The 57,101-nt window shown below is 65.5% G+C and carries 48 protein-coding genes, 2 tRNA genes and 1 pseudogene (1 of these 51 running past the window's edge); 26 read left to right on the plus strand and 25 right to left on the minus strand.

All coding sequences use genetic code 11. The features are described from left to right. Positions 1-31: 31 nt before the first annotated feature. The 12 genes and pseudogenes from QW868_RS21735 to QW868_RS21790 all read right to left on the minus strand — a co-directional run bounded on the left by QW868_RS21735 (position 32) and on the right by QW868_RS21790 (position 10,097). Entirely contained in the window at positions 32-952 is a 921-nt protein-coding gene (locus QW868_RS21735; RefSeq protein WP_316231478.1) for an MFS transporter, read from the minus strand. Between the two features lie 147 nt (positions 953-1,099). Further along, a pseudogene (locus tag QW868_RS21740) lies at positions 1,100-1,375 on the minus strand (replication initiator protein A); the annotation flags it as partial. Between the two features lie 1,137 nt (positions 1,376-2,512). Further along, positions 2,513-2,588: transfer RNA gene (locus QW868_RS21745), tRNA-Phe, on the minus strand. Between the two features lie 173 nt (positions 2,589-2,761). After that, positions 2,762-2,965: a DNA gyrase inhibitor YacG gene (gene yacG, locus QW868_RS21750; protein ID WP_316179379.1), complete on the minus strand. Its 204-nt coding sequence runs from the start codon at positions 2,963-2,965 to the stop codon at positions 2,762-2,764. Between the two features lie 52 nt (positions 2,966-3,017). Beyond that, positions 3,018-3,647, minus strand: a complete 630-nt coding sequence (locus QW868_RS21755) for a Maf-like protein (RefSeq protein ID WP_315735997.1) — start codon at positions 3,645-3,647, stop codon at positions 3,018-3,020. Positions 3,648-3,830: 183 nt separating this feature from the next. After that, the gene (locus QW868_RS21760) at positions 3,831-4,301 is read right to left on the minus strand and encodes an arsenate reductase ArsC (RefSeq protein ID WP_315735995.1); all 471 of its coding nucleotides are present in this window, start codon (positions 4,299-4,301) and stop codon (positions 3,831-3,833) included. Between the two features lie 69 nt (positions 4,302-4,370). Next, positions 4,371-4,877: a UPF0262 family protein gene (locus QW868_RS21765; protein WP_015663966.1), complete on the minus strand. Its 507-nt coding sequence runs from the start codon at positions 4,875-4,877 to the stop codon at positions 4,371-4,373. Beyond that, positions 4,874-6,169 (minus strand): histidinol dehydrogenase, encoded by a 1,296-nt coding sequence (gene hisD, locus QW868_RS21770; protein ID WP_316231479.1) that lies wholly within the window; start codon positions 6,167-6,169, stop codon positions 4,874-4,876. The genes QW868_RS21765 and hisD overlap by 4 nt, the downstream gene beginning before the upstream one ends. Before the next feature lie 87 nt (positions 6,170-6,256). After that, positions 6,257-6,706, minus strand: a complete 450-nt coding sequence (locus QW868_RS21775) for a DUF2948 family protein (RefSeq protein ID WP_316231480.1) — start codon at positions 6,704-6,706, stop codon at positions 6,257-6,259. 24 nt (positions 6,707-6,730) lie between these two features. Next, a complete protein-coding gene (murA, locus tag QW868_RS21780; RefSeq protein ID WP_316231481.1) occupies positions 6,731-8,020 on the minus strand; it encodes a UDP-N-acetylglucosamine 1-carboxyvinyltransferase in 1,290 nt (429 codons plus the stop codon). 150 nt (positions 8,021-8,170) lie between these two features. After that, positions 8,171-9,889, minus strand: coding sequence for an FAD-dependent oxidoreductase (locus tag QW868_RS21785; RefSeq protein WP_410051314.1), 1,719 nt, complete (start codon positions 9,887-9,889; stop codon positions 8,171-8,173). 25 nt (positions 9,890-9,914) lie between these two features. After that, positions 9,915-10,097 carry a hypothetical protein gene (locus QW868_RS21790; RefSeq protein WP_315773782.1) on the minus strand — a complete coding sequence of 61 codons (183 nt, stop codon included), beginning with the start codon at positions 10,095-10,097 and terminating at the stop codon, positions 9,915-9,917. A gap of 353 nt (positions 10,098-10,450) precedes the next feature. Here QW868_RS21790 and QW868_RS21795 point away from each other — a divergent pair. From QW868_RS21795 to QW868_RS21805, 3 genes are all read left to right on the plus strand, one after another. Next, positions 10,451-10,525 (plus strand) — tRNA-Thr (locus QW868_RS21795). Positions 10,526-11,188: 663 nt separating this feature from the next. Beyond that, positions 11,189-11,518, plus strand: coding sequence for a hypothetical protein (locus tag QW868_RS21800; protein WP_410051315.1), 330 nt, complete (start codon positions 11,189-11,191; stop codon positions 11,516-11,518). Between the two features lie 102 nt (positions 11,519-11,620). Continuing rightward, positions 11,621-13,837, plus strand: coding sequence for a restriction endonuclease (locus QW868_RS21805; protein ID WP_316231483.1), 2,217 nt, complete (start codon positions 11,621-11,623; stop codon positions 13,835-13,837). Positions 13,838-14,821: 984 nt separating this feature from the next. Here the strand turns inward: QW868_RS21805 and QW868_RS21810 are convergent. Together QW868_RS21810 and QW868_RS21815 are read right to left on the minus strand one after the other, a co-directional pair. Then, positions 14,822-16,897 (minus strand): HAMP domain-containing methyl-accepting chemotaxis protein, encoded by a 2,076-nt coding sequence (locus QW868_RS21810; RefSeq protein ID WP_316160905.1) that lies wholly within the window; start codon positions 16,895-16,897, stop codon positions 14,822-14,824. 168 nt (positions 16,898-17,065) lie between these two features. Next, the gene (locus QW868_RS21815; RefSeq protein ID WP_315778405.1) at positions 17,066-17,794 is read right to left on the minus strand and encodes an SDR family oxidoreductase; all 729 of its coding nucleotides are present in this window, start codon (positions 17,792-17,794) and stop codon (positions 17,066-17,068) included. Between the two features lie 116 nt (positions 17,795-17,910). Here QW868_RS21815 and QW868_RS21820 point away from each other — a divergent pair, with 116 nt between their 5' ends. Further along, positions 17,911-19,194, plus strand: coding sequence for a hypothetical protein (locus QW868_RS21820; RefSeq protein ID WP_315778406.1), 1,284 nt, complete (start codon positions 17,911-17,913; stop codon positions 19,192-19,194). A 244-nt stretch (positions 19,195-19,438) separates the two neighbouring features. Here the strand turns inward: QW868_RS21820 and QW868_RS21825 are convergent, their stop codons facing one another. The 4 genes from QW868_RS21825 to QW868_RS21840 form a co-directional block, all read right to left on the minus strand. Next, entirely contained in the window at positions 19,439-20,476 is a 1,038-nt protein-coding gene (locus QW868_RS21825) for a magnesium and cobalt transport protein CorA (protein ID WP_315773774.1), read from the minus strand. Positions 20,477-20,538: 62 nt separating this feature from the next. Continuing rightward, complete coding sequence (locus tag QW868_RS21830) at positions 20,539-22,143, minus strand: hybrid sensor histidine kinase/response regulator (RefSeq protein ID WP_315778407.1); 1,605 nt, start codon at positions 22,141-22,143, stop codon at positions 20,539-20,541. A gap of 319 nt (positions 22,144-22,462) precedes the next feature. After that, on the minus strand, positions 22,463-23,902 hold the full coding sequence (locus tag QW868_RS21835) for a glutamine synthetase family protein (RefSeq protein ID WP_316231484.1): 1,440 nt from the start codon (positions 23,900-23,902) through the stop codon (positions 22,463-22,465). Positions 23,903-24,095: 193 nt separating this feature from the next. Beyond that, a complete protein-coding gene (locus tag QW868_RS21840; protein ID WP_316231485.1) occupies positions 24,096-25,454 on the minus strand; it encodes an aromatic ring-hydroxylating dioxygenase subunit alpha in 1,359 nt (452 codons plus the stop codon). Positions 25,455-25,665: 211 nt separating this feature from the next. Here QW868_RS21840 and QW868_RS21845 point away from each other — a divergent pair, with 211 nt between their 5' ends. From QW868_RS21845 to QW868_RS21860, 4 genes are all read left to right on the plus strand, one after another. After that, complete coding sequence (locus QW868_RS21845; RefSeq protein ID WP_316231486.1) at positions 25,666-26,466, plus strand: IclR family transcriptional regulator C-terminal domain-containing protein; 801 nt, start codon at positions 25,666-25,668, stop codon at positions 26,464-26,466. Between the two features lie 798 nt (positions 26,467-27,264). Next, entirely contained in the window at positions 27,265-27,966 is a 702-nt protein-coding gene (locus tag QW868_RS21850; protein ID WP_316231487.1) for an alpha/beta hydrolase, read from the plus strand. 78 nt (positions 27,967-28,044) lie between these two features. After that, positions 28,045-28,332 (plus strand): hypothetical protein, encoded by a 288-nt coding sequence (locus tag QW868_RS21855; protein WP_315735958.1) that lies wholly within the window; start codon positions 28,045-28,047, stop codon positions 28,330-28,332. After that, positions 28,319-28,837: a hypothetical protein gene (locus tag QW868_RS21860; RefSeq protein ID WP_315735957.1), complete on the plus strand. Its 519-nt coding sequence runs from the start codon at positions 28,319-28,321 to the stop codon at positions 28,835-28,837. Before QW868_RS21855 ends, QW868_RS21860 begins: the two co-directional genes overlap by 14 nt. A gap of 18 nt (positions 28,838-28,855) precedes the next feature. Here the strand turns inward: QW868_RS21860 and QW868_RS21865 are convergent, their stop codons facing one another. Then, the gene (locus tag QW868_RS21865) at positions 28,856-29,455 is read right to left on the minus strand and encodes a TetR/AcrR family transcriptional regulator (RefSeq protein ID WP_316231488.1); all 600 of its coding nucleotides are present in this window, start codon (positions 29,453-29,455) and stop codon (positions 28,856-28,858) included. A gap of 196 nt (positions 29,456-29,651) precedes the next feature. On the opposite strand from QW868_RS21865, the gene QW868_RS21870 reads away from it, so the two are divergent. From QW868_RS21870 to QW868_RS21880, 3 genes are read left to right on the plus strand one after another with little or no spacing between them, the layout of a single operon-like run. Then, positions 29,652-30,146 (plus strand): (2Fe-2S)-binding protein, encoded by a 495-nt coding sequence (locus QW868_RS21870; protein ID WP_316231489.1) that lies wholly within the window; start codon positions 29,652-29,654, stop codon positions 30,144-30,146. Further along, positions 30,143-31,201 (plus strand): xanthine dehydrogenase family protein subunit M, encoded by a 1,059-nt coding sequence (locus QW868_RS21875; RefSeq protein WP_316231490.1) that lies wholly within the window; start codon positions 30,143-30,145, stop codon positions 31,199-31,201. Before QW868_RS21870 ends, QW868_RS21875 begins: the two co-directional genes overlap by 4 nt. Further along, on the plus strand, positions 31,191-33,455 hold the full coding sequence (locus QW868_RS21880) for a xanthine dehydrogenase family protein molybdopterin-binding subunit (RefSeq protein ID WP_316231491.1): 2,265 nt from the start codon (positions 31,191-31,193) through the stop codon (positions 33,453-33,455). Before QW868_RS21875 ends, QW868_RS21880 begins: the two co-directional genes overlap by 11 nt. A 74-nt stretch (positions 33,456-33,529) precedes the next feature. Here the strand turns inward: QW868_RS21880 and QW868_RS21885 are convergent, their stop codons facing one another. Then, entirely contained in the window at positions 33,530-35,518 is a 1,989-nt protein-coding gene (locus tag QW868_RS21885) for a methyl-accepting chemotaxis protein (RefSeq protein WP_316231492.1), read from the minus strand. A 286-nt stretch (positions 35,519-35,804) separates the two neighbouring features. On the opposite strand from QW868_RS21885, the gene QW868_RS21890 reads away from it, so the two are divergent. The 9 genes from QW868_RS21890 to QW868_RS21930 all read left to right on the plus strand — a co-directional run bounded on the left by QW868_RS21890 (position 35,805) and on the right by QW868_RS21930 (position 48,362). After that, positions 35,805-36,116, plus strand: coding sequence for a hypothetical protein (locus tag QW868_RS21890; protein WP_315717894.1), 312 nt, complete (start codon positions 35,805-35,807; stop codon positions 36,114-36,116). Positions 36,117-36,335: 219 nt separating this feature from the next. Continuing rightward, positions 36,336-37,070 (plus strand): porin family protein, encoded by a 735-nt coding sequence (locus QW868_RS21895; protein WP_315735941.1) that lies wholly within the window; start codon positions 36,336-36,338, stop codon positions 37,068-37,070. Positions 37,071-37,313: 243 nt separating this feature from the next. Then, the gene (locus tag QW868_RS21900; protein WP_316231493.1) at positions 37,314-39,452 is read left to right on the plus strand and encodes a HAMP domain-containing methyl-accepting chemotaxis protein; all 2,139 of its coding nucleotides are present in this window, start codon (positions 37,314-37,316) and stop codon (positions 39,450-39,452) included. 273 nt (positions 39,453-39,725) lie between these two features. Further along, positions 39,726-40,784 carry an MBL fold metallo-hydrolase gene (locus QW868_RS21905; protein ID WP_315735936.1) on the plus strand — a complete coding sequence of 353 codons (1,059 nt, stop codon included), beginning with the start codon at positions 39,726-39,728 and terminating at the stop codon, positions 40,782-40,784. A gap of 209 nt (positions 40,785-40,993) precedes the next feature. Further along, complete coding sequence (hemA, locus tag QW868_RS21910; RefSeq protein WP_315778420.1) at positions 40,994-42,223, plus strand: 5-aminolevulinate synthase; 1,230 nt, start codon at positions 40,994-40,996, stop codon at positions 42,221-42,223. Between the two features lie 270 nt (positions 42,224-42,493). Further along, positions 42,494-43,696: an integrase core domain-containing protein gene (locus QW868_RS21915; RefSeq protein WP_315774330.1), complete on the plus strand. Its 1,203-nt coding sequence runs from the start codon at positions 42,494-42,496 to the stop codon at positions 43,694-43,696. A 427-nt stretch (positions 43,697-44,123) separates the two neighbouring features. Then, positions 44,124-47,642 carry a PAS domain-containing hybrid sensor histidine kinase/response regulator gene (locus QW868_RS21920; RefSeq protein ID WP_315735932.1) on the plus strand — a complete coding sequence of 1,173 codons (3,519 nt, stop codon included), beginning with the start codon at positions 44,124-44,126 and terminating at the stop codon, positions 47,640-47,642. 122 nt (positions 47,643-47,764) lie between these two features. Continuing rightward, positions 47,765-48,049: a type II toxin-antitoxin system RelE/ParE family toxin gene (locus tag QW868_RS21925; protein WP_316231494.1), complete on the plus strand. Its 285-nt coding sequence runs from the start codon at positions 47,765-47,767 to the stop codon at positions 48,047-48,049. Positions 48,050-48,059: 10 nt separating this feature from the next. Further along, positions 48,060-48,362 carry a HigA family addiction module antitoxin gene (locus QW868_RS21930; RefSeq protein ID WP_316231495.1) on the plus strand — a complete coding sequence of 101 codons (303 nt, stop codon included), beginning with the start codon at positions 48,060-48,062 and terminating at the stop codon, positions 48,360-48,362. A gap of 143 nt (positions 48,363-48,505) precedes the next feature. Here the strand turns inward: QW868_RS21930 and QW868_RS21935 are convergent, their stop codons facing one another. Further along, on the minus strand, positions 48,506-49,039 hold the full coding sequence (locus tag QW868_RS21935) for an Imm21 family immunity protein (protein WP_316231496.1): 534 nt from the start codon (positions 49,037-49,039) through the stop codon (positions 48,506-48,508). 914 nt (positions 49,040-49,953) lie between these two features. Next, a complete protein-coding gene (locus QW868_RS21940) occupies positions 49,954-50,628 on the minus strand; it encodes a response regulator transcription factor (RefSeq protein WP_315735923.1) in 675 nt (224 codons plus the stop codon). 352 nt (positions 50,629-50,980) lie between these two features. On the opposite strand from QW868_RS21940, the gene QW868_RS21945 reads away from it, so the two are divergent. Then, complete coding sequence (locus QW868_RS21945) at positions 50,981-52,651, plus strand: MFS transporter (RefSeq protein WP_315735921.1); 1,671 nt, start codon at positions 50,981-50,983, stop codon at positions 52,649-52,651. 108 nt (positions 52,652-52,759) lie between these two features. On the opposite strand, the gene QW868_RS21950 is transcribed toward QW868_RS21945, so the two are convergent. The 3 genes from QW868_RS21950 to QW868_RS21960 all read right to left on the minus strand — a co-directional run bounded on the left by QW868_RS21950 (position 52,760) and on the right by QW868_RS21960 (position 54,544). After that, positions 52,760-53,227 carry a secondary thiamine-phosphate synthase enzyme YjbQ gene (locus tag QW868_RS21950; RefSeq protein WP_315735918.1) on the minus strand — a complete coding sequence of 156 codons (468 nt, stop codon included), beginning with the start codon at positions 53,225-53,227 and terminating at the stop codon, positions 52,760-52,762. Between the two features lie 24 nt (positions 53,228-53,251). Continuing rightward, entirely contained in the window at positions 53,252-53,818 is a 567-nt protein-coding gene (locus tag QW868_RS21955; protein WP_315735916.1) for a hypothetical protein, read from the minus strand. A gap of 102 nt (positions 53,819-53,920) precedes the next feature. Next, complete coding sequence (locus QW868_RS21960) at positions 53,921-54,544, minus strand: 2-hydroxychromene-2-carboxylate isomerase (protein WP_315778346.1); 624 nt, start codon at positions 54,542-54,544, stop codon at positions 53,921-53,923. A 286-nt stretch (positions 54,545-54,830) separates the two neighbouring features. On the opposite strand from QW868_RS21960, the gene QW868_RS21965 reads away from it, so the two are divergent. The 5 genes from QW868_RS21965 to QW868_RS21985 form a co-directional block, all read left to right on the plus strand. Next, the gene (locus QW868_RS21965) at positions 54,831-55,208 is read left to right on the plus strand and encodes an AtpZ/AtpI family protein (RefSeq protein WP_316231497.1); all 378 of its coding nucleotides are present in this window, start codon (positions 54,831-54,833) and stop codon (positions 55,206-55,208) included. A gap of 73 nt (positions 55,209-55,281) precedes the next feature. Then, complete coding sequence (locus QW868_RS21970; protein ID WP_315735910.1) at positions 55,282-56,025, plus strand: F0F1 ATP synthase subunit A; 744 nt, start codon at positions 55,282-55,284, stop codon at positions 56,023-56,025. 40 nt (positions 56,026-56,065) lie between these two features. Further along, the gene (locus QW868_RS21975) at positions 56,066-56,293 is read left to right on the plus strand and encodes a F0F1 ATP synthase subunit C (protein ID WP_006615622.1); all 228 of its coding nucleotides are present in this window, start codon (positions 56,066-56,068) and stop codon (positions 56,291-56,293) included. A gap of 28 nt (positions 56,294-56,321) precedes the next feature. Further along, the gene (locus QW868_RS21980) at positions 56,322-56,897 is read left to right on the plus strand and encodes a F0F1 ATP synthase subunit B' (RefSeq protein ID WP_316231498.1); all 576 of its coding nucleotides are present in this window, start codon (positions 56,322-56,324) and stop codon (positions 56,895-56,897) included. After that, a protein-coding gene (locus tag QW868_RS21985; RefSeq protein WP_315735906.1) for an ATP F0F1 synthase subunit B crosses the window boundary here: on the plus strand, positions 56,897-57,101 show its 5' portion. 287 nt of this gene lie beyond the right edge of the window; only the first 205 of its 492 coding nucleotides appear in the window; it begins with the start codon at positions 56,897-56,899; its stop codon lies off the right edge, out of view. The genes QW868_RS21980 and QW868_RS21985 overlap by 1 nt, the downstream gene beginning before the upstream one ends.

Below are 57,101 nucleotides of genomic sequence, written 5' to 3' on the forward strand. Positions count from 1 at the left end.
CTCTTCTCGGAAAAGGAGTGCGCCAACTATCTCAGAAACTCAGGATATGTTTCCGTATAAAAACAGCATGCTCTAATTCGAGCACGGCGCTCGCGCGCCTTTGTCGCGAGTCGGCTTTGACGCGCGGAGACATGAACCAGATCCAAGCCACGACCTGGAGCGCGAGATTGAGAGCAAAGGCTGTCCGATAAGCGATTTCGGGATAGTGTCCCGCTTGAGGTGTCCAATACTGAAGTACAACGCCGGTCGCGTATTGCACAACGAAGGCCGCGGCAATGTGGAACAGATTCAGCGCGCCGTTGGCCCTTCCGGGGAGCTGTTTCGGGAAATACTCGGCCAGAGTCGCGAAGCTCAGCACCGTAGCCGCGCCGACGGCCGCTACAACGGCCCACTGCAAATATGACGGCAAGGGCAAGCGCAGGATCAATGCGAACTGAGTTGCAATAAAGACAGCCGCAACAAGCCCCAGGAGCACCTCCGGTCCAACACCGCGCCTTCGCAGCCGATCGGCAGCGCCCCCAAGAAGAATGGCACCCAGGCTGAGCGCGACCGCCATCGCAAACAAATGAAATACCACGCCGGCGCGATCGAGGCCCTCAACGTCCTTGAACCACTGCGCCGCCCAGAGCCCTTGAAGAGCCCAGGCCGTTCCAATGCAGGATGCCGAGAGCGGCGCAACGCGCCAGAATCGCGGATCGGCATAGACCTCTTTCAAACCGGCTGCGACCGCGCCGCCCGGAACTGCAGTCCTCTCGGGCACGATCAGATAAATCGTGACCGCACTGGCGACAGTCAGCCCAGCGAGCAGACCAAATAGTTCACGCCAACCAATCCACTCCAGCAACAGGTCGGCCGGCAATGTCGCCGTGACCGCACCCGGCGCGCCCAGCATCACCATCAAGCCGTTCAGGAGCGGGACGCGATCCCCGGGAAACCAGAGAACGAGTGGCACGGGGATTTTTTGGCCGCTTCTGCCAACCGCGCAGCCATGCCCTCGGAGAGGTAAACGCCAACTCTGGGTTTCATGAGAGAGACTTGCTCTGAGAGCGACTAGAGAGTCGTTAGTCGTGCAAACAGATCACGCTGGCATCAGCGGTCTGGTGCCGCGGCCGACGAAGATCAGGATTTCGTAGGGCGTTGCCGCCATCAGACGGGACGTCTTCAGTCCGCCATCGCGAGCTTCAACGATTTGCGAAGCAGCCCAGATCAGGACGTCGGCGTCCCAAATAGTCGCCATGCCGTGCTCCGGAACGGCTTCGACACGAATGCTGATCTCGCCGGCGCGGAAGAGCACCAATCCATGGGATGAAGTTGCCGCGTGATTAAATGGACTCGCAATGGCCACTCTGCGTATCAAGTACGTATACGAGGACATGGATCGACACGGTAATGTGCGCCGGTATTTCCAGCGCAATCGAGGATCCAAGATCCGACTTCGTGCCGTGCCAGGTACCGACGAATTCGGGGGAGAGTACCAGGCCGCTCTGAATGGCAAGATCGGGCCCAGAGAGACCGAACAACCGCAGGGCACGCGCGCGAAGAATGGGTCGCTGCGATGGCTGATTGAGCAATACTACGCCTCGGCGGAATTCACGAGACTCGACACCAGCACCAAGTCAGCCCGACGCGGCATTCTCGATAATTTGTGTAGCGAACCGGTCTCGGACGAGAATTCAAATTTGATCGGTTCCTTGCCCTACGCCTCGATGCCGAGCAGCAAGGTGCGCGCGCTGCGCGATCGCAAAGCGGAATTTCCCGAGGCTGCCAACGGTCACATCAAGGCGCTGCGCCAAGTCGTCAAGTATGCAATCGCGGCGGAGCATCCCGGCGCCGAGCGAAATCCGGCACGGGATGTGCCGTACATGAAGACCGGATCGCAGGGCTTCCACACTTGGACGATTGCTGAAGTGCTGCAATATGCCAAGAAGCATCCAATCGGCACCAAGGCGCATCTCGCACTCGCGCTATTGCTGTTCACCGGTCAGCGAAGATCGGACGTCGTCAAATTTGGCCGACAACACATCAAGAATGGTTGGCTTACGTTTACGCAGGTGAAAAACCGGAAGACCAGGCCCGTAACCCTGTCGATCCCGATTATGCCCTGGTTGCAATCTGCAATCGACGCGTCGCCATGTGGCGATCTGACGTTTCTGGTTACAGAGTTCGGCCGCCCATTCACCGGCAATGGTTTCGGCAACAAAGTTCCGCGATTGGTGCGACCGGGCCGGATTAAATCATTGTTCGGCACATGGCCTGGGAAAGGCTGGCGCATGCGTTGCGGCCGAGAACGGCGCGACCGAGAAGCAGCTGATGGCGATCTTCGGATGGCAGACGATGAAGGAGGCCGCGCACTATACCAAGATGGCCAACAAAAACGTCTCGCCGCGAGCGCGATGCCGCTCCTGTCCCTCGATCAAACCGCGAACAATAGTCTCCCACTTTTGGGCCCGGTTGAAGAAAGTGGGAGTAAAAGGGGAAAAAACCGAGGAAGATCAAAGCCTGATTTGAGACATGGTGCCCAGGGGCGGAATCGAACCACCGACACTGCGATTTTCAGTCGCATGCTCTACCAACTGAGCTACCTGGGCAGGTCTCTTGCGGGCAAAAAAGCCCGGCGAGCCGGCGGGTTATAGTGGGACCGGACCGCGCTGTCTACCGCCCTGAGGGCAAGTTTTCACATTCCTTGTGCGGTTGCGCGGCGGCGCGGGACGCCCGTCCCGACCGGCCGGCACCGCAGGGGCAAGATCATGAAAACACGGCGCTATTCGACGTCGTCCTCGTCGCCTTCGGCGGCCGGGATGACATAGGAGCCGCTGAGCCAGCGATGCAGGTCGACGTCGCGGCAGCGCGGCGAGCAGAACGGGCGGACGGCCTCGGCCGCGGGCCGGTTGCAGATCGGGCAGCGGCGGATGAGCTTGGCGGATTTCGAAGCGGGGGCGCTCCGGTGGGGCGATTTGTCTGACATCGGCGGCTATTTAATGGGCTGGACGCGCGGGTGCACCCCCGCACGCGGATAGTCAGACGCCGACCGTGTTGAGCCAGCCGAAGCGGATCGGGAAGCCCTCGCCGGCGAGCAGGGTCGTGGTCTCGTAGAGCGGCAGGCCGACGACGTTGGTGTAGGAGCCGACCATCTTGACCACGAACGAGCCGGCGATGCCCTGCACGGCATAGCCGCCGGCCTTCCCCCGCCATTCGCCGGAACCGATATAGGCCTGGATGTCGTCCTCGCTGAGCCGCTTGAAGCGGACGCGGGTCTCGACCAGGCGCTGGCGGAACGCCTCCTTCGGCGTCACCAGCGTGATCGCGGTGTAGACGCGGTGGTTGCGGCCCGACAGCAGCCGCAGGCACTGCGAGGCCTCGTCGACCAGATTGGCCTTCGGCAGAATGCGGCGGCCGACCGCGACCACCGTGTCGGCGGAGATGATGAAGGACCCGCGCAGCTCGTCGTCGAGCTGGACGGATTTGAGCGCGGCATCGGCCTTGGCGCGGGCGAGGCGATTGGCGCAGGCGCGCGGCAGCTCGCCGCGCCTCGGCGTCTCGTCGACATCGGCCGGGCGCAGCGCGTCGGGCTCGATGCCGGCCTGGTTGAGCAGCGCCAGACGCCTGGGCGAACCGGATGCAAGAACGATTTTGGGACGGCCGAGCATGCTGATTTCGCTAGGGGATTCGGAAGCTGTGGGGCGGGCGCGCGGAACCTATCGGAAGGGCTGCCATTCCACAACCCGCGAGGCGTGCGACAAGGCCGAGCCGGGCCTGCTCTACGGCCTCAGTTTGAGCGGCGGACGACGTTGGTATTTCGGTTCGATGACACCTGTGCAGGAACCGGGACCCTACAAGCCCGCCGGCCCGGGCTTGCCGAAACGCTTGCGGATCCGCGTGAACAGGCCGTCGCAGACTTCGCGATAGGCGGCGAGCTTCTGCTCGCGGTTGCCGTCGGCGCCGGTCGGATCGGGCGTCGGCCAGTATTCGACGTCGGCGGCGATGGTACGGGTCAGCTCCAGCGCCTTGTGGTGCGCCTCGGGCGAGAGGGTGATGATGAGGTCGAAATTCAGCCCCTCCCAGTCCTCGAGCTCCTCGAAGGTCGTCGGCTTGTGCTGCGAGATGTCCTGGCCGAGCTCGGCCATCACAGACACCGCGAACGGGTCGAGCTCGCCCTTCTTGACGCCGGCGGAGCGGACATAGAGCGCCTGCGGATACATCTGGCGCAGCAGGCTCTCCGCCATCGGCGAGCGCACGCTGTTCTGGCCGCAGGCGAACAGCACCGCCTGCGGCTGGCGCGCGCGCGGCGGCACCTCGGCCATGCGCCTAGGCGCCCTCGGCCGCGAAGGTGGCCGGGCCCGGCAGCAGGCGACGATGCAGCGCGGACGGTATCACTGGCCCTCGCCCTTCCAGTGCAGCACGGTGATCAGGGTGAACAGCCGGCGCGAAGTCTCGAAATCGACCCGCACCTTGCCCTTCAGCCGCTCCTGAAGGGTGCGCGAGCCCTCGTCATGGATGCCGCGGCGGCCCATGTCGATGGCCTCGATCTTGTCGGGCGTCGCGGTGCGGATCGCCTGGTAGTAGCTGTCGCAGATCATGAAATAGTCCTTCACGATCCGTCGGAACGGCGACAGCGACAACAGATGCGTTACGACGGGCGTGCCGTCCTCGCGGCGGATGTCGAACATCAGCCGGTTGGCGGTGATGCCGAGATGCAGGGTGAACGGACCGGCGCCGTCGGCACCTTCGGGCGCGAACAGATTCTCCTCGACGAGGTCGTAGATCGCAATCGCCCGCTCATGCTCGATGTCCGGACCAGAGCGGCCGATCGACTCCTCGTCGAGCGTCACCGCCACGATGCGATTGGTCCGGTCGTCGCCTGGCGGGTGCTGGGTCATGGCAGGTTGAGGCGTATTCCCACGGAGCGTGAATGGGCGTCGAGACCCTCGGCCTTGCCCAGAGTCATCGCCGCTGGCCCCAGCGCGCGCAACTGCTCGGGGCCGCATTTCAACAGCGACGTGCGCTTCATGAAGTCGAGCACGCCGAGACCGGAGGAGAACCGCGCCGAGCGCGCGGTCGGCAGCACGTGATTGGAGCCGCCGACATAGTCGCCGATCGCCTCGGGCGTGTGCGCGCCCAGGAAGATGGCGCCGGCATTGCGGACACGGGCCGCGAACGCGTCGGGATCGGCCGTCATGATCTCCAGGTGCTCGGCGGCAATGGCGTCCGCCAGCGGCACGGCCTGGTCGAGATGGTCGACCTCGATGATGGCGCCGAAATCGGCCCAGGACGCGCCGGCGATCGCGGCGCGAGGAAGCGTCTTGAGCTGGCCCTCGACGGCGCGGGCCACGTCGTCGGCCAAGCGGCGGCTGTCGGTGATCAGGATCGATTGCGCGCTGGCGTCGTGCTCGGCCTGGGCGAGAAGATCGGCGGCGATCCAGTCGGCATTGCCGCTGTCGTCGGCGATGACCAGCACCTCGGAGGGGCCGGCGATCATGTCGATGCCGACCTTGCCGAACACCAGCCGCTTGGCGGCGGCGACATAGGCGTTGCCCGGGCCGACGATCTTGGCAACCGGGGCGATCGTCGCGGTGCCATGCGCCAGCGCGGCCACCGCCTGGGCGCCGCCGACGCGGTAGATCTCGGAGACGCCGCCGAGATGGGCGGCGGCCAATACCAGCGGATTGAGCCTGCCGTCCGGCGCCGGCACCACCATCACGAGCCGCGCGACGCCGGCGACCTTGGCGGGAATGGCATTCATCAGCACCGAGGACGGATAGGCCGCGGTGCCGCCGGGGACATAGAGCCCGGCGGATTCGATCGCACTCCAGCGCCAACCGAGTTCGACGCCGGCTTCGTCGGTGAAGCGCTGGTCCTGCGGCAGCTGCTTGAGATGAAAGGCCTCGATGCGGTCGCGGGCGAATTTCAGCGCATCCAAGGTCGCGGCGTCACAGGCCTTGAAGGCGGCCTCGATCTCGGCGGCCGTCACGCGCAGCGAGGAGGCATCGAGCTCCAAGCGGTCGAACTTGCGCGTCGCCTCGAGCAGCGCCGCATCGCCGCGCCGGGCGACGTCGTCGACGATGGCGCGGGCGGCGGCTTCGACGTCGGCGGAGGTCTCGCGCTTGGCGGCGAGAAACTGCCGAAACTGGGCGTCGAAATCGGTGCTGGCGCGGGACAGGCGAATGGGCATCTCTGGCACTTTCCGAAGGGGTGGCTGCCCCCGACCCCCTGCTCAATGGCGCGGCAGCGCGGGGCCGTCAACCCTTTGAACAGGCGCCTACCGGGTCAGCGGCGGACCGCCATCGATATCGCTGGTGCCGAGATCGTCCTCGCCAAGATCGGTCAGCTCGCATTCCAGACATTCGACATCGAGCCGCAATGCGCCGCCATGGGAGAACAGCAGCAACGCGCTGCCGGCGGGCGGCTCGGCGCCGGCATGGAATTCGATGCCGATCAGCTCCAGCACGGCCGCGGGCGCATCGAGGTCGATGCGGCGCGACTTGCAGGCCAGCACCCGGTCGAACCGCAGCGCCGCCAACAGCCGGCGCGGCTCGCTCTCGCCATGCAGCGCCTGGTCCCAGTCGAGCCGGTTCATGCCGATCACAAGCCGCTTCTCGGCCTGGCGCCAGATGATGTCGGCCGCCTGCACCCGAGCATCCTGCACATGGGCCGAGATCACGGCGAGATCGTCGGCATCGAGCGCGATCAGTTTGAGCCGGTCGGTCACGGTCTCATCCTCTTGGCAGCGCCCTCACTCGCGGATGCGCTCGATCGTGGCGCCGCAGGCCTTCAGCTTGTCCTCCAGCCGCTCGAAGCCGCGATCGAGATGATAGACGCGATTGATCATGGTTTCGCCTTCCGCGGCAAGCCCGGCAATCACCAGCGACACCGAGGCGCGCAGATCGGTCGCCATCACAGGCGCGCCACGCAAGCTCGAGGTGCCCTCGATCCGAGCGGTCTCGCCATCGAGACTGATCCGCGCGCCGAACCGCGCGAGTTCCTGCACGTGCATGAAACGGTTCTCGAAGATGGTCTCGGTGATCGCCGAGGCGCCCTGCGCGCAGACCATCAGCGCCATCAGCTGGGCCTGCAGGTCGGTCGGAAAGCCGGGGAACGGCGCGGTCGTCACCTGCACCGGGCGGATGCCGTGGCCGTTTCTGACGACGCGGATGCCCTCGGCGTCGCTCGTGATCTCGGCGCCGGCCTCGATCAGCACGTCGAGCGCGGACTGCAACAGCTCCGGCCGCGCGCCGGCGAGCCGGACATCGCCGCCGGTCATCGCCGCGGCGATCGCATAGGTGCCGGCCTCGATGCGGTCGGGCAGCACGGTGTGACGCGCGCCGTGCAGAGACGCCACGCCCTCGATCTCGATGCGTGGCGTGCCGGCGCCGGTGATGTGCGCGCCCATCTTGTTGAGGCAGTCGGCGAGATCGGTGATCTCCGGCTCGCAGGCGGCGTTGGCGATGACGGTCGTGCCCTTGGCGAGGCTCGCGGCCATGACCGCGACATGGGTGCCGCCGACGGTGACCTTGGGGAAATCGATCGTGCCCCCGCGCAGGCCGCCCGGCGCTTTGGCGACGACATAGCCGGCATCGATCTCGATGCTGGCGCCGAGCTTTTCCAGCGCCATGATCAGGAGGTCGACCGGCCGCGTGCCGATGGCGCAGCCGCCCGGCAACGACACCCGCGCCTCGTGCATCCGCGCCAGCAGCGGCGCGATCACCCAGAAGCTGGCGCGCATCCGCGACACCAGCTCATAGGGGGCCGTGGTGTCGATGATGTTGGCCGCCGAGATCTGCAGCGTCTGGCCCTGGTACTGGCCATCGCCGGGACGCTTGCCGACCGACATGATGTCCACGCCGTGATTGCCGAGAATGCGCTGAAGCTGCGCGACGTCGGCAAGGCGCGGGACGTTGTCCAGGATCAGCGTCTCCGGCGTCAAAAGACCCGCGATCATCAGCGGCAGGGCGGCGTTCTTCGCGCCCGAAATCGGGATGGTGCCGCGAAGCGGGTTGCCGCCGACGATGCGAATGCGATCCATGCTGGTCCTGTGGGGCTGGCCGGGAAATTGGGCTAAGGTCGGCGCAACAGGACCGACATTACGGCGATTTGATGGGTTCGCAACGGCAGGTCGCATCGCCGGGGAATTCATCCCCTGACGGTGCGGCCCGCCGCGGCGGGAATCCGCGAATCAGACCGGTGGGACCAGCGCATCGGCCAGAAACCCGTGCAGCGCGGCGACGACCTGGGCGCCCTCGCCGATCGCGCCGCCGACGCGCTTGACCGAGCCGGAGCGGACGTCGCCGACCGCATAGACGCCGGGCACCGAGGTCTCCAGCGGCGACACCATCCGCCCGGCATTCTGCTCCGACTGCGCGCCGGTGACGACGAAGCCGGCACGGTCGAGCGTGATGCCGCAGCCGTCGAGCCAACCGGTGGCGGGATCGGCGCCGACGAACAGAAAGAGATTGCTGATGTCGGCGGGCGTCTCTTCGCCGGACAGCCGGCTCTTCAGGGTGATGCGTTCGAGGCCCGTGTCGGCCCCGCCATCGAGCGCGACGACCTCGGTGTTGAACAACAGCTCGATGTTCGGCGTCGCCTCGATGCGCTCGATGAGATAGCGCGACATCGACGCGGCAAGCCCGCCGCCGCGGATGATCATCCGCACCTTCTTGACGTGGCCCGACAGAAACACCGCGGCCTGCCCCGCGGAATTGCCGCCGCCGACCAGCGCAACCTCCTGCCCCGCGCACAGCCGCGCCTCGATCGGCGAGGCCCAATACCACACGCCGCGGCCCTCGAACTCCTTGAGCCGGGCAAGATCAGGCCGGCGATAGCGCGCGCCGCTGGCGACCACCACCGAGCGCGCCCGCACCTCGTCGCCGCCCTCGAGCGCCAGCACGAAGGCGCCGGCCCTGCGCTCGCAGTCGAGCGCATTGACCGCCACCGGGATCATGATCTCGGCGCCGAACTTCTGCGCCTGGTTGAAGGCGCGTGCGGTCAGCGCCAGGCCGGTGATGCCGGTCGGGAAGCCGAAATAGTTCTCGATGCGCGCGCTGGCGCCGGCCTGGCCGCCGAACGCGCGCGAGTCCAACACCGCCACCGACAGACCTTCGGAGGCGCCATACACCGCGGTGGCCAGGCCCGCCGGCCCGCAGCCGACGACCGCGACATCGTAGATCTTCTCGCCGCGCGGGCCGCCGATCATCCCCACGGCACGCGCCAGCTCGGTCTCGCTGGGATTGCGCAGCACGCTGCCGTCGGACACCACCACCAGCGGCAGCTCGGCGGGCGTCGGCGAATAGCGCGCGATCAGATCGGCCGCGTCGTGATCATCAGCGGGATCGAGCAGATGGTGCGGAAAGCCGTTGCGGGTGAGGAAGCTCTGCAGCCGCGCGATCGCAGCCGATTGCGGCGGGCCGATCATGACCGGGCCGCCGGCGCCGCCCTGGATCAGATTGACCCGGCGCAGGATCAGCGCCCGCATGATGCGCTCGCCGAGTTCGGCCTCGGCGATCAGCAGCGCGCGCAACCGTTCGGGACGAATCAGGATGACCTCGACGTCGCCCTCGGCATGGCCGTCGACCAGCGCGACGCGGCCGGAGAGCTGGGCGATCTCGGCCAAAAACTGCCCTGGCCCCTGGTCGATCACCGGCGTGACGTGACCGAGGCCGTCACGCTGGGTGATCGCGACATGGCCTTTGAGAATCACGAACATGCCGGGGCCGGGCTTGCCGGTCTCGAACAGCAGCTCGCCGTCGCGATAGGTCTGGATCTCGCCGAAGCCGCGCAGACGCGCGATCTCCTGGGGCGTCAGCTCTGGAAAGGTCTGCTCAAAGCGGGGCAGCGTCTTCGCCAGCTCCGCCCGCTGTGCCCCTGCCTCCACCGTCATCCCTTCATCCGCTGCCATCACGCCCACCCCGCTTGCAATCTGCTCAACGCTTCGAATCGTCCGGACCGCCGGCAGCGGCCTCGTCCGAGCCGCCCTCCTCGGCCGTCACCGCCTGGCTGCGCTCGCGGCTCTGCGCCTTGCGCCGCTTCAGGTTCTCGCGCAGCGCCTGCTTCAGCCGCTCCTCGCGCGCGCCCTTCGGCGCCGCCTTCCCGGTCTTATCCGTCATCCCCTTCCCCCGGTCACCCGATACCAGAGGCACAATTGGGGCCCCAGATGCGAAAGCCAAGAGGCGTTGGCGACGCAGACGCTAGGTTCCGCCCGACCGGCCGTCGCCTGCCCGGATGGGGAGTTGCCGGCGCGACCCGGGCATTGGGGACGCCAAGGGCGGCCAACCGCGAGAATCCACCGTGAACGGGTGATTTCGGTCCGATTTCGGAGGTCTTTCGCTCCCTTTCGATGCATCACGCTGACGTCTTTCCCCGAAAACCGGACGAGCCGCGCTTGCGCAGGCGGGGACCTTGTGGCAAGAACCGCCCGCGTTCGGTCGCGGCCTTCGGGCCGGTCCCCGCTAGTCCCTTTGCTGCCGTAGCTCAGTGGTAGAGCACTCCCTTGGTAAGGGAGAGGTCGACAGTTCAATCCTGTCCGGCAGCACCAGGGCATTCTTCCCCGACATGATCTTCGGCGACGCCTCGGGACCGCAGGCCACGCACAGATGCGCGTCATCGGCCTCGCGGCGCAATTTGCGTCCGAGCTCTGCTGCAGCACCGCCCTCTCCGGAAAATCGAGGGCGCAGGGAAGGCCGGGCGCTGGCCGCGCCCGTGGCCCGCCTGCGGAAAAAAATGCAGGCGGCAGGTACCACAGGTCTGGCCGAACACACCCGGCCCTCCCTGCGCGATGGGCTTACGATTTATACGCGCTCTCCCTGGGGACCGGGCTTTGTTGCCCCCATCACCCGCGATGCACTGACGCACATCAGCGAGCTTGACCTCAGCATCGGGAGGCCAGGACCACGCGACTTCATCGTCCGTATCGAAGTTGTTCGTCCGCTCGCGAATGCGCGCTGCAACTCCGACCCGGCCACCGCATCCCACACCCAACGCTCGTGACGACTCGCGAACGCCCCTCTTCGATGGGCACGGGACGGCCAGAAATGTGCAGGTGATTTGCCCGACGACACAAGCCCAACTGCTGCGGCAAACTGGCACGACGGGCAGTTTGGGCATCGCGGGCATGCGGGAGCTTTGTTGTTTAGTACAGCGTCACCGTAATCCGGCGGACATGCCGCACGCAAATCGCCTGACCGTAGGCATTATGGCGATGGTGGCGGATGAAGAGCGCCGCATGATTTCGCACCGAACGAAGGCCGCCCTTGCCGAAGCGAAGAAGCGTGGAACGAGGCTAGGCGGCGACCGCGGCGCTCGGCTTTCGCAGGTTGCTCAGAAAGCGGGCCGCGACGCACAGGCAGCGAGAGCCAATCATCGCGCAGCTGACCTCGCCCCAATTTTCAAGGAGCTGAGACGAGATGGTATCGCCACGTGGAGCGCTATCGCACGTGCACTCAACGCGCGACGCATCCCTACACCGCGCCGCGGGAGTAAGTGGACAGCTACGCAGGTGGCGCGGGTCGCAGCGCGACTCATGGTATAAGGCCACATCCGGTGTAATCAGTGTTTTTGCGCTTTCGCCCCCCATTGACACTATAGCCGCAGCATCTGCGGCCAAGCATTTCGGGATGAAGCAGACCACGCCATGTACGATTTTCGGACCTTGTCGCCCATAGACTTCGAAGAACTCGTTCGCGACCTATTGCAGGCAGAACTTGGTATTCGCATTGAGAGCTTTGCGCCCGGCCGGGATCAGGGGATTGACTTCCGATTCGCAGCAGGAGGCAAGACAACTATCATTCAAGCCAAGCATTACGCAGACACCGGATTTCCCGGTCTCCTAAACGCAGTCAAAAAGGAGAACGCAAAAATCAAGGCGCTAAGCCCAGCCCGGTACATATTCGCCACTTCCTTACCGCTGACCCCAGCACAAAAGGGCAAAATACAGCAGGCGGTCCCGGACGCTCCATTGGCCGTCGAAGATGTAATTGGCCACTCTGACCTAAACAATCTGATTGGCCGACACCATCACGTTGAACGCAACCACTTTAAACTCTGGCTTTCAAACACAGCAGTTCTTGAGCGAATATTGCATAGCGGCGTTTACAATCGGACGGCCATCGAGATGGACTTGATCCGAGAAGTCACTTCAAAATTTGTTCACAACAAAAGCGTCAATTCGGCAGAAGAAATACTAAACAAGTCCGGCGTTCTAATCATCTCCGGTGAGCCCGGCGTGGGGAAAACCACCCTGGCGCGAATGCTAGTTTGGCTACACGCCGAGCAAGACTGGCAAGTCACGGTGATAGACGACATACAGGAAGCGTATGAAATTACGTTTGATAAGCGCAAGCACATAATCTTCTTCGACGACTTCTTGGGACAAGTGCAGCTGTCAAACGACCTCGTTAGAGGAATGGACCAACGTCTGCCGCCTTTTCTGCAGAAAATTCGTACGCACAAGAATTTGCGGTTTGTGCTCACGACAAGAGATTACATTCTTCATCAGGCGCAGTCGCATTCCCGACGCTTAGCCGATCTGGCCATAGATACCAGCCAATTCGTATTAAACGTGGGGCACTATACTCGATCTGCACGCGCCAAAATTCTCTATAACCACCTATACTTTTCTCAGCTCATAAAATCGGACGTAAAGACATTGCTGGAGGACAAGCTATTCATTCGAATGATCGATCACAAGAATTTCAATCCACGTCTCATCGAATTACTAACTAATGCGGACTACCTCTCTCTAGCCGAGAAGCCCATCAAGGATGTCGTAGAGACTGTCCTGGAAAATCCACGAGAGCTTTGGGAGATACCCTACCGGGCACATCTGACCAATGAGGCGCGGGCGTTGATGCTCGCTGTTTATTTCAATTGCCCCAGGGTGGATTTGACCTCATTGGAAGGCAGTTTTGAGCGGATGCTGGACATGATGAAGCTTCAGATATCTCCGCCCGATCGGCTGCCAGCATTCCGGCGGTCACTTAGAGAGCTGGAAGGCTCGGTACTCGCTATAGAAAATCGGACGGTCCGCTTCGCTAACCCGGGTGTCCGAGACTTTCTTGATCGAGTGGTCGAAGATGATCGCTTAGTTCCAATGGCGATAAAAATCCTCACAGATTACGATGAAGTAAACCTGTGTTGGGAGCTGATCAAGAAGGGAAAAACAGAACAGTTTCAGAACGACCAATTCCGGCACGACTGGATAAATGCCGTTGGCCGTGTTGTCTTGGGAAGCAGCGGAACGGCATTAAGATGCCTCACACTGGCGATTGAGTCCTACGCTAAGTTTCCCGGAACAGACGCGCTCGTGCACGTCGTTTCGGCTGCGGCGACTCTGGACCAATATACTGCGGACGACACGGAGTTCCCTGCCTGTCAGGCTGCACTAGAGGCGCTCGCGGAAGCAGGGCTGCCTCCAGCAGAGGCAGACAAAACACTAGAGATCTTACTAGCGTATACCATAGATGCTTTCAGAGACGCCGCATGGGCGCTCAGCCTCGAAGAACTGGAGAGCGCCGCCGACTTTTTGCTTGGGTATTGCAACAAGAACTCAGAAATCCCGGTTGCCATTCACTCAGCACTAGATGCGCAAATGGAGCACATTTACGAAATGACAGGCGACATCGACACGCTTGAAGATCTTGACAACTTCGAGCGTGATCTGAAGGCTACGTTAAAGAGATATGGCTACCCTAAAAAGGGATATGAATACGACATCGAACAGCGAAGAGAGCGCATTATGGAGGGGGAAATCCAAAAGCGTTCCACAAGTTATGGTTCGATCAAAAGATCTGGCCCGACGGAAGCAACAGATGCGGAAATCGAATCGATGTTTCGTGGACTACTAGAATAAGCAAGTATCTGTGGTCGGACGAGGCCTTCGTCAATTGAAGAGCATCGCTAGATGAGTACTGCGAAGATCTTCGTGTCTTGTGCAGAGCAGTTCGCGTCGTCCAAGCAATCGACGTATCATCAAAGATCTTTTCATTCGGAGTGTCCGTTACACTCAGGGAGTGTCGAGCATCTACAGGATAATGGTTAGTTGGGAAGCTCGCCAGGATGTGCGAACCTGTTCGAGGTGGCGCGGTCTGTTCCGCGGACGCTTATCGCAGCCGATAGCTGCAATCCTACGATCGGTGGTTCTGAGAAGATCGAGGATACCATGGCATCTGCGGCCGACGCCTTATCTGGCAGCGAGCGAAACTGCCTGCCGATTATGGGTTATGGACATCTCGACGTGGGCCGTAGCGGAGAACGTATTCTTGGACGTCGACCGCTCTTGTGGAGGAAACCTCGTTTCGCCGATTTAATGGACGACTTCACCTTGTTGCCAAAGATCCGAGCCTCGTGCTCGCAACCATAGGCGTGGACGACTGTTACCGGGCCTGATACACAGAGGCGACCAGCGGCGCAAAAAAACTCAACGATTTCATAGGTGGAAGGGCTTTCCGTCACAGTTCAATCCTGTCCGGCAGCACCAGGGCATTGCTCATCATCCCCTCGCCGTGATCCTCTGCATGCGGCCACTGGCCGTGACGACGGATGCACGTAGTCGATCTCGCGGCGCGTTTTGCGTCCGAGCTTTGCGGAGAGCACCGCCCTCGTCGGTCGCGAGGGCGAGGGGAAGACCGGGCATTGGCCGATCGCTGCGGCAGGCGTTCCGGCGCCTGTGCGTCCGGAAGCCGAGTAGCTCGGGCAAGCTTCACCCCGGCAAGCGGGGCGAGGTGAAACACGTGCAGGCTGCGCTCCGCATGTCGCGCCGATGCTCGACAAGGAGCCGTCACGATCAATCAACGCGGAGAATGGGCCTCGCCACGGCTGCCGCCTCGGGCCAGCCTCACGCCGCCCGCACCGAGTCCAGGAAGCGGCTGACCTCGTCGCGGAGGCGGCTGCTCTGGCCGGACAGCGACTTCGCGGCGGACAGCACCTGCGACGAGGCCGAGCCGGTGTCGTCGGCGCCCTGCCGGACGCTGGCGATGTTCGCCGACACCTGCTGGGTGCCGTGAGCGGCCTGCTGGACGTTGCGCGAGATTTCGCGCGTCGCCGAGCTCTGCTCCTCGACGGCGGAGGCGATGGCCGAGGCGATCTCCGACATCCGGGCGATGGTCTCGCCGATCTCCTTGATCGAGCCGACCGACTCCTGGGTCGCCGCCTGGATGCCGCCGATCTGCTGGCCGATCTCGCCGGTCGCCTTCGCGGTCTGCTCGGCCAGCGCCTTCACCTCCGAGGCGACCACCGCGAAGCCGCGGCCGGCCTCGCCGGCGCGGGCGGCCTCGATGGTGGCGTTGAGCGCGAGCAGGTTGGTCTGTCCGGCGATCGCATTGATCAGCTCAACGACGTCGCCGATCCGCGCCGCGGCCTTGGCGAGCTCCGCGACGTTGTCGTTGGTCTTGCGCGCCTGCGCCAGCGCCTCGTTGGCGATGCGCGCGGAGTCCTGCACCTGGCGGCTGATCTCGGTGACCGACGAGCTCATCTCCTCGGCGGCCGCGGCGACCGAATGCACGTTGGTCGAGGCTTCCTCGGAGGCCGATGCGACCACGGTGGCGAGCTCCAGCGAGCGACCCGCCGTCGTCGTCAGCGATGAGGCCGAGCGTTCCAGATCGGCCGACGCCGACGACACGACGCCGACGACCTCGCCGATCGCCATCTCGAACTCGCGGGTGAAGCGCTCGACGCGCTGGCCGCGCTCGATCTTGGCCTGCGCGTCGGCTGCGGCCGCCTGCTCGGCGCGCTTCTTCTCCAGCAGCGCCTCCTTGAACGTCTGCAGCGAGCCGGCCATCGCGGCGATCTCGTCGTCGCGATTGATCGTCGGAATCGTCACGTCGTCATTGCCGGCCGCCATCTGGCCGATCAGGCCGGTCAGGTTCACGATCGGGTTGATCACGCGGCGGCGCAGCAGCATGGTGACGAACACGAGAATGCCGGCGAGGGCAACGACCACCGCCGTCGCCAGCGCGAGCATCAGATAGGCTGCATCGCGCGCCGCGACGGCGCGGTCGCGCGCCTCGGCGATCGCGGCGTCGCGCACGACGAAGAACTTCTGCACGGCCGGGACGACCGCATCGGCCAGGGTGTCAGCGGTGAGTGCGTAGTTGAGATCGCCGAGCCCGGCGGCGATGTCCTTGTCGACGATCGGAACGGCGCGTCCGAAATAGGCCTCCCGGGCGTCCTTGAAGGCCGTGAGCAGGCGCTCCGGATTGCCGAGCTGGTCGATGCCGGCCTCCAGGCGCTCGCGGTCGACCTCGGTGCGGCCCTGGGCGCGATCCATCGCCGCCTTCTCGGCCGCAGCCACGGCGCGGCGGGCGCTGAGCGCCGGCGACAGCGCGGCGGCACGACCGCCGGCGGTCACGCGCAGGTCTTGCGCCGTGCGGGCGACGTCGAGCAGCGTCGTCAGCGACGCGTCGGCATTGGCGATGCGGTTCTGCAGACGGTTCAGAATCGGCTCGATCGCAAGAGCCACCTGGGTGACCCCGGGGAGAAAGCTCTTGATCGCAGCCGGGTCGCGCGCGCTCAGCGGCGCGGTCAGCGTGGGGTCCACCTTGGCAAGAATCTCGGACAGCTTGGACGACGCCTGGTCCAGGCTGCGGGTGATCGCCTCGCTGTCGGACACGCTCGTCAACTGTGCGCGCGCTTTCGCGAAGGACGCCTCGGACGACTGCCTGATCTTGCGCACGCCTTCGAGCTGCGCGGGGGTTGCGGGACCTTCCTGGAAGATCGGCGTGATGTAGGGCGCGCGGTGACCCACGACATCCTGCGCGAACAGCAGGACCGCGCCGAAGGCCTCGACGGTCTTGATCGCTTCGGCCTTGTCGCTGACCGCCTTCACCTGCTCGATCACGACTTGTGCAGCAGGGAGGACGGCCAAAGCCGTCACGGAAAGCATCGAAATTGCAAAAAGTCGGCCGATTTTCATCATTGCCCCCGGATTACGCGGGCCCACGCTAGGTTCCTTATGATTAAGGTTGTGCTTAAATCGAATCCCGTATTTCAACGGGGGCTGGCCCCAGCGCATGTGCACCAGGCCATCTGAGCGGGGCTGCTGTTCGAGCCGCGAGCGGACCGAGCGCCCGGCCCGCCCCGCCTACAAATCAAAATTCGTCGGCAGCATCACGACGTCGCGGATGGTCATGCCGCGCGGACGGGTCAGCATGAACATGATCACCTCGGCGACCTCTGAGGGCTCCAGCAGGCTGCCGGACTCGCGCGCCTCCTTCAGCTTCTCGGCCGGCCAGTCCGCGATCAGGGCGGTCACCACCGGGCCCGGCGAGATCGCGCCGACGCGGATGCCGTGCTTGAACACCTGGCGGCGCACCGTCTGCACGAAGCAGTCGATCGCCCATTTCGACGACGCATAGACCGGCTCCCACGGCGTCGGGTAATGCGCCGCGAGCGAGCTGGTGACGATGATGTCGCCGGACCCGCGCGCGATCATGTGGGGGAGAACGTCGCGCACATTCTTCATCACGACGTTGACGTTGAGGTTCAGCATGCGGTCGATGGCGTCGGTCCTGGCGTCGACGAGATCGCCGCCGAGATAGCTGCCGGCATTGGCGTGGAGGATGTCGAGCCGGCCGGCCGCATCGAGGACGCGCGGCAGCAGGGTGGCGCAATCCGTGGGATCGAGCAGGTCGATGACCACGGGGATCACGGCCTCGCCGTGCCGCTCGCGCAGGCTCGCCAGCGCCGCGGCGTCGCGATCGATCATGACGACGCGCGCGCCGGCCGCCAGCATCGCTGCGCTGCTGGCCAGCCCGATGCCCGACGCCGCACCGGTGACCGCCGCCACCTTGCCTTCCAGTTCCCTGCTCATCATCTTCTCCCTTGTCCGGCCAGACTACAGCAAATCGCGCGGCATTGCCGCGCTCCGTTGGATCCATGGAAGTTCCTGCGCGTTGCATCCCGGCCGCATCACCCGTGAAGAGCCCGATGGAGACGATCGAAGCCTATCTCGCCCGCAAGCATCAGGAGCTGCAGCTCCTGAACGGCTGCCTGCGGAGACCGCATGCGCTGCCGGCGCCGCGCGCCGTGATGGAGGTCATCCGGCGCAAGTTTCAGCTCACGGCCGCGCTGAAGGCGGAGCACGCGCTGGGCGACTGGAGCGCGACGGAGACGGCCTGGGCGGATGCCGCCGATCATCGCGCCGGCCCGTTCGCCTACAGCTACGACTATCAGCGCGCCGATCTCGACGTGCGCGGGCCGTCGTTCTATGCGGCGGGCGAGAGCCGTCAGGACACCATCTACACCATCTCCGGCATGGCCGCGATCGCGGCGCTGCTGCTGGCGACGCGGCCCGCTCTCGGCACGGCGGACCTGCTGATGCTGCCGGGCTCCTATGGCGAGACGCAGGAGCTGGTCGCGGCGCATGCGCGGCATCTGCGCCCGGTGACGCTGACCCGCGACCTTGCCGCCGCGCTGGCGCAGCCCTCGCCCGCGCCGCGGCTGCTGCTGATCGATTCCAGCGCGACCGCGCCGCGCTTCGAAGCCGTGCTGAGTTGCGACCGCCCGGCGATCGATCTCCTGATCTTCGACACCACCTGCTTTGCCAATGGCTCCGGCCGCATTCGCCGCGTGCTGGCCTGGGCGCGGCGCTGGGACGTGCCGGTCGTGATGGTGCGCAGCCACACCAAGCTCGACTCGCTCGGCGCCGAGTACGGCCGGCTTGGCTCGGTCGCTTTCAGCGATTGGACCAATGCCGGCTCTGCAAGCCGCGTTGCGCTTCAGACGCTGCCGGACGAGACGCGCAACGCCGTCAGGCTGCTCGGCGGCGCGGCGCTGCCGGCGCATTTCCCGCCCTATATCGGGATGCCCGCCTATCGCGAACTGACCGCGCGTCGCGTCGCCGCCATCCTGCGCAACAGCCGGCGCGCGCGGCGTCAATTCGCGACGACGCTTCCCGAACTGACCGCGGAGCTCGACTTCGCGCACGGCCTCTACGTCACGCTGGCAGGCCGCGCGCCTCTGGACGAGGCCACCGCGCGGCAAGCCGCAACCGCCATGAGCGATGATCTCCGGCGCGCCGGGCTGCCGATCCGCCACGCCGGGAGCTTCGGCTTCGATTTCGCTGCGACGGAATGGTTTCACGACGCCACCACGGATCGCTACAGCGTGCGCGTCGCCGTGCCCGACCTGCCGACCGCGATCTGGGACGAACTGACGGACGCCATCGCCGCGTGGTGGTTCGCGCATCAGGGGCGATCCGCGGCGGCGTGACCGCTGCGCCATGGCACGCGCCTTGCCGCCTCAACGGCAAACCTATCATGCCGCAAGGGGGGTCCAATGAGCAGCTCGGATTTCGATGTCACACGCCGCCACGTCGTGCTCGGCGGTCTCGACGCCACCGCACTCAGTGCACTGGCATCGCGCCTCGCTTTGGCGCAGGGATTCGGGGCAACGCCTCGCACCGCTCGCAAGTGACCGGACCCGCTTCGGGAGGAGGGACCAACGGTCCGTCAACTCACAGCCACCCGCGCCGCCTGAACTGCCAATACAGCACGCTGCACACGGTGGCGATGAAGCCGAGCACCGCGTAGTAGCCGTATTGCCATTTCAGCTCCGGCATGTGCTCGAAGTTCATGCCGTAGATGCCGGCGACTGCGGTCGGCACCGCCAGGATCGCGGCCCAGGCCGTGAGCCGACGGGCGATGTCGGTCTGCTGCGCCTGGCCGGCCATCATGCTGGCCTCGAACACGAAGGCGAGGATCTCGCGCAGGGAATCCGCATCCTCCTCGGCGCGCTTGGCGTGGTCGAGGACGTCGCGAAACAGCGGCGCCATCTCGGCATCGATCGCGACGTTGTCGACGTGCTCGAGCCGCTTGCAGACGTCGACCACCGGGCCGACGGCGCGGCGCAGCCGCAGCAGGTCGCGCCGCAGGCGATACAGAAGGTCGACCTCGTGACGCGCGAGCGGCCGCTGCAGCACGACCTCCTCCAGCGTCTCGACCTCCGCCATGATGCTCTCGGTCACCGGGCGGTAGTTGTCGACGATGAAATCGAGGATCGCATAGAGGATGTAGTCCTCGCCCTTGGCGAGCGAGCCGGGACAGCTCTCGCAGCGCTCGCGCACCGCGCCATAGGAGGTCGAGGCGCCGTGGCGCACCGAGACGACGAAGCCGGGGCCGACGAAGACGTGGGTCTCGCCGAACACGATGTGCTCCTTGACGAGCTGCGCGGTGCGGGCGACCACGAACAGCGCATCGCCGTAGCGTTCGACCTTGGGCTGCTGATGCGCCTTCGACGCATCCTCGATCGCGAGCTCGTGCAGTCCGAACTGCTCGGCCACGCGCTGCAGCAGCGCAGCATCAGGCTCATGCAGCCCGATCCACACCACATGGCCCGGCCGCCTGCTCCAGGCGCCGGCCTCCTCGATGGCGATGTCGGCGACGCGGCGGCCATCGGCATAGACGCTGGCCGCGACCACGCCGGGCTCGCGCGACGCGCCGCGCGTGGGCACGGCCGGCGCATCGGCCGCTGTCTGCATCGTGACGGGACGCATGGCTGAATCTCCGCTTTCCGGGCCGACTTTCGACGCGAGGAGTCGCCGGGTCAAGCGTCGCATCAGGTCACGCCGGTGGGGCCGTCGAGCAACTGCCTGACGCGGCGGACCAGATCGGTGCGGCGGTACGGCTTGTTGATGATCTCGAACTCGCCGATGTTGGCATCGGCGCGCTCGACCGCAGCATCGGAATAGCCGGTGGTGAGCAGCACCTTCAATTTCGGCTGGCTCTTGCGCGCCTCACGCGCCAGCACGGTGCCGTTCATGCCGCCGGGCATCACGAGATCGGTGAACAGGAGATCGAAGCGGGCCTCCGAATCCAGCAGCTCGAGCGCGGCATGCGCATTGGCGGCGACCTCGATGCGATAGCCGAAATCCTCCAGGATCGAGCGCGCGAGCTCGGCCACGTCCGGACGATCCTCGACGATCAGAATGCGCTCGCTGCCCGACCGCTCCATCGCCATCTGCGTCCGGATCGAGGGCGCGGCGATCGCCTGCTCGGTCGCCGGAAACAGCAGCTGCACGGTCGTGCCGAGCCCGACCTCGCTGTAGATATAGGTGCTGCCGCCGGACTGCCGCGTGAAGCCGTAGACCATCGCGAGGCCGAGCACGGTGCCCTTGCCCTCCTCCTTGGTGGTGAAGAACGGCTCGGCGACTCGCGCGAGAATATGGTGCGGAATGCCGACGCCGTCGTCGGACACTTTCAGCACGACATAGCGCCCGCCCTTGGGCACGCCGAACTGCACGATGTCCTCCTCCGCGATCTCCCTGTTCTCGGTGCGGATGGTCAACGTGCCGCCGTGCGGCATCGCATCGCGCGCGTTGACGAACAGATTGAGCAGCGCGACCTCCGCCTGGGTCTGGTCGACGCGGCTGTTCCACAGGCCCGGCTGCGCCTTGACGACGATGCGCACGCTGTCGCCGAGCGTGTGGCGCGCCATCTGCACCATGGTCTCGATCATGTTGTTGAGGTTGATCGGCCGGCTGTCGAGCCGCTGCTTGCGCGCGAACGACAATAGCTGCTGCGTCAAGGTCGCGGCCCGGTTGGCGGCCGTGCGGATGTTCTCGACGGCGCGGCGGTGCCGCGGGGCCAGATCGGCGACGGCGCCCTGCAGGGTCTCGGTGTAGCCGATGATGACCTGCAGGATGTTGTTGAAGTCGTGCGCGATGCCGCCGGTGAGCTGGCCGATCGCCTCCATCTTCTGCGACTGCACCAGCGCGCTCTCGGCGTCGCGGCGGCGCGACACGTCGAGCTGCGAGCCGAAATAATAGACCAGCTCGCCGTCGCGGTTGTAGACCGGGCTGACGAACAGCGCATTCCAGAACGCAGCACCATTCTTGCGATAATTGAGGATCTCCACCGCGATGTCCTGGCGGTTGGCGATCGCCGTGCGGATCGCTGCGATGGTGTCGCGGTCGGTGTCCGGCCCCTGCAGGAAACGGCAATTGGTGCCGACGATCTCGGACGTCTCGTAGCCGGTCATTTCCAGGAACGCCCGGTTGGCGAACAGGATCGGATTGTCGGGCCGGCGCGGATCGGTGACGATCATCGGCATCCGCGTGGTCTCGACGGCCGCGAAGAAGATGTCGTGGCGCTCCGATGACAGATCGGATGCATCGCCGCTGTCGACGACCGCGCGATCGCGCTGCGGCTTGTGTTCCAACATGCTTCCTTGCTCCGCCTTCTCTCTCCATGACATGCAGGGTCGCGCCGGCACCGGCGTGAGTTGCGCAACGCGCCCCTTCGATATGCCGATGGATGGGATCGGGTTCCCGCAGGCATGCCTGCGCGCGGGATGGCGGACACAGGGCTCACGAAAATGCGAGGAGGCGGCGGGGGAACAAATCCGGAGGATACGGAAATACCCGAGCCGCATCATCGTCGGCGCATTGCGCGTCCGCCGACGGAGCGCGGCCTACATCACCGGGCAGAGCATCCGGGTCGACGGCGGGCTGACGCGCAGCGTGCGATGCGCTGCATCGTGGTCAGAACATCTCGAAATATTCGCGCTGCTCCCAGTCCGACACCTCGGCCTGGAAGCGCTCGAGCTCGGCGGTCTTGAGGAAGGTGTAGTAGTCGATGAAGGTCGAACCGAAGGCTTCGCGGAAGAACGCGTCCTGCTTCAGCGCATCGACCGCTTCGCCCAAGGATTTCGGCAGGAGATCTGCCTTTGTCTCGTAGGGAACGTCAGCGGACGGGCCGGGATCGATCTTGCGGTCGATGCCGTCGAGGCCGGCTGCGATCTGCGAGGCCATGTAGAGGTAGGGATTGGCGGCGGGCTCGCCGATGCGGTTCTCCAGGCGGGTGGCGCGATCGCCGGGGCCGCCGAGCACGCGGATCATGACGCCGCGGTTGTCGCGGCCCCAGATGGCGCGGTCCGGTGCCAGCGAATAGGCGCGGTAGCGCCGGTAGCCGTTGATCGTCGGCGTCGAAAACAGCGCGGAGGCGCGCGCATGCGCGAGCAGGCCCGCCATGTAGTGACGGCCGAGCGTGGACAGACCTTCGGCGTCCTCCGTCATGAACGCGTTGCTGCCGTCGCGCGCCACCAGCGACTGGTGCAGATGCCAGCCCGACGACATCACGTTGGGGATGCGCGGCCGGCACATGAAGGTGGCGTGATAGCCGTGGCGCTGCGCGATCTGCTTCACGGCGCTGCGGAACAGCACCATCGTATCTGCAGGCGCCACCCCGATGCCCGGCTGCAGCACGAATTCGCACTGGCTCGGCCCGTATTCGAGCTCGATCGAGCGCAACGGCAGGCCGAGCGCGACGAGGTTCGCCCGGATGATCTCGAGCGCCGGCTCCATCTGATCGAAGCGCTGCTCGGTGAGATATTGATAGCCCTGGGTCAGCAGGCTGACCGTCGGCGGCACGCCGGGCTGACCGGGCGAGCCGGCGTCACCGGGCGCGAGCCTGGGATCCTCGACCTTGAAGATGTGGCACTCGACCTCGAGGCCGGCCATGAACTGATAGCCACGCTGATCGAGCGTCGCCAATGTCGACCGATAGAGATTGCGCGTGGCGAACGGCACCGGCGCGCCATTCGCGAAGTACAGATCACACAGCACCCAGCCCGTGCCGGGCGCCCAGGGCAGCACGTGAAAGGTGGTGGGATCGGCGACCATCAGTGCATCGCTGCCGCCCTGCATCTCGGCCATGCCGAAGCCGCCGCCGGCGGTGAACACCGGAAACACGGTGCGATGCGAAGTGTCCTTGGCGAGCAGGGTCGTCGTGATCGAGCAGCCGTCCTCGAGCGAGGACAGCGCCGCATCGACGGTGAGCGTCTTGCCGCGCAGGATGCCGTGCTGGTCCGGGAACGAGAAGCGGATGGTGGTGAGGCCGTGCTCCTCGGCGAGGCGGCGCATGCGCGCTGCGGCCTCGGCCTGCTCGACGGTCCACAACTGATGCTTGTCGACGAAACTCAACGATGGCTCCTCGAATCGTAGGACGGGCAAAGGCGCGTTCGCGGCGCTACCTCCGCCGTTGCGCCAGTGGACGCTGCGAACACGACGCGCCCACCGCCGCGACGGTGCACGTGAATGGTGGGCACGCCGTCGGACGGCACGCTGCGCCGTTCCGCCGGCCTTGGCCACCGTACGGCAACTCGGAGCAAAGTAGCTACTCCGCCGCGCTCAGATGCGGGGCCAGCCGAATGATATCCGCCGGCACCGGCGGGGCCCAGGGGGCGTTGCGGCGGCGGCGGACGTCGACTTCCATCCAGTAGGTCTCCCAGCCGCGCGTCGGCCCGATGCCGTCCATCGTCGCCGGGCCCTGCACGCTGCGGGCCTCCGCGGCATCGAGGAACAGCATCGGCAGCTCGCCGCGCGCGATCGTCTCGATCTGCTCGCGCAGCAGACGGCGGTATTGGATGATGGCCTTGTCGGATTGCCCGAGATGCTCGCGGGTGCGGTCCTGGATCCGGCCCATCGACTCCACCGCCCACTGGTCGTGCACGTTGATGTCGTTGCCCATCCCGGTGTAGGTCGCGGTCGCCTGCTCCTGAGGATCGAAGCCGTAGTCGTTGCTCTTGTTCTTGCGCGAGCGATAGTCCGGCAGCTCATAGAGCTCGAGCCGCTGCGCCCGCATCTTCGCCCGGTCGACCGGCGCGCCATAGCTGGTGAAGATCGCGTACCAGTAGCAGGTCTCGTCATCGACCGGCACGTGCCACTGCGTGATCGTCATCTCCGTGCTCATCGGAATCACGAAGGCATGCGGGAACAGCTGATTGGTGACGCGGACGTGGGTGCGCTCGGCATCGATCTCGCGCAGCGCGATGATGCGCAGGCCGTATTCGGTCCGCTCGACATTGATGATCGGACGATCATATTCGCGCAGCACCTTGGTCATCGGCAGCTCGCTGTCGGCGGAGGCGCCGCGGAACTGCTTGCCATAGGCGGTCGACGTATCCTCGTCCTCGAAGAAGCGGTGCAGGAACGAGGCATGCGCCGGGTCGATGCCGACCTCCAGCGCCTGCAACCAGTTGCATTCGATCAGGCCCTTGAAGGCGAAGGTGTAGGCGTCGGGCGCGGTGAAGCAGTCGAGGTCCGGGAACGCCGGGGCTGCGCCATCGCCGAGCCAGGCCCAGAGGATGCCGCCCTTCTCGACCACGGGATAGGCGCGCTGCTTGACGTTCTTGCACAGCGGCGAGCCGGCCGGTTCGGCCGGCGTCTCCAGGCAATTGCCGTCGGCGTCGAACAGCCAGCCATGGAAGGCGCAACGCAACCCGCCGTTCTCCAGCCGTCCGAAGGCGAGATCTGCGCCGCGATGCGGGCAATCGCGATCAAGTAGTCCGTAGCGGCCCTGCGCATCCTTGAAGAGCACGAAGTCCTGACCGAGCAGCTTCACCGCGCGCACCGGCCGCTCGCCCGCGAGCTCATCGACCAGCGCGGCCGGCTGCCAGTACATCCTCATTAGTTTACCGGCGGGCGCGCCGAGTCCGACGCGCGTGATCAGGTCGTTTTGCTCCTGGCTCATCATGATGGCCGTCTCTCCTGTTCCGTCGCAAGTCGGGCGTTGAGCGTCACGCGATCATCTAATAATGTTCGCTAGACGAACACATGTTCGCCCAGATTAGATTCGCTTTAAGTGGGGAGAAGCGCAAGTGAAAAAGCTACAACCGAAGCCGAGGGGCAAACGGACTGCAGCTTCACTGCAGCCGAAAACAACAACAGCGGATCATGTCAGGCCGATGCCGAAACTGAAGCGCACTGATGAGGAGAAGAAGCAGGCTCGGGGCGACGGTCCCGAGTTCGTGGAAGCGCTCGATCGCGGCCTGCGGGTGATACAAGCCTTCAGCCGCGAGGGCCGGCCGATGACGCTGAGCAAGGCCGCGGAACTCACCGGCCTTGCTCGCGCCACGGTGCGACGGATTCTGCTGACCCTGAAGGCCTCCGGCTTCGTCCATGGCGACGACCGGCTGTTCTCGCTGACGCCGCGCGTGCTGCTGCTGGCCTCCAGCTATCTCGCCTCCAACCAGATCAACAGCGTGATGCAGCCGTTGATGGACAGCACGGCCAGCGAGGCGCGCGAGGTCTGCTCGCTCGCCGTCCTCGACGGCGAGTCGGTCGTCTTCATCGCGCGCGCGACGTCGGCGCGGATGTTCTCGACCGGGCTCGAAATCGGCTATCGGCTACCGGCGTTCTGCACGTCGGTCGGCCGCGTGTTGCTGAGCCGGATGCCGGACGATCAGTTGCGCCAGGCCGTCGAGCGCATGACGCTGACCGAGATGACGCCGCAGACGATCACCGACAAGGAAGCATTGCTCGCGTCGATCATCGCCGTCCGCGACGACGGTTACTCGCTCGTCGACGGTGAGGCGGAGGAGGGTTTCCGCTCGATTTCAGTGCCGATTCGCCGCTATGACGGCGGCATCATCGCCGCCGCCAACATCGGCGGCCACGTCGATCGCATCGGCGTCGACGAGATGAAGGAGCGCTTCCTGCCGCTGCTGAAGAAGCTCGCGGCGACGGCGCAGCCACTGCTCGTCTGATCGTCGGGGAGAGGCCTCGGCCGCTGGCGCGCTGGCTCTCGCTCGCGCATCAGGTCACGCCACCGCAACCTTCGCATCGAACTCGCGGCCACGAGCGCCGCTGCTCCATCCGGCAGCGACATCGCCGGGACGCATCGTCGCGCCGCTGATCGAGCACATCGTCCCGACCCTCGCTGCATCGCGGATCGGCGCACTCGCCGTTCTCGTGAGAGCCGGACTTCGCGCGACAATCGTTCCGATGTCATCACGGACAGCGCGGTGCTACCAACTCATCGCCGCAACAGGACGAGAGAGCCGGCCATCGCCGGCCACGTGAAGTTACCGGCTGCCCGAACTAATCGTTGTAGTCGCAAGCCTTCCGACGCCTGGCCCCACGCCCATTACGTGATATTATCGTGACGCTCGACCCTGTTTGCCACGATTGACGATCCATCCAGGTATCATCGCGCTGCGTGCGATGGTGGCATGATCCGGAGCGGAAGTAGTTCGACCTCCGCCTCGCGCGCGAATTGCGGACGACGCCACCAGATTGCCGCGAATGGCGCCGCAATCACGAAAGCCAAAGGCGCCGCGGCCCAAGCAGCATCGCGTGCGACCCGATCACTGCGTCCGTCCGGCCATACGCCGTCGCGAAGAGGCGCAGGAGGAGCCAGGGCAAGGCTGAGGACGAGGTCGTCGCCCTGGGCGGCGGGCGCGAAGCGGAGCACATCGTTGGACATCGGCCGCCTCACGCGCGTAAATGGCATGCCGGGTGGAAAACACCCGGACCAGGTGAACGCCGTTTCCGGGGGAAGACCCATGACTGATGCGCTGCCGCTCGTGCTGGTGCCTGGACTGATCTCGTCGCCCCGCATCTATGCGCCGGTCATCCCGGCGCTGTGGCGGCTCGGGCCGGTGATGGTGGCCAACCACATCCGCGATGACAGCATGGCCGCGATCGCCCGCCGAATCCTGGCCGAGGCGCCGCCGCGCTTCGCGCTCGCGGGACATTCGATGGGCGGCTACATCGCTTTCGAGATCATGCGCCAGGCGCCGGAGCGCGTGGGCCGGCTGGCGCTGATCAACACCCAGGCGAGGCCCGACACGCCGGAGGCGAGTGCCCGCCGCCGCACCATGATCACCCGCGCCAAGGAGGGCGACTATCACGGCGTGGTCGACGAGCTGTTCTCAGGCTTCGTGCATCCGTCGCGCCAGGATGATCCGCGGCTGCGCCAGCTGGTGCACGACATGGCCGAGGAGGTCGGCGTCATCGGCTTCATCCGGCAGCTGACGGCCATCATGTCGCGCCCGGACTCGCGGCCGACACTGACCGCGATCCGCTGCCCGACCCTGGTGCTCACCGGCGACACCGACAACACCATCCCGAACAGCCTGTCGAAGGAGATGGCCGACGGCATCGACGGCAGCTGGCTGGTCGTGCTGGAGAATTGCGGTCACCTGCCGCAGCCCGAGCAGCCGGAGGAGACCGCGCAGGCGCTGATGGAGTGGCTCAGGGGGTGAGATCGCCAATGAGCCATCATATGAGACTCTGCACGCTGGCCGGTGGCAACTCACCGGAATGCAGCGTATATTGCGACAATGCTGGATAACGCCAAAATCGCCAAGATCGCCCGCGAGGTCGCCACTGCGAATCTGAGCAGCTCCGCCGCGGTAACAGACGTCACGACGGCGTCCTATGCGGACTCCGAAGGCCGTGACGCGCTGCGGATCACCATCGTATTGAGCCCCATCCAAGGGACCAACATCGAGGGAGAAGCAGTACTGGATACGCTGGTCCAGATCCAAGAGCAGCTCCAGGCCGCAGGCGAGGACCGTTTTCCGCTGATCGAATACGAGGCGGAGAACGAGGCCGTTGGCGATACTTAATCCGGAGCATCTGTTTCAGCAGGCTGAGCAGTTGATCGTTCCGCCTGCGGCGGGGCCACCACGGCAGGTGAACATCCGTCGCGCAATTTCGGCTGCGTACTATGGATTGTTTCATGCAACGCTCATCGCCGCTGCAGATCAATTCGTTGGCAAGACGAAACAAGGGACACCTTCATACGCCCTCGTCTATAGAGCCGTGGATCATCGAGACCTCCGATTGCTATGCGAGGAGATCAAAAAGTCGAAGCTCTCCGCCAAATATCTCCCGTTTGCGCCCTCTGGAGGCTTTGGAGCAAACCTTCAAGCGTTCGCATTCGCTGTCCTGGAGCTGCAAGAGAAACGCCATGAAGCCGACTATAATCCGATGATCCGCGTCAAAACCCTGGATGCGCAGCTCGCCATCAGAATGGCGAGAGCTGCATTGGCGAGCTTCGAAGCCGCTCGCGTCCAAAACCAGGAAACTTTCCTGACATTGTTGACGTTGTTGCTATTCCCGCCCCGCTGAGCCAGGACGGAAAGCCAACTACGCTTCGCTGACTCTTCCCTTCCCCACCCGCAACCCGTCCACGAACACATCGAGCAGCCGCAGCACGCTCTGCTGCCAGCCGGTCTGGTCGTGCATGTAGCACATGCCGATCAGCGCACGCAGGACGTCGTCGGCGCTGATGTCGCTGCGAATCTCGCCGGCCTCGACGGCCCGCGACAGCAGCGCGCCGATCGAGCGGGTGAGATGGCCGTGCGAATAGGCGGCGAGCTCGGAGTTCGCGTTCATGACGATCGCCAGTGCGGCCATCATGCCCTTCTTGGTGGCGACGAACTGCACCGTCGAGCGCAGCCAGCGCCGCAGCGCCTCGACCGGCGACGGCTCGCTCTTCAGCGCCTCGGCGAGCTCCGAGAGCTGCTCGACCTCGCGCCGGTACACCGCCTCGAACAGGTCCTCGCGGGTGGGGAAGTGACGATAGAGCGTGCCGATGCCGACGCCGGCCTGGCGCGCCACCGCTTCCAGGCTGGCTTCGGCGCCGCCGGCGCTGAACACCGCCTTAGCGGCCTCCAGCACGCGCTCGCGATTTCGCTGCGCATCGGCGCGCGGCTTGCGCGGCCGCTCTTGTGGTTTCGTCTGCATCTCACCAGCTCTTGATGACGGACCGTTCATGTCCCCTTGCTAAACGGAGGAACCCTCCGTATAAATAGACCTGCCGCCCGGGACAGCCAACCTTCCTGAGCTGTCGTCCCGCGGTCGCTGGATCTGGACGGACCATCGCCCGTAAGGCGGTGCCCGCTGCGATCCGATTAGGCCATCGCTTCGATCGGAACAACGCATGAATTGGACTGTCAGACTCACCGTCAACGGTGAGCCGCGAACGCTTGCGCTCGACGACCCCAGGGTCACCCTGCTCGACCTGCTGCGCGAGCGCCTCCACCTCACCGGCACCAAGAAGGGCTGCGACCGCGGCCAGTGCGGCGCCTGCACCGTCCTGGTCGACGGCCGCCGCATCAACTCCTGCCTGACGCTGGCCGTCAGCCTCGACGGCGCCGCGATCACCACCATCGAAGGACTGGCTCAAGGCGACCAGCTGCACCCGGTGCAGGAAGCCTTCATCGCCCATGATGCCCTGCAATGCGGCTTCTGCACGCCGGGCCAGATCATGAGCGCGGTCGGGCTCATCAATGAAGGCCAGGCCGGCGACGACCCGGACCGCGTCCGGGAAGGCATGAGCGGCAATCTGTGCCGCTGCAGCGCCTATGTCGGCATCGTCGAGGCCGTGCTCGACGCGCAGGCGACGCTTGCTGACAAGACGGAGCGCGCGGCATGAACCGGTTCGACTATGTGAAGCCGTCGAGCGTCGCCGAAGCGATTGCCGCCGCCGGCGCACCCGGCGCCGCCTATCTCGCCGCGGGCACCAACCTGCTCGACCTGATGAAGGGCAATGTCGTCCGACCGGCACGGCTGGTCGACATCTCGCATCTCGCCGAGCTCACGCGCATCGAGACGCTCGGCAATGGCGATGTCAGGATCGGCGCGCTGGTGCGCAATGCCGATCTCGCGCATGATTCAGGCTTCGCGCGCGACTTTCCGGCGGTGGCGGAAGCGCTGCTGTCCGGCGCGTCGGCGCAATTGCGCAATGCGGCCACCGTCGGCGGCAATCTGCTGCAGCGGACGCGGTGCGCCTATTTCTACGACCCGGCGTCGGCCTGCAACAAGCGCACGCCTGGCGCCGGCTGCGACGCCCGCGGCGGCGACAACCACCAGCACGCTGTGCTGGGCTGGAGCGAGGCCTGCATCGCCACCAATCCCTCGGACTTCTGCGTGCCGCTGGCGGCGTTCGATGCCGTGGTCGAGATCGAAGGCAAAGCGGGCCGGCGCGAGGTCGCGCTGGAGGCGCTGCATCTGTTGCCCGGCAGCACGCCGGAGAAGGAGACCGTGCTCGCGTCGGGCGACATGATCGTCGCGATCCGGCTGCCGGCGGCTGCACGCGCCTTCGCCAGGCATGCGCGTTATCTGAAGGTCCGCGAGCGCAATTCCTACGCGTTCGCGATCGTCTCGGCGGCAGCCGGTCTCGTGATCGAGAACGGCAGCATCAAGCAGGCGCGCCTGGCGCTCGGCGGCGTCGCTGCCAAGCCATGGCGTGCCCACCAGGCCGAAGCACTGCTCGCAGGGCAGCCCGCGGATGCGCGCCTGTTCGAACGCGCCGCCGAGGCGGCGCTGCACGACGCAAAGCCCTCCGGCGACAACGCCTACAAGATCCCGCTCGCGCGCAGCCTGATCGTGCGCGCGCTGCAAGCCGCGAGCCAAGGCACGCCGTCGCGCATGCCGGCGCTGCCGGCCTCTCCCTTCTCCTCCGTTCCAGGAGTGCTTCATGACGCCTGAGCTCAATCTCTCCCGCGATCCCGCCCATATCAGACACGGCTCCAACATCGGCCAGTCGCTGTCGCGCGTCGATGGCCGCGCCAAGGTCACCGGCACGGCACGCTACGCCGCCGACAACAATCCGCCCGGCCTGCTCTATGCCGTGCTCGCCGTCTCCAGCATCGCGCGCGGCCGCGTCGTCGCGCTCGACGTCGAAGCCGCCAAGGCGCATCCCGGCGTGGTCGAGGTGATGACCTCCGCCAACCGGCCGCCGCTGCACGCCGATCCCGACGGCAAGCCTAATCCGTTCGCGTTCCGGTTCGAGGCGCTGCAGAACGATCGCGTGCGCTACGCCAACCAGCCGATCGCGCTCGTCGTCGCCGAGAGCCTGGAAGCAGCGACCGAAGGCGCCGCTCTGCTGTCCCCGCGCTACGAAGTCGAGCCGGCCCGCATCGGGCTCGACGCCAGCGACGCCTACGTGCCGCCTGTGGTCGGCATGGGATTTCCTGCCGAGAGCTACCATGGCGATGTCGAGGCCGCGCTGGCGGGCAGCGACAGGCAGATCACCGCGACCTATGAGACCCCGGCGCACTATCACAACGCGATGGAGCCGCATGCGATCGTCGCCGAATGGCAGGGCGATCGCCTCGTCATCGACACGCCGACCCAGGGCCTCGTGATGATGCGCGGGCGCCTCGCCGAGCTGTTCGGCATCGCGCCGGAGAGCATCCTGATCCGCAGCCCCTATCTCGGCGGCGGCTTCGGCGGCAAGGGCCTCATCGCGGGACCGCAGATCCTCGGCATCCTCGCCGCGAAGCTGACCGGACGTCCGGTGAAGCTCGTGGTGCGCCGCGAGCAGCTCTACGGTCCGTTCGGCCATCGCTCGCCGACCCGGCAGACGTTGCAGCTCGGCGCAAGCGGCGCGGGACAATTGTCGGCGATCCATCATCACGCGCGGATCGCGACCTCGAGCTTCGAGGATTTCTACGAGGCGGCGGCGCATGTCACGCACACGCTGTATACCGCGCCGGCGATCGCGACCACCTATGACGCGGTGCGCATGGACACCGGCACGCCGCTGTTCGTGCGCGCGCCCGGCATCGCGCCGGGCTCGATCGCGCTGGAAAGCGCCGTCGACGAGATGGCCGAGGCCTGCGGCCTCGATCCGCTCGCCTTCCGGGTCAAGAACTACGCCGAGGTCGAGCCGGCCACCGGCAAGCCGTTCTCGTCCAAGGCGCTGCGCGAGTGCTACACGCAAGGTGCGGAGCGTTTCGGCTGGTGGGAGCGGCCGCTGAAGCCGCGCACGATGCGCGACAAGGACGGCTTCCTGGTCGGCTGGGGCATGGGCACGGCGACGTTCCATGCGCTGATGTTCGCAGGCCAGGCGCGCGCGGTGATCCGGCGCGATGGCAGCGGCGTGGTGGAGAGCGGCGCGCACGACATGGGCCAGGGCGCGTGGACCGCGTTCGCACAGATCGCCGCGGATTCTCTCGCGCTCGATCTCGACCAGGTCACGTTCAAGGCCGGAACGTCGGATCTGCCGGATGCCGGCATCGCCGGCGGCTCGGCCCACACGGCGACCGTGGGCACCGCGATCCACAATGCGGGAGCCGCGGTCATCGCGAAGCTTGCCGGGCTTGCGACGGCGGATGAGCGCTCGCCACTGTTCGGCGCCGGCAATGCCGGCGTGATCGCTCGCAACGGGCGGCTGCTGCGGCGCGACGATGACAGCCGCGGCGAGAGCTATGCCGACATCCTGGCCCGCGCCGGTCTCGCCGAGATCGAGGGCTTCGGCTCAGGCGTGCCCGATCCCGCCGCCAACGAGCAGTACGCGATGAGCTCGCATGGCGCCGTCTTCGCCGAGGTCAAGGTCGATCCCGATCTCGGCCAGGTCAGGGTGACGCGGATGGTCGGCGCGTTTGCGGCCGGGAGGATCATCAATCCGAAGCTGGTGAACAGCCAGCTCATCGGCGGCATGATCTGGGGCATCTCGCTGGCGCTGCACGAGGAGGCCGTCACCGACCGGCGCAGCGGCCGCATCATGAACGCCAATCTCGGCGAGTATCATGTCCCGGTGAATGCCGACGTCCCGGCGATCGAGGCGTTCACGGTCGAGGAGCACGATCCGTTCGTCAACCCGCTCGGCATCAAGGGCGTCGGCGAGATCGGCATCACCGGCTCCGCCGGGGCGGTCGCCAACGCGGTGGCGCACGCGACCGGCATTCGGATCAGGCGCTTTCCGGTGCGGATCAGCGATCTGGTCTCGCGCCAATGACATTGGCGCGTTGAGGACCGGCACGAAGCCTCCGTTCTCTTGGCCGAGAGCGGAGGCAAGCGACGGCGCTCCGTCTACGCTGCCTGCCTCGCGAAGGTCCGCCTGAACCACGCCAGGAACGCCTCGCGATTTTGGCCGGGGTCGAACTCGACATGCAGCGCGTCCTTTTCACGGGCGCGAACCCGATATTGCACGCTGCCGTCGAAGCCGCTGAATTCCATGACGCCGCGATCGCCGATGCCAGGCTCGGGGTCGAAGCGGAACCAGGCGCCGCCTTCGGAAATGTCCACCAGATCGGCCTTCACCGCGCCCCTGCGATCGTCGACGACCTTGATCGACAGGCTCGACTTCAACCGCGGCGACTGACGGCGATCGGCTTCGGCGGTCGCGGCCCTGACGGCCTTCACCAGCGTGGCACGGAGCGAGGTCAGGCCCGTTGCCACGGAGCCGATGGCGTTGCGCACCTCGGCGGCCCGATCGTTGACCATGCCGGCGTCCCTGCCGACATTGCCGATCTTGGACGACACATCGCGCGCCGCGCTCGCCGACGACCGGACCGAGCGGCTGATCTCCTGGGTCGCCGCGTGCTGCTCCTCCATCGCCGCGGCGATCGAGGCTGCGACCTCGTCGATCTCGGAAATCTGGCTGCCGATGCCTTCGACGACGTCGACGGTCGCCTGCGTGGTGGTCTGCACCTCGCCGATCAGGCGCGAGATCTCCTCGGTCGATTTGGCGGTCTGATCCGACAGCGATTTGACCTCGGCCGCAACCACGGCAAAGCCGCGGCCGGCGTCGCCGGCGCGCGCCGCCTCGATGGTGGCATTGAGCGCCAAAAGGTTGGTCTGCTCGGCGATGCCGCCGATCAGGTTGGAGACCTCGGCGATCTTGTCCACGGCCGCGGACAAGGAGAGCATCGTGTTCTTCGCCTTCTCGCGCTCCGTCACCGCCGATTTGGTGATCGCGCTGGCGCGCGCCACCTGGCTCGAGATCTCGCGGATCGCCGAGCTCAGTTGCTCGGCTGCCGACGAGACCGTCTGGGCATTGGAGAGCGACTGCTCCGAGGCTGCGGCCACCGATTGCGCATCGGTCGACAGCTCCTCGGCCAGTTTCGAGAGGCCTGCGGCGACGGCCTCGACCTGGCGCGATGCGCCGGCCGCAGCTTCGACGGACGTCTCGGTCTCGCGCTCGATCACGTCGGCCATGTCGAGCATGGCGCGCTTCTTATGCTCCTCGGCGGCCAAACGGTCGCGCTCCTGCTTGTCGCGCAGGCTCGCATTCTCCAGCGCGTTGGTCTTGAAGATGCTCAGCGCGCCCGCCATCGCGCCGATCTCGTCGCCGCGTTCCGAATAGGAAATGTCGGCCGACAGATCGCCCTCGGCGATCTGCCGCATCAAGCCGGTCATGCGCGACAGCGGACGGACGACGCCGATCACCAGCCCCGACATGCCGGCGACGACCAGAGCCAGAACGATGCCGGACACGGTCCACACGACGATGGAGATGCTGCGATCCTGGGTCGCCGCCGTGGCCTCCATGTCCGCATTCAGCTTGTTCGCCTTGTCGACCAGCGTATCGATCACCGCGCGGTGGGCGGCGTAGGCTTCGGCCAGCCGGGCATAGGCGGCATCGGCCTTCGCCATGTCGCCGGAGCGCAGCGCCGGGATCAACTCGGCCTCCAGGGCCTGCCAGAATTTCCGGACCTCACCGTCCGATCGTTCGACCAGCAGCGACTTCAGATCAGGCTGCAGCGCCGAGCCGGTCCAGAACGTCTTGCGATCCTCGTAGTCCTTCTTCAGCTGCGAGAGCTTACTGACATGCGTGTCGAGATCCTTCGGCGTCCGGAGTGCGAGGGTCGCCTCGAGATAGGCCTCGAGGACATATTCAGGCGGCGGCAGGATGTCGGCCACCAGATCATTGCCGAGCTTGATCTTGTCATACAGCGGCCCGCCGACCTTGAGCTCGCGCAGCGCATAGGCGCTGGTCAGCACGACCGCACCGAAGCCGAGTGCGAGCACAAGGCCAAAAGCCGCAATGAACGTGGAAATGGAGAGACGCATCTTCATGTCGGCGGCACATTTCGCTGGAGGGTGGACTGCACCCGCCGTCGCCCCGCCGGAGCCCTCTCCGCTCGCTTGCATGGAGCTGGTCCGTCCGGAACGACCGGCATCGAGTCGTCAATTTGATCAGCGTGCACAACCTTTTCTCAGGGAAGGTAAATTTCCGCCCCCGTAGAAATGCGGTCCGGCCCGACTCGATCGGGGGACGCAGGCGCTCCGCCCACTATGACCTGGCGCAAGGCGGCGGGAGGCGGATCTGCGAACATGCGCGCATCGCCGCTCAGGAGCTACCATGTCGAAACCCATCCCGGACAAGGCCGAGATCGCGCTCGAATATCCCGACAAATTCTATGCCGGCACGTTCGAGCATTCCTCGCGGTTCGAAGCCCATCTCGAATCATCTGGCCTGGCATTGACCCTGGAGCGCCCCGGCCCCGAGGACGTCCGCAAGTCGATCCATATGCATCTGAACTTTGGACTGCTCGCCGCGATCCTTCACGAGCTCGCCGCCGGCATCGCTTCGATGCCCAAGGACGACATCGTTCATCGCGAGCAGCTGCGCGACGCAGTCGCGGCCCTGCATCGAGCTCTTAACGCGCCTTAACCGGTTGTGCCGCGGCGGCACAAAGGGGCCCGGCGTTAACTCCCGGTTCAGCCTTCGTTAGTGCATTGCTAACTACGCCAGAACCTTTGCCCGCAGAAGGTCGGGTTGGAGGCCAGTGTGCTGCGCGAGTGACAGCATTTTATTCGAAAGCAATCTATCTCCGATCCATCGACGGCGCGCGCTGCGCGAGCCTTGTTAGTTGAGTATCGGAGACCCGCCATGAAGAAGATCCTGTTCGCAACCGTTGCAGTCGCCGCGCTGGCCTCGGCCCAGTCCGCTGTCGCCGCCGATCTCGGCGCCCGGACCTATCCCTACGCCACCAAGGCGCCGCCCGCCTATGCCGCTCCGATCTACAACTGGACCGGCTTCTATCTCGGCGCCCATCTCGGCGGCGCGTTCTCCAGCGACAACAACTTCTCCGGCCTCGCCACCGGCAACAACTCCAACGGCCGCTTCCTGGGCGGCGTGCAGGTCGGCGCCGACTGGCAGTTCGCACCGACCTGGGTGATCGGCGCCGAGGGCCAGTACAGCTGGCTGAGCGGCAGCGTCGGCGCCGCCTTCCCCGGCGGCCTCGTCTACACCAACAGCCAGCGCGGCCTCGGCTCGATCACCGGCCGCTTCGGCTACACCTGGGGTCCGGGCCTGCTCTACGTGAAGGGCGGCTACGCCTATTCCGACAACAACGAGAAGGTGACGTTCGCCGGCACGCCGGTCGGCTTCGCGACCAATGGCGACCATCGCAACGGTTGGACCGTCGGCGGCGGACTCGAATACATGTTCGCGCCCAACTGGTCGGCCAAGGCCGAGTATCAGTACTACAATTTCGGCAGCGCCACCTTCACGGCGCCCGCCGCGCTGGTCCCGACCGGCAGCTTCACCACCGACGACCACACCTTCAAGGCTGGCGTGAACTACCGCTTCAACTGGGGCGCTCCGCTCGCGGCCCGCTACTGATCCGCAGGCGTCAAATAACAACAAACGACGGGAAGGCCGGCAGCGATGCCGGCCTTTTCTGTCATAGGTTATCGAAAGCGCGGCTCAACAATCCTTTCCGTCCTGTTAAATGCCGCACGGTGAAATGCGAAAATGCGAGAAAACTCAGCGCTGCCCGAGTAGTTTCCCGGATTTGTTAACCGCCCGCCGCGATACTGCCTGCAAGCAACAGCTCCAAGTAGTGCATATCGGGGGACACCAGAGATGGCGATTCGGTTCAGCTTCAGCAGGGTGCTCGGAGTCCTGCGACCTGGATGGGGCGTCCGCGGCAGCCTGTTCGCAGCCTTCGCAGTGATCGCCGGCATGGCGATCGCGATCAGCGTCGCTGCGGGACTGATGCTGCGACACGTCGGCGGCACCATGGTCGAGCTCTCGGACCGCGAGATCCCGCGCCTCACCTCGAGCCTGCAATTGCTGGCGCAGAGCTCCGGCCTGGCCAGCCTCGGCCCGGCGCTGCTGCAGTCCCAGAGCGAGGACGCGCTCAACGATCGCCTGAAGAAGATGCAGGAGATCCAGAAGACCACGCAGGAGCGCCTGAGCGAGATCAGCGCGCTCGGCGCCGCGAAGAGCGTGGTGGCGCCGCTCGCCGAGACCATCAAGAACATCAACGAGGCCAATCAGAGCCTGGTGTCGGCCGCACGCGAGCGTCTCGAAGTCGCGGCCCTGCACAACAAGCAGTATGACGCGCTGCGCAAGGCGCAGGCGGACTTCACTGCCGCCGCCAACGAGCCGATGCTGGATGCCCAGACGCAGCTCAACGCCGTGCTCGGCGCAGCCGAGGTGTCGGCAGACGACGCAACGGCGGCCGCACGGTTCGTCGAGCAGCTCGGCAACGTGATCGCGTCCGGCAACCTGCTGGTGGCGCAGATGGCCGCCGCGCTCTCGGCCAACGACAGCGACACGCTGGAGACGATCGAGCGGCAGTTCAAGGAGGCGGTGGCGCAGCTCAAATCCAATTTCGAATTGCTGCCGACCGGCCGCAGCACCAAGGCAATCCACGATGCCGCGCTGAAGCTCGCCGCACTCGGCGAGGGCAAGGCCCGCGTGTTCAAGACGCGCGAGAAGGAGCTCGACGCCAACGATTACGGGCAGACCGTGCTGGAGGAGACGCGCAAGCTCAATGTCGGTCTCGACATCAGCGTGCAGCAGCTCGTCGAAGGCGTGCGCAAGTCGACCGAAAGCGCCACCAGCACGGCGGGCCGTGACATCGAGCTGGCAACGCTCGGCATGGTCGGTGCCGGCGCAGCCACGCTGCTCGGCTCGGTGCTGTTCGTCTGGCTCTATGTCGGCGGCAACATCCTGCGCCGGATCAAGCGGCTGCAGCAGGCGATGCAGACGCTGTCGAGCGGCGATCTCGACACCGAGATTGCGGCCTCGAAGCAGCGCGACGAGATCGGCGCGATGGTCGACACCCTGCAGGTGTTCCGCGACAACATGGTCCGTGCCCGTACCCTGGCCGCCGAGCAGGACCGCGAGAATGCCGCCAAGGCCGAGCGCGCCGCGCGCATGGAGGCGCAGATCGCCGCGTTCGAGGCGACGGTGCGCAGCGCCCTCGGCACGCTGCAGAACTCCGCCACGGCCATGCAGGCGACCGCGCAGAGCATGTCGCAGACCGCCGACCAGTCCAACTCGCTGGTCAATGCGGTCGCGGCGGCTGCCGAGGAGACCTCGGTCAACGTCCAGACCGTGTCGGCCGGCACCGAGCAGTTGTCGTCGTCGATCGCGGAGATCAGCCGCCAGGTCGTGACCTCGGCCCAGATCGCCAAGAAGGCGGTCGAGGAAGCCGGCGCCACCGACTCGACGATGCAGGGACTCGCCGACAATGCGAGCCGCGTCAGCGTCGTCGTCGACCTGATCCAGGCGATCGCCTCGCAGACCAACCTGCTCGCGCTCAACGCCACCATCGAGGCGGCGCGCGCGGGCGAGGCCGGCCGCGGCTTCGCGGTGGTCGCGCAGGAGGTGAAGAGCCTGGCGAGCCAGACCGCCAAGGCCACCGACGAGATCCGCACCCAGATCGCAGGCATGCAGCAGGTCGCCTCGTCGGCCGTGTCGGCGATCCGCAACATCGGCGAGACCATCGCCGAGATCGACAACGTCACCACCGCGATCGCCGCCGCCGTCGAGCAGCAGGGCACCGCGACGCACGAGATCGCCCGCAACATCCAGCAGGCGGCCTCCGGCACCACCGAGGTCTCCAACAACATCACCGGCGTCTCCAGCGCCTCGGCCCAGGCCGGCACCTCCGCCAACGAGGTGCTCAGCGCCTCGGAGGCGCTGCGCCGCGAGGCCGACACCTTGCGCGCCGAGGTCGATTCGTTCCTGACCAACATAAGGGCGGCGTAGTTGCTACTCGCCGGTCATTCCGGGACAATCGTCAATGCGCTTTACGCATTGGCGATTGAACCCGGAATCTCGAGCTTATGAGCGCAGGACAATCTCGAGATTCCGGGTTCGAGGCCTGCGGCCTCGCCCCGGAATGATGGGGCGTGGCGAAGCAGAAGGCGTCGAGGCAGGTCATGCTGGCGCGACCCGAAGCACCTTCCGTACCCCGGAATGCCGTCCAGCCATGTGTTTTTCGGCTGGCGCTCGCCCGCAGCGGCCGTTAATCGATGAGGCATGACGAAGACAGACACCGTTCACTCCTCCGCCGAAGCCCTGCGCTATCCCTGGGAGCAGCATCCCGGTGAGGACCAGGTCGTCGAGGTCGCGCCCGGCGTGCTGTGGCTGCGCCTGAAGCTGCCGTTCCGCCTCAACCATGTGAACATCTATCTGCTCGCCGATGGCGACGGCTGGGTCGCGGTGGACTCAGGCTTCGGCAACGAGGAGTCGATCGCCGCCTGGACGCGGCTGCTCGATGGTCCGCTCAAACACGTCAAGATCAGCCGGCTGATCGTGACGCATTCGCATCCCGACCATGTCGGGCTCGCCGGCTGGATCGTCGAGCGCTTCAACTGCCCGCTGGTGATGTCGCAGGTCGAGTACCTGCAGTCGGTCTATCACCAGAACCGCGGCACCGAGGAGCGCCGCGATGCCCAGCGGCTGTTCTTCCGCCGCCACGGCATGGACGAGACCCTGACCGACAAGCTGCTCGGCCGCGGCCAGGAATATCTGCAGCGCGTCTCGGTGCTGCCGGCCTCTTACCGCCGCATCTCCCATGGCGACGAGATCCAGATCGGCAGCCGGCGCTTCAAGGTCATCACCGGCGGCGGCCACGCGCTCGACCAGGTCATGCTGTATTGTGCCGCCGACAAGCTGTTCCTGTCCGCCGACCAGGTGCTGAGCAAGATCTCGCCCAATGTCAGCGTCTGGGCGGTCGAGCCCGACCAGAACTCGCTCGGCGAATATCTGGCTTCGCTGGCGAGCCTCACCACCACCCTGCCCTATGACGTGCTGGTGCTGCCAGGCCATGGCGTGCCGTTCTACGGGCTGAAGACGCGCATCAAGCAGCTCGCCGACCACCACGAGGAGCGCTGCCGGATGATCGCGGACGCCTGCCGCGACGAGCCGAAGACCTCGGCGCAGCTCGTGCCGGTCGTGTTCCACAAGCACGTGCTCGACCCGCACCAGATGGGCTTTGCCGCCGGCGAGCTGATCGCCCACGTCAACTACATGCTGGTCGAGGGTCGGCTGACCGGCCAGGATGTCGACGGCGTGCTGCATTATCGCACCACCTGAGGCCGCGGAGCTGTGCCGCCGCCGCGTCGCCGCAATCCGGGCGCCGTTCGGCCGAGATCACTCCTCCCTTGGACAAATCGCCCAATTCCCGCCGTGGGATTCCGGCTCGACAGCGGCTCTGGAAACGCTCTAAGAAGACCTCACGCCACGCATGCCGCGAGGTTTTCACTTCAGGTGCTGCACTGCAGCGCGCCAGTTCGGGTTTCGTGATGGACTACAGCCAGTACTTCAGTGCCGCCCTCGGTCGCCTGCATGATGAGCGTCGCTACCGTGTCTTCGCCGATCTCGAACGCATCGCCGGCCGGTTCCCGCATGCGACCTGGCACTCGCCGAGCGGACCACGCAATGTCGTGATCTGGTGCTCCAACGACTATCTCGGCATGGGCCAGCACCCGAAGGTGGTCGGCGCGATGGTCGAGACCGCGACCCGCGTCGGCACCGGCGCCGGCGGCACCCGCAACATCGCCGGAACCCATCATCCCCTGGTGCAGCTCGAGGCCGAACTCGCCGACCTCCACGGCAAGGAAGCGGCTCTGCTGTTCACCTCCGGTTATGTCTCCAACCAGACCGGCATCGCCACGCTCGCCAAGCTGATCCCCGACTGCCTGATCCTGTCGGACGCGCTGAACCACAATTCGATGATCGAGGGCGTGCGCCAGTCCGGCTGCGAGCGCCAGATCTGGCGCCACAACGACCTCGGCCATCTCGAAGAGCTCCTGATCGCGGCCGGCCCGAACCGGCCGAAGCTGATCGCCTGCGAGAGCCTGTATTCGATGGACGGCGACGTCGCGCCGCTGGCGGCGATCTGCGATCTCGCCGAGCGCTACAACGCGATGACCTATGTCGACGAGGTGCATGCGGTCGGCATGTACGGCCCGCGCGGCGGCGGCATCGCCGAGCGCGACGGCGTCATGCACCGCATCGACATCCTCGAAGGCACCCTCGCCAAGGCGTTCGGCTGCCTCGGCGGCTACATCGCCGCCAAGGGCGAGATCATCGATGCCGTGCGCTCCTATGCGCCGGGCTTCATCTTCACGACCGCGCTGCCGCCGCCGATCTGCTCGGCCGCCACGGCTGCGATCAAGCACCTGAAATCGTCGAGCTGGGAGCGCGAGCGCCACCAGGACCGCGCCGCTCGGGTGAAGGCGATCCTCAACGCCGCCGGCCTGCCGGTGATGACCAACGACACCCACATCGTGCCGCTGTTCGTCGGCGATCCCGAGAAGTGCAAGCAGGCCTCCGACCTGCTGCTGGAAGAGCACGGCATCTACATCCAGCCGATCAACTACCCGACCGTCGCCAAGGGCGCCGAGCGCCTGCGCATCACGCCCTCGCCCTATCACGACGACGGCCTGATCGACCGCCTCGCCGAGGCCCTGCTGCAGGTCTGGGAACGGCTGGGCCTTTCGCTGCACAAGAAGGCGATGGCGGCGGAGTAGCCCTTCGTAGCCCGGGTGAGCGCAGCGACACCCGGGTTCGCCTCGGCAGCTCATAGGACCCCGGATATCGCTCCGCTCATCCGGGCTACGCGCGCCCGCGGCTGAGCTGGCTACGCGATCACCTCACGCGCCACTGCGCTCCCCTCCCCCTTGCGGGGAGGGGTCGGGGGTGGGGGTCCACGAGGGTATGAACCGGGCTGAGTCCTGACAATTCAGACCGGGTTGATTCCTGACAGGCAAGCTTCGTCCGATTCGAAGGAGGATCGGTCGATGCCTTTCAGGGAGAGCAGTCCTGTGGAGCAGCGTATCGGGTTGTTTCGGGAGTACGACACGGGAGCTTTTTCGGTGACGGAGCTGTGCGCGCGGCACGGCATCAGCCGGGAGACGTTCTACGTTTGGGAGCGCCGCCGCGCGAGCGGGGATCCGCAGTGGTTCGAGGAGAAGAGCCACGCCGTGCAGAACTGCCCGCACGCCACAGCGGACCGGCTGGCACGGCGCATCATCGCAACACGACGACGGTTTCCGCATTTTGGCCCCAAGAAGATCAAGGCCTGGCTCGCGCGCGAGCGGCCGGAGGTCGACTGGCCGGCGGCCTCGACGATCGGCGACCTCCTGAAGCGTGAAGGCCTGGTCGAAGCGCGGCCACGCCGACGTCGGGCGATCGCGCAAGGCGAGCTGATCACGCCGGCGGAGGGCCCCAATGACGAGTGGGCGATCGACTTCAAAGGCTGGTTCCGCACTGGCGATGGCACGCGCTGCGATCCGCTCACCATCACCGATGCGGCGAGCCGCTATCTCATCGAGGTGCGCATTGTCGATCCGACCTGGGCTGGCGTGAAGGGCGCTCTGGAGCGCGTTTTCAAGGATATCGGCCTTCCCGACGCGATCCGCTCCGACAATGGAGTACCGTTCGGATCGACGGGAGCTGGCGGCCTTTCGGCGCTCTCGGTGTGGTGGCTCAAGCTCGGCATCGAGCCACGCTACATCCCACCAGCGAGCCCGCAGGACAACGGCCGGCACGAGCGCATGCACCGCACGCTGAAGGCCGAGACGTCGAAGCCACCGGCAGACACGGCCGCCGAGCAGCAGCGACGCTTCGACGCCTTTCGCCGCCACTTCAACGAGGAGCGGCCGCACGAGGCGCTCGACCAGGTGGCCCCCGTCAAGCTCTGGCGCAGGCCGGTGCGCTTCATGCCAGACCGTCTCGATGATCCCTGGTACGACGCCGATCACGAGGTCCGCCGCGTGCGTCCCACCGGGGACATCAAATGGCAAGGCGAGCACGTCTTCGTTGGCGAAGCGCTCGCCGGCGAACTCATCGGCCTCGCCAAGCACGATACCGGCGGCCACATCGTCCGCTTCTGGGGCCGAGACCTCGGGCTGATCGACCGCGACCGCCGTTTCCTGCGCTTTGCTCCGCCGCGTGCGCGGCTCCGCGTCGCGCAGGAAACGGCGGAGACAACACAGCAGTGATCGAATAGTGTCAGGGATCAGCCCGGTCCAAAATGTCAGGGATCAACCCGGTCGGTCACGAGTCCCGCTCTCCATGAGACAGCCTGAGCTCTCTAAAGGAGCGAAGAGTCCAGCTGCTGACGATAAGGCCGAGGCGCGCGTCTAATTCAATTCAGTGCCCGGGGCCCCCCACCCCCAACCCCTCCCCGCAAGGGGGAGGGGAGCTGACCGGCCACGCCGCGAGACACGGGCTCAGATCGTCACGACTCCACCGATCCGTCTGGATATGGAACGGACCGCCGCCGTCGAAGCGATACATCGCGCCGCCCTTAACGACGCCTCCTCGTTCCCTGCGTCCCTCGCCACATCCCTATCGCCCCGCCTCTCGCAAAGCGCTAAGTTCGCAGCCAATTCACGGGGCGCAGCGATCGAGGAGTTCGCGAAGGCCATGCTGCATGACTGGGGCGTGATCGCAGCCGCGTTCGGCTACATCGGCTTCCTGTTCCTGGTCGCCAGCCGCGGCAACCGGGCCGGAGAGCGGCGGCCGGCGGAGAGCCGTGGTCGGCTGGCTGGGCTGATCTACCCGCTGTCGCTGGCGATCTACTGCACCTCCTGGACCTTCTTCGGCTCGGTCGGCTTCGCCTCGCGCACCAGCGTCGACTTCCTCGCGATCTATCTCGGGCCGATCCTGATGGTCGGCGCCTGCACGCCGCTGCTGCGCCGGGTGATCCAGCTCGCCAAGTCGCAGAACATCACGTCCGTGGCCGACCTGATCGGCGCCCGCTACGGCAAGAGCCAGGCGGTCGCAGCAACGGTGGCGCTGATCGCGATCATCGGCTCGGTGCCCTATATCGCGCTGCAGCTCAAGGCCGTCGCCTCCTCGCTGCAGACCATCCTGATCGACGACCGCGCCTTCGCCCACATCCCGATCGTCGGCGACATGGCGCTGATGGTCACGCTCGCGATGGCCGTCTTCGCGGTGCTGTTCGGCACGCGACAGACCGACGCCACCGAGCATCAGCATGGCCTGATGCTGGCGGTCGCGACCGAGTCGATCATCAAGCTCGTCGCCTTCATCGCCGCCGGCGCCTTCGTCACCTTCTGGATGTTCTCGCCGGTCGAGCTGATCGAGCGCGCGATGAAATCGCCGGAGGCCGAGCGCGCGCTGGAATATGTGCCGGGCATCGGCAATTTCCTCACCATGACCCTGCTGTCGTTCTGCGCCGCGATGCTGCTGCCGCGCCAGTTCCATGTCAGCGTGGTCGAGAACGCCGACGACGCCGAGGTGTCGCGCGCGCGCTGGCTGTTCCCGCTCTATCTGGTCGCGATCAATCTGTTCGTGATTCCGATCGCGCTCGCCGGCCTCGTCACCTTCCCGTTCGGCGCCGTCGACAGCGACATGTATGTGCTGGCGTTGCCGATCGAGGCCAATTCGCAATGGCTGTCGATCCTCGTCTTCGTCGGCGGATTGTCGGCGGCGACCGCGATGGTGATCGTCGAATGCGTGGCGCTGTCGATCATGGTCTGCAACGACATCGTCGTGCCGCTGGTGCTGCAGCGTCAGGAGCAGCGCGAGATCGGCCGCGACTTCGCGGGCTTCCTGCTCGGCACCCGCCGCATCGCGATCTTCGCCATCATGGTGATGGCCTATTTCTACTACCGCGCGCTCGGCAACACCCAGCTCGCCGCGATCGGTCTGCTGTCGTTCGCCGCCATCGCCCAGCTCGCGCCGAGCTTCTTCGGCGGTCTGTTCTGGCGGCGCGCGACCGCGCGCGGCGCCATGGGCGGCATGCTGGTCGGCTTCGCCGTCTGGCTCTACACGCTGTTCATCCCGAGCTTCCTGGACACCTCGACCGCGGGCATCCTGTTTCTCCAGCACGGCCCGTTCGGGCTGGAGGCACTCAGGCCGCAGGCGCTGCTCGGCACCGATCTGCCGCCGCTGCTGCATGGCGTGCTGTGGAGCCTGTCGCTCAATCTCTTGACCTACATCGTGCTGTCGCTGGCGCGGCAGCCGTCGTCGATCGAGCTCTTGCAGGCCGACATCTTCGTACCGGCCGAGCTGACGCCGAGTGCGCCGAGCTTCCGGCGCTGGCGCTCGACCGTGACGGTGCAGGACATCCAGAGCACGGTCGGCCAATATCTCGGTCCCGACCGCGCCCGCGCCTCGTTCGAGGCGTTCGCCGCCCAGCGCAACCTTCCGCTCGATCCGGCCGCGCCGGCCGATTTCGAGCTGCTGCGCCATGCCGAGCACCTGATCGCCTCCTCGATTGGCGCGGCGTCGTCGCGCCTCGTGATGTCGCTGCTGTTGCGCAAGCGCACGGTGTCGGCCAAGGCCGCCTTGAAGCTGCTCGACGATTCCCACGCCGCGCTGCATTTCAACCGCGAGATCCTGCAGACCGCGCTCAACCACGTGCGCCAGGGCATCGCGGTGTTCGACGCCGACCTGCAACTGATCTGCTCCAACGGCCAGTTCGTCGACCTGCTCGGGCTGCCGCCGGATCTGGTGCAGATCGGCAGCCCGTTGAAGGAAATCCTCGAATTCATGGGCACGATCGGCGCGCCGACCTATGAGGACAGCGAGGCGCTGCTGGCGCGCCGACTCGCCGCCTACACCACCGAGGGCGAGCCTTATCTGGAACGCCTCGCCGACCGCCACATGGTGATCGAGGTCCGCACCAACCGCATGCCGGATGGCGGCCTCGTCATCACCTTTACCGACGTGACGCCCTCGTTCGAGGCCGCCGAAGCGCTGGAGCGCGCCAATGCGACCTTGGAGAAGCGCGTGCGCGACCGCACCGAGGAGCTGACAAGGCTGAACTCGGAGTTGGCGCTGGCCAAGAGCGCCGCCGAGGACGCCAACATCTCCAAGACGCGCTTCCTCGCCGCCGCCAGCCACGACATTCTGCAGCCGCTGAACGCGGCGCGGCTCTACGTGACGAGCCTGGTCGAGCGGCAGACGGCGGGCGAGGATTCGCGCCTGGTCGAGAACATCGACGACTCGCTCGAGGCGATCGAGGAGATTCTCGGCGCGTTGCTCGACATCTCCCGGCTCGACGCCGGCGCGATGACGCCCTCGATCTCGAGCTTCAAGATGGCCGACCTGATGCGCTCGCTGGAGATCGAGTTCGCGCCGGCCGCGCGCGCCAAGGGTCTGGAGCTGGTGTTCGTGCCGTCGTCGCTGCCGGTCGAATCCGACCGCCTGCTGCTGCGCCGGCTGCTGCAGAACTTCATCTCCAACGCCATCAAGTACACGCCCAAGGGCCGCGTGCTGGTCGGCTGCCGCCGCCACGGGCAGTCGCTGCAGATCGGCGTCTACGACACCGGCGTCGGCATCCCCCCGGTCAAGCGTGGCGAGATCTTCAAGGAATTCCACCGCCTCGAGCAGGGCGCGCGGATCGCGCGCGGCCTCGGCTTGGGGCTGTCGATCGTCGAGCGCATCGCGCGTGTGCTCAATCACGGCATTGCGCTGGACTCGCGACCCGGCCGCGGCTCGGTGTTCTCAGTGACGGTGCCGATCGCCAAGGCGATCAACCACACCGCCGCCGTCACCACCGCGACCCCGCTGGCAACGACGCCGATCGCGGGCGCCCTGATCGTCTGCATCGAGAACGATCCCGCGATCCTCGACGGCATGAAGACCCTGCTGACGGCGTGGGACGCCGAGGTGATCGCCGTCCCCGATCCGGAGTCCGCGGTGGAGGCGATCGCGGCACGCGACGGCGCCGTCACCGGCCTGCTCGTCGACTATCACCTCGACCGCGGCAACGGCATCGCCGCCATCCGCGACATCCGCCGCCGCTTCAATGAGGCGCTGCCCGCGATCCTGATCACCGCCGACCGCAGCCCCCACGTCCGCGCCGCCGCCCGCGACGACAACATCGCCGTGCTCAACAAGCCGCTGAAGCCGGCGTCGCTGCGGGCGCTGCTCGGCCAGTGGCGGATCCAGCAGATGGTGGCGGCGGAGTAGCGTGAGCGCTCCGTACGCAACAGTCCACTCCTTCATTCTCGCGAGATCATCACCGGGCGCCACGTCGCTTTGGACGATCTTTACGCTTTACGTATCTCGTAATTGGCGCTAGATTGTTTCCCATGATCGTCGGCTACCGGGACAGGAGAACCGAGCGCTTCGCCAATGGCGATGTCGTCAAGGAATTCTCCGGCTTCGCCCGGCAGGCGGAGATACGACTCGATCGACTTGAAGCCGCTACGAGCTTGAAGGATCTTGCCGCCCTGCCCGGCAACCGGCTTGAGGCACTCAAGGGCGATCGGCAGGGCCAGTTCAGCATCCGCATCAATGATCAATGGCGGATATGCTTCGAATGGCCGCCTGGCTCGCCCGGTCCGGTCAATGTCGAGATTGTCGACTATCACTAGGAGACACGTCATGGCACGCACCCCCCTTCATCCGGGCGTTCATCTCGCTGAAGAACTCGATGAGCTCGGGATGTCAGCCGCAGAGTTATCGCGTCAGCTTGATGTACCCGTGAACCGGATCACCGCGATCATGAATGGGCAGCGTGGCATTACGGCCGACACTGCTTTGCGCCTCGGCCATTGGTTTGGAAGTAGCCCCGATTTCTGGCTCAACTTGCAGAAGATCTACGAATTACGGCTAGCGCAGCTGGAAGTTGGCGATGCCGTGAAGAAGCTGCCGACCCGCGCAGGAGTTCGGACGCAGGCCGGCTAATGCCGCGCTGTGCGGCGCGGTCCGGAGGGACCTCTACCCGCAGCGGTCGGAATGACAGACACTCTACCAAACACAGCATCTTCGTCACTTGGGGTCATGCTGGAACGGCACCTACTCGGGGGCCGCCAGCCGCCGCCCGCGTCTTACAGCGGAGTCAATTGGCTGATCCAGCGAATCTCTCGGACGACAATCGCGAGCCCGGGAGACTCGCAGTCAGCGGCTCTCGCGAGATATCTTCCTGGCCGTAACGCCAGGATCAGATAGTTGCCACGAAGATCATTGCCTCGATCGGCTGCATCGATCAGCCACATGACCCCGGACGTACCGGTCTCAAATTGAATCCACTCAGCGTCTGAACCGCAGAGACCGTCTCGCAATTGTGGCATCCGCAATGCAAGATCGATCAGCCCCTCGTCGTCCACGCCGATCCATTGAACGAGAAAACCTCGGTCGTCCTGGTCATCCGCGTACCATGCCACGTCACCGACATCGCCCGACAACACAACAGCGGATCCATCGCCGCAGACGATCAATCCCAACCAGTTCGTCACCCTACATGCACGCGCATAGTCACTTTGGTCCTCCGGGTCTTCGTGATTGCGCCATCCCTCGATGCCTCGCCAATGTGGCAGTTGCTCCTCCGGGATCAGCAGGTGGGGGCCGCCGGCCGTGTCCATCCAAGTGCGAGTTCGGTTCATAGGCCGAGAGATAGCAGATTTTTTCCGCTGGCCAAGCGGAGCTGCCGGTTCGATCAAGCCCACCAAGATTCTTGTTTCTTTTTTCCAGAAATCATGCTACGAGCCGCGCCATCCCGTGCCCGCCATGAGGGGCGCTTCGCGATCGTCACGAACGTGGGGTGCGGGATGCGGTGGGCGCGTCGGGTCGCAGCGTGCTTTGGCATGCCGACGAACGATCCGGCGCGCACGGTCAAGCCGTGTGGTCCTGGCATCCCGTTGCTGATGCCAAATCCGCGACGACGGTGTTGCGGATGACGGGGGCAAGAAAGCCGGTCCCCGAGGAGAGCGCGGAGCAGCCGTTAAAGCCATCGCGCAGGGAAGGCCGGGTGTTTCGGCCAGACCTGTGGTGACTGCCGCCTGCTTTTTTTCTGCAGGCGGGCCACGGGCGCGGCCAGCGCCCGGCCTTCCCTGCGCCCTCTGTCTTGAAGGGGGCGATTGACCAGCAAGACTCGGACGCAATATGCGCCGCGAGGCTGAGAAGGTGTGTCGCGATGGACCTACTAGATGACTTGGGTTTCCCGTTCGGCTGCGGCCTTGCATCTCTCGCCGACGATGCCACTCCTCACCCTGAGGAGCGCGCCCCGAGGCGCGCGTCTCGAAGGGCGAGGCCCGGACCTTGGCTTCGGTGGCCTCATGGTTCGAGACGCGCCGCGCCCGATGCAGTCTCGCCTCGCATCAGGCTGCATGCGGCGCGGCGCTCCTCACCATGAGGGTTTGGCGCCGAGCGCGGCGCTGCACGCCGGACCAAGAATACGCCAAGAACACATTCTTGGCGTGTTCTTGGAGAGGGTCCAGCCCCGCGACCGGAGCTGCACATTGCCATGCGCAGCGTGCCCATGGAGATGATCAGCCCGTCACTTCCCCGTCGGCGTATCCTGCCGCCAGGCGCTGCCCGCGATCTTCGCGGCGGCGATCACGGCCTGGGTCCGGCTCTCGACACCGAGCTTCTGCAGGATGGCCGAGACATGCGCCTTGATGGTCGCCTCGGAGACGCCGAGCTCGTAGGCGATCTGCTTGTTGAGGAGGCCCTGCGACAGCATCATCAGCACACGCACCTGTTGCGGGGTCAAGGTGACCAGCCGGTCGCGCAGCTTCGTCATCTCCGGATCGGCCCCGGCGGCGAGGTCGGTGTCGGGCGGCACCCAGACGTCGCCGTCCATCACCTTCTTGATGGCATCACGCAGCGTATCGACGCCGAACCGTTTCGGAATGAAGCCGGACGCGCCGAAATCGAGCGAGCGGCGGATCGTCGCGCCGTCATCGCTCGCCGACACGATGACCACCGGGATCGCCGGATATTGCGCGCGCAGATAGATCAGGCCCGAGAAGCCGGAGATGCCGGGCATGGTGAGGTCGAGAAGTACGAGATCGACATCGGAATCCTTTTCCAGCAGTGCGGTGAGGTCCTCGAACGAACCGGCCTCGTCGACCACGGCCTCCGCGAGCACGCTCGCGACCGCCTGCCGCAAAGCGTTGCGGAACAGCGGATGATCATCGGCAATGACGAGATGGGTGCTGGCAGCCGCCATGAATCCAGATTTGACCTTGCGAGACCGACGACATGCTGCAACTGCACGCGCCCGGTTTTCCGGAAATACTCGCCCGGCCACCGGTTGCATGCAAGCGTCCAATTCCACTTGCAGGGAAGGCGGTTAATCCGAACCTTGTGCAACGCAACATCGGTAACGCGACGGCCGCTCACCGAACTTGATCCGCCGCAATGTCCCCATCTTTCCCGCGCGCCGCAGAGGGCAGAGCCGAAAGTCGTATTGGGGCGGGTTTCACTGCAATGTTACTGAAGGCCAAGGTCTCCGCGACCTGCGCCGTCCAAGTCCGGCATGCGGAGGCGAAAGCCATCATCACAACAATCATGGGGAGCGAATGCCGATGTCGACAATGGTAGCCACACAAGCGAGATCGGGAGGCATGACGAAGGACGAACGCTTCGTCATTCTGGCTTCCTCTCTCGGCACCGTGTTCGAGTGGTACGACTTCTATCTCTACGGATCTCTGGCCTCGATCATCGGCGCGCAGTTCTTCAGCGCCTACCCGCCGGCCACCCGCGACATCTTCGCGCTGCTGGCCTTCGCCGCCGGCTTCCTGGTCCGCCCGTTCGGCGCCATCGTGTTCGGCCGCATCGGCGACATCGTCGGCCGCAAATACACCTTCCTGGTCACGATCCTGATCATGGGCCTGTCGACCTTCATCGTCGGCATCCTGCCGAACGCCGAGACCATCGGCTTCGCCGCACCGGTGATCCTGATCGGTCTGCGCCTGCTGCAGGGCCTCGCGCTCGGCGGTGAGTATGGCGGTGCGGCCACCTACGTCGCCGAGCATGCGCCGATGGGCAAGCGCGGCTACTACACCTCCTTCATCCAGACCACGGCGACGATGGGCCTGTTCCTGTCGCTGCTGGTCATCCTGTTCACCCGCACCATCATTGGCGAGGCCGACTTCGCCAAATGGGGCTGGCGCGTTCCGTTCCTGGTGTCCGTGCTGCTGCTCGGCGTCTCCGTCTGGATCCGTCTGCGCCTCAACGAGTCGCCCGTGTTCCAGAAGATGAAGGACGAGGGCAAGAGCTCGAAGGCGCCGCTGACGGAAGCGTTCGCGAACTGGGGCAACGCCAAGATCGTGCTGCTGGCCCTGATCGGCGCCACCATGGGCCAGGGCGTGGTCTGGTATACCGGCCAGTTCTACGCGCTGTTCTTCCTGCAATCGATCCTGAAGGTCGACGGCTACACCGCCAACCTGCTGATCGCCTGGTCGCTGCTGCTCGGCACCGGCTTCTTCGTCGTGTTCGGCATGCTGTCCGACAAGATCGGCCGCAAGCCGATCATCATGGGCGGCTGCCTCATCGCGGCGCTGACCTTCTTCCCGATCTTCAAGATGATCACCACCAACGCCAACCCGGCGCTGGAGAAGGCGATCGAGGCGACGAAGGTGGAAGTGGTGGCCGATCCCGCCGGTTGCGGCGACCTGTTCAACCCGGTCGGTACCCGCGTCTTCACCGCGCCTTGCGACACCGCCCGCGCCTTCCTGGCCCAGTCCTCGGTCAAGTACTCGACCGTGTACGGTCCGGCCGGCTCCGGCGTGAAGGTTACCTTCAACGGCAAGGAAGTGCCCTACACCGACGCCAAGACCAGCAACCCGGCGCTGACGGCGGCGATCGGCGAGGCCGGCTATCCGAAGGCCGGCAACCCGACGATCGTGAAGATGGCGCATCCGTTCGACATCTTCCGTCCGCAGGTCGCGGCGATCATCGGCCTGCTGCTGATCCTGGTGATCTTCGTCACCATGGTCTACGGCCCGATCGCAGCGATGCTGGTCGAGCTGTTCCCGACCAAGATCCGCTACACCTCGATGTCGCTGCCCTACCACATCGGCAACGGCTGGTTCGGCGGCCTGCTGCCCGCCACCGCCTTCGCAATCGTGGCCTCGACCGGCGATATCTATGCCGGCCTGTGGTACCCGATCACGTTCGCCGTGATCACCGCGGTCGTCGGCTTCATCTTCCTGCCGGAGACCAAGGACGTCGACATCCAGGCCGATTGATCACGAGGCGAGCGGCACCCCGCTCGCATCTGCTTCCAACGACGAACGGCCGCGGATCACTCCGCGGCCGTTCCGCTTTTTGCGCCAGGGATTTTCTCTTTCATGGCCTCAGGCCGCGCCGATGAACTGCAACACCACCTCGCGCCGATGCGGACGCGCGCGATGCTCGATCAGATAGAGCGCCTGCCATGTGCCGAGCATCATGCGGCCGTCCTGCACCGGCACCTGCTGCGAGACCGCGCTCAACATGGTCTTGATGTGCGCCGGCATGTCGTCGGGCCCCTCGGTGTCGTGCACCCAACCGGCATTCTCCGGCGCCAGCCGCGCCAGCGCCGTGGCGAGATCGTGCAGCACGGTGGGATCGGCATTCTCCTGGATCGTCAGCGACGCCGAGGTGTGGCGAATGAACAGGGTCACCGCGCCTTCCCTGGCGGATACTTCACGCAGGAACGCCTCGACCTCGCGCGTGAGATCGGTGAAGCCGCGGCCCGAAGTCTGTACGGTCAGAGTCGAGGTTACGATCGTATTGATGACGCTCGCCGAGGGCGCGCTGCGCGACATCGATCTGGCTGGCATGCGTTCAGCCTCCTCGAAGCGGTCTCAGATCCTGCCCGAGACGTCCTTCTGCACCCGCGTCGCCATGTCGAGCAGCCGGCGCCAAGCCTGTTCGAGGAACCCCATCATGCGATCCATGTCCTGGTCGCTGGGCAGCGGGATCTCGAGTTTGCGCGTTGCATCGGAGGATTTCGATTCACCCGGCTTGTCCCCCGTCTTGGGTTCGGCTTTCTTCAACTGATCGGATTTGGGCAGCGCCTGATCTTTCGGCAGCGGCTCATCGATCTTGCCGGAGATGCTCTGGTCGCGCGACGCGAGCTGGCCCTTGAGCTTTTCATTCTCCGCCTGCAGACGGCCGATCTCGGCATCCAGCGCGGCGCGCTCATCGGGCACCGCGTAACAGGCGAAGCCCGACCCACCGCTGTTGTTGCACATCGAGACCGCACCGGTCCTCGTATCGAGCCGGATCACGCCATCCGACGTCGTCGACATCGTGTAGCGTCCCTTGTCGCCGTCAGGCGCGGTGTCCTCGACCGCAAACGCCTCTCCGCCGAGACAGCTCAACGCCAGCAGCGCGAGGAGGGGCGGCCGGTAGGGCTTCGTGAGACTCATGGCTGGCTCTCCCAGGCGCATTCGCAACCGCCGCCATGCACGCCGACATTGTGTCGCGGCCATGACGTTGCCCCAGGTGCGATCCCCTGCCACAGGCCGCACCTATGTTTCGGACGTATAGGCGGAGCGACCGGATTTCAACGCGTCCGCCAGCAGCTCGAGCCGGTCCTGCCCCCAGAAGATCTCGCCGTCCAGCACATAGGCCGGCGAGCCGAACACGTCGGCCGCGATCGCGTCCTGCCGGTTCTGCTCGTAGGCCGCCCCGACCATGTCCGTCGCCGCCTGCGTCACGAGATCGCGGCCCGGCAGTCCGGCTGCATCGGCCAAGCCGGCGATCACCTCGGCATCCGCAAGATTGAGCTGCTGCTCCCAGATGGCCGGGAAGGCGCGCTGCAGATAGGGCTCCGGATCGAGGCCGGCCTGCTGCGCCGCGATGACGACGCCGTCGGCGAGCCGGGCGTTGAAGGGCCAGTTGTTCGGCTGGATGTGGAAATCAAGACCGCGCTTGTCGCGCCACCGCTTCAGCTCGACGATGCGATAGCGCTGCCGCGCCGGATGGCGCCTGGCCAGTGGAAGCCCGCCGGTCTCGGCGAACAGATCCACCAGCATGACCGGCTTGAGGTTGACGGTCGCCCCGTGGCTCGCGGCGATGTCGCGGAACAGCCGGTGGCCGATATAGGCCCATGGCGACTGCAGCGAGAAATAGTAGTCGATCTGGCGCGCCATGCGGGTTCCCGTGTTGGTTGGAGCTCAGCGAGAGCTGATCATCGGGTCCTGACGGGTGCAAGATCGCAGCCGCACACAACACTGTTGATGCGGCGCGGTGACACGCGCGACCGATCTGACGAAAAAGCCGAGAAAACGTGTAAATTCAGGCATCTAACAGTTCAACACGCAATCTTGACTTGGGGGGATGCGGTCAGTATGGTCCGCCCGGCTTTAAAGGGCGATGGGGCGCTAATTCCTGAAACTCGCGGCACCGGGTCGGGTCTCCACACGTGGCGGATGGCACATGGCGGATGACACGAACGAGAGCAGCGGACACAAGGATCGCGACAAGTCGCCCGATGAGGTTGCGCTTTCCGCAAGGCTCGGAAGTCTCGACCAACGGTTGTCCAAAATTCGCGACGGCCGAAAGATCGGGGCTGATCAACCTGGAAACGGCAGCGGTGACACTGCAGCCCGGGCTTCGGCCATGGCGCGTGGCCTGCGACTGTCGTCCGAGTTGATCGCCGGTGTCCTCGTCGGCGCGTTGCTTGGCTGGGGCTTCGACCGCTTGCTGTCGACATCGCCCTTCGGATTCATCGTGTTTTTCCTGCTCGGCTTTGCCGCCGGCGTGTTGAACGTGGTGAGATCCGCAGGCATAGCTCCCGACAGGCCCCGCCAGTGAGATCAGCGCGGAAGATCGTCGAGTGAATTGCAAAGCGCCGGCGTGGCCGGTGAACAACTGAGACGCCACGCGGATGATCGATCCGATCCACCAATTCCATCTCAACAAGATCTTCACGATCGGCCATATCGGCAATCAGGAGATCACCTTCACCAACTCGTCCGCGTACATGCTGCTCGCGGTCGTGCTGATCGCCGTCATGATGATGGCCGCCGGGCGCGCGCTCGTGCCGGGCCGGTTCCAGTCGGTGGTCGAGCTGTCCTACGAATTCGTCGCCAACACCATCAGAACCAGCGCCGGCTCGCACGGCATGACGTTCTTCCCGCTGGTGTTCTCGCTGTTCATGTTCATCTTCGTCTCGAACATCGTCGGCATCATCCCCTACACCTTCACCGTCTCCAGCCATATCATCGTCACCTTCTCGCTGGCGCTCTTGGTGTTCCTGACGGTCATCATCTACGGCTTCTACAAGAACGGCCTGAAGTTCTTTAAGCTGTTCGTGCCGTCCGGCATCCCCGCGGTGATCCTGCCGCTGGTGGTCGTGATCGAAATCATCTCCTTCTTCTCCCGCCCGATCTCGCACAGCGTCCGTCTGTTCGCCAACATGCTGGCCGGCCACGTCACGCTGAAGGTGTTCGCGAGCTTCGTGACCATGCTCGGCGCGCTCGGCTTTGTCGGCAAGGTCGGCGCGCTGCTGCCGCTCGGCCTGACGGTCGCGCTGACCGGCCTCGAGCTGATGGTCGCGTTCCTCCAGGCCTACGTCTTCACGATCCTCACCTGCATCTATCTCAACGATGCTATCCATCCGGGCCACTGATCCGGCCCTCTCTACCAAACCCCTCAAAGGAGTTCGTTTCATGGATCCGGTTGCAGCGAAGTACATTGGCGCGGGCATTGCCTGCATCGGCATGGGTGGCGCGGGTGCCGGCATCGGCATCATCTTCGGCAACTATCTGTCGGCCGCTCTGCGCAATCCGTCGGCTGCCCAGGGCCAGTTCGGCAACCTGATTTTCGGCTTCGCGGTGACCGAAGCGCTCGGCATCTTCTCGCTGCTGATCGCGCTGCTCCTGCTGTACGCCGTCTAAGACGGCCTGAGCCGGACAGGAGAAGCCCGTGGCTGAAAGTCATGGCGAGGCCAAGGGCGGCGAGGCCAAGGGCACCGCAAGCGCCCATACTGAGGCCAATGGCGGGCATGGTTTCCCTCCCTTCCAGAAGGAAACCTTTCCCTCCCAGATCGTCTCCCTGGTGATCGCCTTCGTGGCGCTGTACGTGATCGTCTCGCGTGTGGCGCTGCCGAAGGTCGGGGCCGTCATCGACGCTCGCCAGAAGTCGATCGACGGCGATCTGGCTGAAGCGCAGCGGCTGAAGGATGAATCCGAAGCCGCGATGAAGGCGTATGAAAGCGAGCTGGCGACGGCTCGTGCCCGTGCCCAGGCGATCGGAGCCGAGACCCGCGAGAAGCTCGCGGCTTCTTCGGACGCCGAGCGCAAGGCGCTGGAAGACAGCCTCGCAGCCAAGCTCGCGGCGGCGGAGAAGTCCATCGCCACCACGCGCACGACCGCAATGAGCAATGTCCGCGGCATCGCCGCAGACGCAGCCAGCGCGATCGTGAAGCAGCTCACCGGTAAGGCCCCTGCGGCCAAGACGGTCGAGGCTGCGGTCGATGCATCGTTGAAGGGAACAGCCTGATGCATTTGCTTGCTGATCCGGAAACCTGGGTTGCGATTGCCTTCGTGATCCTGATGGGCCTGTTCGCCTATCTCGGTGTCCACCGCACGGTCCTGAAGGCGCTCGACAATCGCTCCGAGCGCATCAGGAACGAGCTGGCGGAGGCCAAGCGGCTCAAGGAAGAGGCGGCCAAGGTGCTCGCCGATTACAAGACCCGCCGCGCCA

Origin of the sequence: Bradyrhizobium sp. SZCCHNR1051 (assembly GCF_032489615.1) — a bacterium.
In the GTDB taxonomy this organism is placed as follows: domain Bacteria; phylum Pseudomonadota; class Alphaproteobacteria; order Rhizobiales; family Xanthobacteraceae; genus Bradyrhizobium.

What these genes read in the sequence shown, in the direction of transcription:
- QW868_RS21940 (WP_315735923.1), bottom strand. Translation starts at nt 50,628, where the DNA reads ATGGCGGCTGCCAGCACCCATCTCGTCATTGCCGATGATCATCCGCTG.
- murA (WP_316231481.1), bottom strand. Translation starts at nt 8,020, where the DNA reads ATGGATCGCATTCGCATCGTCGGCGGCAACCCGCTTCGCGGCACCATC.
- QW868_RS21875 (WP_316231490.1), top strand. Translation starts at nt 30,143, where the DNA reads ATGAACCGGTTCGACTATGTGAAGCCGTCGAGCGTCGCCGAAGCGATT.
- QW868_RS21800 (WP_410051315.1), top strand. Translation starts at nt 11,189, where the DNA reads ATGGTGGCGGATGAAGAGCGCCGCATGATTTCGCACCGAACGAAGGCC.
- QW868_RS21915 (WP_315774330.1), top strand. Translation starts at nt 42,494, where the DNA reads ATGCCTTTCAGGGAGAGCAGTCCTGTGGAGCAGCGTATCGGGTTGTTT.
- QW868_RS21885 (WP_316231492.1), bottom strand. Translation starts at nt 35,518, where the DNA reads ATGAAGATGCGTCTCTCCATTTCCACGTTCATTGCGGCTTTTGGCCTT.
- QW868_RS21755 (WP_315735997.1), bottom strand. Translation starts at nt 3,647, where the DNA reads ATGCTCGGCCGTCCCAAAATCGTTCTTGCATCCGGTTCGCCCAGGCGT.
- QW868_RS21820 (WP_315778406.1), top strand. Translation starts at nt 17,911, where the DNA reads ATGGAGACGATCGAAGCCTATCTCGCCCGCAAGCATCAGGAGCTGCAG.
- QW868_RS21960 (WP_315778346.1), bottom strand. Translation starts at nt 54,544, where the DNA reads ATGGCGCGCCAGATCGACTACTATTTCTCGCTGCAGTCGCCATGGGCC.
- QW868_RS21955 (WP_315735916.1), bottom strand. Translation starts at nt 53,818, where the DNA reads ATGAGTCTCACGAAGCCCTACCGGCCGCCCCTCCTCGCGCTGCTGGCG.
- QW868_RS21830 (WP_315778407.1), bottom strand. Translation starts at nt 22,143, where the DNA reads ATGTTGGAACACAAGCCGCAGCGCGATCGCGCGGTCGTCGACAGCGGC.
- QW868_RS21970 (WP_315735910.1), top strand. Translation starts at nt 55,282, where the DNA reads ATGATCGATCCGATCCACCAATTCCATCTCAACAAGATCTTCACGATC.
- yacG (WP_316179379.1), bottom strand. Translation starts at nt 2,965, where the DNA reads ATGTCAGACAAATCGCCCCACCGGAGCGCCCCCGCTTCGAAATCCGCC.
- QW868_RS21945 (WP_315735921.1), top strand. Translation starts at nt 50,981, where the DNA reads ATGCCGATGTCGACAATGGTAGCCACACAAGCGAGATCGGGAGGCATG.
- QW868_RS21890 (WP_315717894.1), top strand. Translation starts at nt 35,805, where the DNA reads ATGTCGAAACCCATCCCGGACAAGGCCGAGATCGCGCTCGAATATCCC.
- QW868_RS21790 (WP_315773782.1), bottom strand. Translation starts at nt 10,097, where the DNA reads ATGACGGATAAGACCGGGAAGGCGGCGCCGAAGGGCGCGCGCGAGGAG.
- QW868_RS21950 (WP_315735918.1), bottom strand. Translation starts at nt 53,227, where the DNA reads ATGCCAGCCAGATCGATGTCGCGCAGCGCGCCCTCGGCGAGCGTCATC.
- QW868_RS21850 (WP_316231487.1), top strand. Translation starts at nt 27,265, where the DNA reads ATGACTGATGCGCTGCCGCTCGTGCTGGTGCCTGGACTGATCTCGTCG.
- QW868_RS21785 (WP_410051314.1), bottom strand. Translation starts at nt 9,889, where the DNA reads ATGGCAGCGGATGAAGGGATGACGGTGGAGGCAGGGGCACAGCGGGCG.
- QW868_RS21865 (WP_316231488.1), bottom strand. Translation starts at nt 29,455, where the DNA reads ATGCAGACGAAACCACAAGAGCGGCCGCGCAAGCCGCGCGCCGATGCG.
- QW868_RS21905 (WP_315735936.1), top strand. Translation starts at nt 39,726, where the DNA reads ATGACGAAGACAGACACCGTTCACTCCTCCGCCGAAGCCCTGCGCTAT.
- QW868_RS21870 (WP_316231489.1), top strand. Translation starts at nt 29,652, where the DNA reads ATGAATTGGACTGTCAGACTCACCGTCAACGGTGAGCCGCGAACGCTT.
- QW868_RS21825 (WP_315773774.1), bottom strand. Translation starts at nt 20,476, where the DNA reads ATGCGTCCCGTCACGATGCAGACAGCGGCCGATGCGCCGGCCGTGCCC.
- QW868_RS21975 (WP_006615622.1), top strand. Translation starts at nt 56,066, where the DNA reads ATGGATCCGGTTGCAGCGAAGTACATTGGCGCGGGCATTGCCTGCATC.
- QW868_RS21895 (WP_315735941.1), top strand. Translation starts at nt 36,336, where the DNA reads ATGAAGAAGATCCTGTTCGCAACCGTTGCAGTCGCCGCGCTGGCCTCG.
- QW868_RS21840 (WP_316231485.1), bottom strand. Translation starts at nt 25,454, where the DNA reads ATGATGAGCCAGGAGCAAAACGACCTGATCACGCGCGTCGGACTCGGC.
- QW868_RS21920 (WP_315735932.1), top strand. Translation starts at nt 44,124, where the DNA reads ATGCTGCATGACTGGGGCGTGATCGCAGCCGCGTTCGGCTACATCGGC.
- QW868_RS21845 (WP_316231486.1), top strand. Translation starts at nt 25,666, where the DNA reads ATGCCGAAACTGAAGCGCACTGATGAGGAGAAGAAGCAGGCTCGGGGC.
- QW868_RS21930 (WP_316231495.1), top strand. Translation starts at nt 48,060, where the DNA reads ATGGCACGCACCCCCCTTCATCCGGGCGTTCATCTCGCTGAAGAACTC.
- QW868_RS21815 (WP_315778405.1), bottom strand. Translation starts at nt 17,794, where the DNA reads ATGAGCAGGGAACTGGAAGGCAAGGTGGCGGCGGTCACCGGTGCGGCG.
- QW868_RS21925 (WP_316231494.1), top strand. Translation starts at nt 47,765, where the DNA reads ATGATCGTCGGCTACCGGGACAGGAGAACCGAGCGCTTCGCCAATGGC.
- QW868_RS21855 (WP_315735958.1), top strand. Translation starts at nt 28,045, where the DNA reads ATGCTGGATAACGCCAAAATCGCCAAGATCGCCCGCGAGGTCGCCACT.
- QW868_RS21810 (WP_316160905.1), bottom strand. Translation starts at nt 16,897, where the DNA reads ATGAAAATCGGCCGACTTTTTGCAATTTCGATGCTTTCCGTGACGGCT.
- QW868_RS21760 (WP_315735995.1), bottom strand. Translation starts at nt 4,301, where the DNA reads ATGGCCGAGGTGCCGCCGCGCGCGCGCCAGCCGCAGGCGGTGCTGTTC.
- QW868_RS21765 (WP_015663966.1), bottom strand. Translation starts at nt 4,877, where the DNA reads ATGACCCAGCACCCGCCAGGCGACGACCGGACCAATCGCATCGTGGCG.
- QW868_RS21935 (WP_316231496.1), bottom strand. Translation starts at nt 49,039, where the DNA reads ATGGACACGGCCGGCGGCCCCCACCTGCTGATCCCGGAGGAGCAACTG.
- hemA (WP_315778420.1), top strand. Translation starts at nt 40,994, where the DNA reads ATGGACTACAGCCAGTACTTCAGTGCCGCCCTCGGTCGCCTGCATGAT.
- QW868_RS21880 (WP_316231491.1), top strand. Translation starts at nt 31,191, where the DNA reads ATGACGCCTGAGCTCAATCTCTCCCGCGATCCCGCCCATATCAGACAC.
- QW868_RS21805 (WP_316231483.1), top strand. Translation starts at nt 11,621, where the DNA reads ATGTACGATTTTCGGACCTTGTCGCCCATAGACTTCGAAGAACTCGTT.
- hisD (WP_316231479.1), bottom strand. Translation starts at nt 6,169, where the DNA reads ATGCCCATTCGCCTGTCCCGCGCCAGCACCGATTTCGACGCCCAGTTT.
- QW868_RS21965 (WP_316231497.1), top strand. Translation starts at nt 54,831, where the DNA reads ATGGCGGATGACACGAACGAGAGCAGCGGACACAAGGATCGCGACAAG.
- QW868_RS21900 (WP_316231493.1), top strand. Translation starts at nt 37,314, where the DNA reads ATGGCGATTCGGTTCAGCTTCAGCAGGGTGCTCGGAGTCCTGCGACCT.